The 57392-nt window shown below is 58.9% G+C and carries 52 protein-coding genes, 1 tRNA gene and 1 other RNA gene (2 of these 54 cut by a window edge); 18 read left to right on the top strand and 36 right to left on the bottom strand.

The window, feature by feature from the left end; translation table 11 throughout:
• Both H8L67_RS10005 and H8L67_RS10000 read left to right on the top strand, forming a co-directional pair.
• A protein-coding gene (locus H8L67_RS10005; RefSeq protein ID WP_255555969.1) for a PQQ-dependent sugar dehydrogenase crosses the window boundary here: on the top strand, positions 1-530 show its 3' portion. Its footprint begins 781 nt before the window's first position; 530 of the gene's 1311 nt are visible here — the last part of the coding sequence; the start codon falls outside the window, past its left edge; its stop codon occupies positions 528-530.
• A 186-nt stretch (positions 531-716) separates the two neighbouring features.
• Positions 717-1178, top strand: coding sequence for a glycine zipper domain-containing protein (locus tag H8L67_RS10000; protein WP_220379706.1), 462 nt, complete (start codon positions 717-719; stop codon positions 1176-1178).
• A gap of 118 nt (positions 1179-1296) precedes the next feature.
• Here H8L67_RS10000 and H8L67_RS09995 read toward each other — a convergent pair whose 3' ends face one another.
• The 10 genes from H8L67_RS09995 to H8L67_RS09950 form a co-directional block, all read right to left on the bottom strand.
• Positions 1297-1941, bottom strand: a complete 645-nt coding sequence (locus tag H8L67_RS09995) for a M24 family metallopeptidase (protein WP_220379705.1) — start codon at positions 1939-1941, stop codon at positions 1297-1299.
• Positions 1942-1972: 31 nt separating this feature from the next.
• The gene (locus tag H8L67_RS09990) at positions 1973-3412 is read right to left on the bottom strand and encodes a UdgX family uracil-DNA binding protein (protein ID WP_220379704.1); all 1440 of its coding nucleotides are present in this window, start codon (positions 3410-3412) and stop codon (positions 1973-1975) included.
• Positions 3409-4680, bottom strand: coding sequence for a putative DNA modification/repair radical SAM protein (locus H8L67_RS09985; protein ID WP_220379703.1), 1272 nt, complete (start codon positions 4678-4680; stop codon positions 3409-3411). The genes H8L67_RS09990 and H8L67_RS09985 overlap by 4 nt, the downstream gene beginning before the upstream one ends.
• 331 nt (positions 4681-5011) lie before the next feature.
• Entirely contained in the window at positions 5012-9946 is a 4935-nt protein-coding gene (locus H8L67_RS09980; protein ID WP_220379702.1) for a DEAD/DEAH box helicase, read from the bottom strand.
• Between the two features lie 416 nt (positions 9947-10362).
• The gene (locus H8L67_RS09975; RefSeq protein ID WP_220379701.1) at positions 10363-11259 is read right to left on the bottom strand and encodes a cation diffusion facilitator family transporter; all 897 of its coding nucleotides are present in this window, start codon (positions 11257-11259) and stop codon (positions 10363-10365) included.
• Positions 11260-11271: 12 nt separating this feature from the next.
• Positions 11272-11922 carry a cation efflux transmembrane domain-containing protein gene (locus H8L67_RS09970; RefSeq protein WP_220379700.1) on the bottom strand — a complete coding sequence of 217 codons (651 nt, stop codon included), beginning with the start codon at positions 11920-11922 and terminating at the stop codon, positions 11272-11274.
• A complete protein-coding gene (locus H8L67_RS09965) occupies positions 11915-15103 on the bottom strand; it encodes an efflux RND transporter permease subunit (RefSeq protein ID WP_220380816.1) in 3189 nt (1062 codons plus the stop codon). The genes H8L67_RS09970 and H8L67_RS09965 overlap by 8 nt, the downstream gene beginning before the upstream one ends.
• Positions 15104-15113: 10 nt before the next feature.
• Positions 15114-16376 carry an efflux RND transporter periplasmic adaptor subunit gene (locus H8L67_RS09960; RefSeq protein WP_255555968.1) on the bottom strand — a complete coding sequence of 421 codons (1263 nt, stop codon included), beginning with the start codon at positions 16374-16376 and terminating at the stop codon, positions 15114-15116.
• Positions 16373-17650: a TolC family protein gene (locus tag H8L67_RS09955; RefSeq protein ID WP_220379699.1), complete on the bottom strand. Its 1278-nt coding sequence runs from the start codon at positions 17648-17650 to the stop codon at positions 16373-16375. Before H8L67_RS09955 ends, H8L67_RS09960 begins: the two co-directional genes overlap by 4 nt.
• An 888-nt stretch (positions 17651-18538) precedes the next feature.
• The gene (locus H8L67_RS09950; RefSeq protein ID WP_220379698.1) at positions 18539-20812 is read right to left on the bottom strand and encodes an ATP-dependent helicase; all 2274 of its coding nucleotides are present in this window, start codon (positions 20810-20812) and stop codon (positions 18539-18541) included.
• Positions 20813-21772: 960 nt separating this feature from the next.
• Between H8L67_RS09950 and H8L67_RS09945 the strand changes: the two genes are divergently transcribed.
• The 6 genes from H8L67_RS09945 to H8L67_RS09920 all read left to right on the top strand — a co-directional run bounded on the left by H8L67_RS09945 (position 21773) and on the right by H8L67_RS09920 (position 27797).
• Positions 21773-22729: a DUF932 domain-containing protein gene (locus H8L67_RS09945; protein ID WP_220379697.1), complete on the top strand. Its 957-nt coding sequence runs from the start codon at positions 21773-21775 to the stop codon at positions 22727-22729.
• 518 nt (positions 22730-23247) lie between these two features.
• Entirely contained in the window at positions 23248-24240 is a 993-nt protein-coding gene (locus H8L67_RS09940; protein WP_220379696.1) for a YqaJ viral recombinase family nuclease, read from the top strand.
• A complete protein-coding gene (locus H8L67_RS09935) occupies positions 24234-25118 on the top strand; it encodes a recombination directionality factor (protein WP_220379695.1) in 885 nt (294 codons plus the stop codon). Before H8L67_RS09940 ends, H8L67_RS09935 begins: the two co-directional genes overlap by 7 nt.
• Before the next feature lie 95 nt (positions 25119-25213).
• Positions 25214-25792, top strand: a complete 579-nt coding sequence (locus H8L67_RS09930) for a JAB domain-containing protein (protein ID WP_220379694.1) — start codon at positions 25214-25216, stop codon at positions 25790-25792.
• 540 nt (positions 25793-26332) lie between these two features.
• On the top strand, positions 26333-26578 hold the full coding sequence (locus H8L67_RS10400; RefSeq protein WP_350339434.1) for a helix-turn-helix transcriptional regulator: 246 nt from the start codon (positions 26333-26335) through the stop codon (positions 26576-26578).
• Between the two features lie 154 nt (positions 26579-26732).
• Positions 26733-27797 (top strand): YagK/YfjJ domain-containing protein, encoded by a 1065-nt coding sequence (locus H8L67_RS09920; protein WP_220379692.1) that lies wholly within the window; start codon positions 26733-26735, stop codon positions 27795-27797.
• Here the strand turns inward: H8L67_RS09920 and H8L67_RS09915 are convergent.
• The 3 genes from H8L67_RS09915 to H8L67_RS09905 all read right to left on the bottom strand — a co-directional run bounded on the left by H8L67_RS09915 (position 27778) and on the right by H8L67_RS09905 (position 30221).
• Positions 27778-28755 carry a hypothetical protein gene (locus tag H8L67_RS09915; protein ID WP_220379691.1) on the bottom strand — a complete coding sequence of 326 codons (978 nt, stop codon included), beginning with the start codon at positions 28753-28755 and terminating at the stop codon, positions 27778-27780. The two genes, H8L67_RS09920 and H8L67_RS09915, sit on opposite strands and share 20 nt — an antisense overlap.
• On the bottom strand, positions 28752-29972 hold the full coding sequence (locus tag H8L67_RS09910; protein WP_220379690.1) for a tyrosine-type recombinase/integrase: 1221 nt from the start codon (positions 29970-29972) through the stop codon (positions 28752-28754). The genes H8L67_RS09915 and H8L67_RS09910 overlap by 4 nt, the downstream gene beginning before the upstream one ends.
• A 172-nt stretch (positions 29973-30144) precedes the next feature.
• Positions 30145-30221 (bottom strand) — tRNA-Met (locus H8L67_RS09905).
• A 149-nt stretch (positions 30222-30370) separates the two neighbouring features.
• On the opposite strand from H8L67_RS09905, the gene H8L67_RS09900 reads away from it, so the two are divergent.
• Positions 30371-30994, top strand: a complete 624-nt coding sequence (locus H8L67_RS09900) for an RNA pyrophosphohydrolase (RefSeq protein ID WP_220379689.1) — start codon at positions 30371-30373, stop codon at positions 30992-30994.
• On the opposite strand, the gene H8L67_RS09895 is transcribed toward H8L67_RS09900, so the two are convergent.
• Complete coding sequence (locus H8L67_RS09895) at positions 30975-31574, bottom strand: DUF4126 domain-containing protein (RefSeq protein WP_220379688.1); 600 nt, start codon at positions 31572-31574, stop codon at positions 30975-30977. The genes H8L67_RS09900 and H8L67_RS09895 overlap by 20 nt on opposite strands.
• A 98-nt stretch (positions 31575-31672) precedes the next feature.
• Here H8L67_RS09895 and H8L67_RS09890 point away from each other — a divergent pair, with 98 nt between their 5' ends.
• Genes H8L67_RS09890 through nudC form a run of 3 tightly spaced genes read left to right on the top strand, consistent with a single transcriptional unit; the run spans position 31673 to position 33670 of the window.
• Positions 31673-32380: a DUF6776 family protein gene (locus H8L67_RS09890; protein ID WP_220379687.1), complete on the top strand. Its 708-nt coding sequence runs from the start codon at positions 31673-31675 to the stop codon at positions 32378-32380.
• A 37-nt stretch (positions 32381-32417) separates the two neighbouring features.
• Positions 32418-32798 (top strand): iron-sulfur cluster insertion protein ErpA, encoded by a 381-nt coding sequence (erpA, locus tag H8L67_RS09885; RefSeq protein WP_220379686.1) that lies wholly within the window; start codon positions 32418-32420, stop codon positions 32796-32798.
• Positions 32795-33670: an NAD(+) diphosphatase gene (gene nudC, locus H8L67_RS09880; RefSeq protein ID WP_220379685.1), complete on the top strand. Its 876-nt coding sequence runs from the start codon at positions 32795-32797 to the stop codon at positions 33668-33670. Before erpA ends, nudC begins: the two co-directional genes overlap by 4 nt.
• Here the strand turns inward: nudC and H8L67_RS09875 are convergent.
• The 14 genes from H8L67_RS09875 to H8L67_RS09810 form a co-directional block, all read right to left on the bottom strand.
• On the bottom strand, positions 33667-35553 hold the full coding sequence (locus H8L67_RS09875) for an MFS transporter (protein ID WP_220379684.1): 1887 nt from the start codon (positions 35551-35553) through the stop codon (positions 33667-33669). The two genes, nudC and H8L67_RS09875, sit on opposite strands and share 4 nt — an antisense overlap.
• Before the next feature lie 38 nt (positions 35554-35591).
• Positions 35592-36878, bottom strand: a complete 1287-nt coding sequence (gene purD / locus H8L67_RS09870; protein ID WP_220379683.1) for a phosphoribosylamine--glycine ligase — start codon at positions 36876-36878, stop codon at positions 35592-35594.
• 18 nt (positions 36879-36896) lie between these two features.
• Complete coding sequence (purH, locus tag H8L67_RS09865; protein WP_220379682.1) at positions 36897-38501, bottom strand: bifunctional phosphoribosylaminoimidazolecarboxamide formyltransferase/IMP cyclohydrolase; 1605 nt, start codon at positions 38499-38501, stop codon at positions 36897-36899.
• A gap of 44 nt (positions 38502-38545) precedes the next feature.
• On the bottom strand, positions 38546-38791 hold the full coding sequence (fis, locus tag H8L67_RS09860) for a DNA-binding transcriptional regulator Fis (protein ID WP_220379681.1): 246 nt from the start codon (positions 38789-38791) through the stop codon (positions 38546-38548).
• Between the two features lie 57 nt (positions 38792-38848).
• A complete protein-coding gene (locus H8L67_RS09855; protein WP_220379680.1) occupies positions 38849-39400 on the bottom strand; it encodes a DUF3426 domain-containing protein in 552 nt (183 codons plus the stop codon).
• Positions 39384-40301 (bottom strand): 50S ribosomal protein L11 methyltransferase, encoded by a 918-nt coding sequence (prmA, locus tag H8L67_RS09850; protein ID WP_220379679.1) that lies wholly within the window; start codon positions 40299-40301, stop codon positions 39384-39386. Before prmA ends, H8L67_RS09855 begins: the two co-directional genes overlap by 17 nt.
• A gap of 3 nt (positions 40302-40304) precedes the next feature.
• The gene (locus tag H8L67_RS09845; protein ID WP_220379678.1) at positions 40305-41498 is read right to left on the bottom strand and encodes a phosphatase PAP2 family protein; all 1194 of its coding nucleotides are present in this window, start codon (positions 41496-41498) and stop codon (positions 40305-40307) included.
• Positions 41495-43000, bottom strand: coding sequence for an ArnT family glycosyltransferase (locus H8L67_RS09840; RefSeq protein WP_220379677.1), 1506 nt, complete (start codon positions 42998-43000; stop codon positions 41495-41497). Before H8L67_RS09840 ends, H8L67_RS09845 begins: the two co-directional genes overlap by 4 nt.
• On the bottom strand, positions 42997-43650 hold the full coding sequence (gene rpiA / locus H8L67_RS09835) for a ribose-5-phosphate isomerase RpiA (RefSeq protein WP_220379676.1): 654 nt from the start codon (positions 43648-43650) through the stop codon (positions 42997-42999). The genes H8L67_RS09840 and rpiA overlap by 4 nt, the downstream gene beginning before the upstream one ends.
• 3 nt (positions 43651-43653) lie before the next feature.
• On the bottom strand, positions 43654-44130 hold the full coding sequence (locus H8L67_RS09830; protein ID WP_220379675.1) for an EVE domain-containing protein: 477 nt from the start codon (positions 44128-44130) through the stop codon (positions 43654-43656).
• 8 nt (positions 44131-44138) lie between these two features.
• Positions 44139-44714: a 5-formyltetrahydrofolate cyclo-ligase gene (locus H8L67_RS09825; protein WP_220379674.1), complete on the bottom strand. Its 576-nt coding sequence runs from the start codon at positions 44712-44714 to the stop codon at positions 44139-44141.
• Between the two features lie 23 nt (positions 44715-44737).
• Positions 44738-44920, bottom strand: a non-coding RNA gene (gene ssrS, locus H8L67_RS09820) — 6S RNA.
• Between the two features lie 63 nt (positions 44921-44983).
• A complete protein-coding gene (locus H8L67_RS09815) occupies positions 44984-45280 on the bottom strand; it encodes a cell division protein ZapA (RefSeq protein ID WP_220379673.1) in 297 nt (98 codons plus the stop codon).
• Positions 45277-45498, bottom strand: a complete 222-nt coding sequence (locus tag H8L67_RS09810; RefSeq protein WP_220379672.1) for a TIGR02449 family protein — start codon at positions 45496-45498, stop codon at positions 45277-45279. The genes H8L67_RS09815 and H8L67_RS09810 overlap by 4 nt, the downstream gene beginning before the upstream one ends.
• Positions 45499-45557: 59 nt before the next feature.
• Between H8L67_RS09810 and H8L67_RS09805 the strand changes: the two genes are divergently transcribed.
• The 5 genes from H8L67_RS09805 (at position 45558) to H8L67_RS09785 (ending at position 51084) form a co-directional block, all read left to right on the top strand.
• Positions 45558-46103, top strand: coding sequence for a UPF0149 family protein (locus tag H8L67_RS09805; protein ID WP_220379671.1), 546 nt, complete (start codon positions 45558-45560; stop codon positions 46101-46103).
• Positions 46104-46105: 2 nt separating this feature from the next.
• Positions 46106-47428, top strand: a complete 1323-nt coding sequence (locus H8L67_RS09800) for an aminopeptidase P N-terminal domain-containing protein (protein ID WP_220379670.1) — start codon at positions 46106-46108, stop codon at positions 47426-47428.
• Positions 47429-47522: 94 nt separating this feature from the next.
• Complete coding sequence (locus H8L67_RS09795) at positions 47523-49121, top strand: efflux RND transporter periplasmic adaptor subunit (RefSeq protein ID WP_220379669.1); 1599 nt, start codon at positions 47523-47525, stop codon at positions 49119-49121.
• The gene (locus H8L67_RS09790) at positions 49118-49855 is read left to right on the top strand and encodes an ABC transporter ATP-binding protein (RefSeq protein WP_220379668.1); all 738 of its coding nucleotides are present in this window, start codon (positions 49118-49120) and stop codon (positions 49853-49855) included. Before H8L67_RS09795 ends, H8L67_RS09790 begins: the two co-directional genes overlap by 4 nt.
• The gene (locus H8L67_RS09785; protein ID WP_220379667.1) at positions 49852-51084 is read left to right on the top strand and encodes an ABC transporter permease; all 1233 of its coding nucleotides are present in this window, start codon (positions 49852-49854) and stop codon (positions 51082-51084) included. The genes H8L67_RS09790 and H8L67_RS09785 overlap by 4 nt, the downstream gene beginning before the upstream one ends.
• A 74-nt stretch (positions 51085-51158) precedes the next feature.
• On the opposite strand, the gene H8L67_RS09780 is transcribed toward H8L67_RS09785, so the two are convergent.
• From H8L67_RS09780 to H8L67_RS09760, 5 genes are all read right to left on the bottom strand, one after another.
• Positions 51159-51575 (bottom strand): hypothetical protein, encoded by a 417-nt coding sequence (locus H8L67_RS09780; RefSeq protein WP_220379666.1) that lies wholly within the window; start codon positions 51573-51575, stop codon positions 51159-51161.
• A 264-nt stretch (positions 51576-51839) separates the two neighbouring features.
• Positions 51840-52007 (bottom strand): hypothetical protein, encoded by a 168-nt coding sequence (locus tag H8L67_RS09775; protein WP_220379665.1) that lies wholly within the window; start codon positions 52005-52007, stop codon positions 51840-51842.
• An 89-nt stretch (positions 52008-52096) separates the two neighbouring features.
• A complete protein-coding gene (locus H8L67_RS09770) occupies positions 52097-52771 on the bottom strand; it encodes an aquaporin (protein WP_220379664.1) in 675 nt (224 codons plus the stop codon).
• Positions 52771-53154: an arsenate reductase ArsC gene (locus H8L67_RS09765; protein ID WP_220379663.1), complete on the bottom strand. Its 384-nt coding sequence runs from the start codon at positions 53152-53154 to the stop codon at positions 52771-52773. The genes H8L67_RS09770 and H8L67_RS09765 overlap by 1 nt, the downstream gene beginning before the upstream one ends.
• Positions 53151-53522 carry an ArsR/SmtB family transcription factor gene (locus H8L67_RS09760; protein WP_220379662.1) on the bottom strand — a complete coding sequence of 124 codons (372 nt, stop codon included), beginning with the start codon at positions 53520-53522 and terminating at the stop codon, positions 53151-53153. Before H8L67_RS09760 ends, H8L67_RS09765 begins: the two co-directional genes overlap by 4 nt.
• Positions 53523-53572: 50 nt before the next feature.
• Here H8L67_RS09760 and H8L67_RS09755 point away from each other — a divergent pair, with 50 nt between their 5' ends.
• Complete coding sequence (locus H8L67_RS09755) at positions 53573-53932, top strand: hypothetical protein (RefSeq protein ID WP_220379661.1); 360 nt, start codon at positions 53573-53575, stop codon at positions 53930-53932.
• A 34-nt stretch (positions 53933-53966) separates the two neighbouring features.
• Here the strand turns inward: H8L67_RS09755 and H8L67_RS09750 are convergent, their stop codons facing one another.
• From H8L67_RS09750 to H8L67_RS09740, 3 genes are all read right to left on the bottom strand, one after another.
• The gene (locus H8L67_RS09750; protein WP_220379660.1) at positions 53967-54758 is read right to left on the bottom strand and encodes a TSCPD domain-containing protein; all 792 of its coding nucleotides are present in this window, start codon (positions 54756-54758) and stop codon (positions 53967-53969) included.
• Positions 54759-54817: 59 nt separating this feature from the next.
• The gene (locus tag H8L67_RS09745; protein ID WP_220379659.1) at positions 54818-55306 is read right to left on the bottom strand and encodes a hypothetical protein; all 489 of its coding nucleotides are present in this window, start codon (positions 55304-55306) and stop codon (positions 54818-54820) included.
• Between the two features lie 119 nt (positions 55307-55425).
• Positions 55426-57392, bottom strand: partial view of an adenosylcobalamin-dependent ribonucleoside-diphosphate reductase gene (locus H8L67_RS09740; protein ID WP_220379658.1) — the 3' portion only. Its footprint extends 187 nt past the window's final position; 1967 of the gene's 2154 nt are visible here — the last part of the coding sequence; its start codon lies beyond the right edge, outside the window; the stop codon is at positions 55426-55428.

The following is a 57392-nucleotide window of genomic DNA, read 5'->3' as shown; positions in this document are numbered from 1 at the left end:
TCGGTCTGGCGTGGGCGCCCGACGGGCAAGCCTTGTTCGCCGTGGTGAACGAGCGCGACGAGTTGGGCAACAATCTGGTGCCGGACTACTTGACGCAGGTCCAACGCGGCGGCTTTTACGGCTGGCCCTACAGCTATTGGGGGCAACATATTGACGCGCGGGTATCGCCCGCAGATCCGGTCAGAGTAGCGCGCGCTTTGGTGCCCGACTTTGCACTGGGCAATCACGTTGCACCCTTGGGTTTGGTGTTCGCGCAGCCCAACACTCTCGCTGGGAAATATGGCAGCGGCGCATTCGTCGCGCTGCATGGTTCTTGGAACCGGAAACCGTTGAATGGATACAAAGTGGTCTTTGTGCGCTTTCAAAATGGTCGCCCAACAGGTAAGCCGAGAGATGTGCTTACGGGTTTCCTCAGTGAACGCCACGAAGCGCGCGGTCGACCGGCCGGCCTCGCACTGACGCGCGATGGAAACTTGCTGGTCGCCGATGATGTGGGAAATCGCGTTTGGCTGGTGCGGGCGCGGCATTAAGCATTTGTCATCGCCCATAGGGAATTGTTAGCCCGTGGCGCCTGCCCCGCCATTCATGCTGACCGGTTCGTGAAACGTTCATTTTCCAAGCGTTGTTTTCACATTGAAGAGATGCGGGTCGGCACAAAGTCGTTGCATAGGCACACGACGTGTCCTTGTTCCCCCTCATAGAAAAGGAATGTCAACATGAGCGATATCAAAAAAGATCACAGCATCGGTGAAGGCACCGGCGCTGGCGCCGGCGCAATCACTGGTGCGGCCGTGGGTTCGGCTGCCGGACCGATCGGCACGGTTGTCGGCGCAGTTGCCGGTGCCGTCCTCGGTGCCAAGGCCGGCGGTGCTGTTGCTGAAGCCGTCAATCCCACCACGTACAACGATCATTTCGAAACCAGCTACAACAAGGCCGATTACTACACGGCGGACCGTGACTGGAACGATTACCGTCCTGCGTATCAGTATGGTTACGACACCTACGGTCAGTACCAAGGCAAGCGCTTTGAAGATGTGGAGAACGACTTGGAGCGCAACTGGGACGCCACCAAAGCCAACTCGCGTCTGGCTTGGGCGGAAGCACGTGGTGCCGTGCGCGATGGTTGGCATTACATCGAACGCGCAATGCCGGGTGACGCGGACGGCGACGGCCGCTAAGCAACCGCGAAGGTTTGCAAGCAATGAAACCGGCGTCTTCTGGCGTCGGTTTTTTTTAGGATGCGTCGCTAGTCAAGTTCAACGCACTTGAAAGCAGAAGAGAGCTGTGCGCCGCGGGTCAAGCGAGCGGCGCTTCGATAAAGGCGCCCCGTCCGCTTGCGGTGCAGATCAGGTGGATTTCAAGTATCCAAAGACCCGCTTCAGGCACTACAGTGGCATTGGCCAAGGCGCCGCGCGCATATTTTCCATGTGGCCAATCGCCGATGCGGTGACCAAGCACGCGCGAATGCTGCAGGTAGCCGGATTGCGCGGCTGTCTCGTCCACCAAGGCATACAGATCGCGACCAGTCAGTCGAAGCATTCGCCACGCATCGGAAACGGTCTTCCATGTTGCGCGCGCGGCCTCGATCAGGTGGGCTTGCTCAAGCGCGGTGCCCACTTGAAAAGTATCGCCGCGGTCCGCTTCGTGACCTTCGAACACCGGGCCGATATCGATATAAAACAGATCGCCGTCTGCCAGTTGTGTTTGCGAATCGGTCGGCTCGCGAAACGTCTTGAGTGTTTCGGCGCCGAAACGAATGATGGGCTGATGCCAATGCCGCTTGGCCCCGGCAGATTTCAGAATGTCGCGCGCAATTTTCGTGCCGCGTTCCTGGGTCATGCCGGGTTGGATGGCTGCGGCAATCTCGGCGACGCATTGCGCGGCAGCGCGATCGGCGCGGGCCAGTGCATCGGGATCGAAATTGGGACCTACAAGTTGCATTGCGCGGCTCCCGATTGGCTAACAGCCATCTTCAAGCGTTCCATCGTCCCATCTCCTCTTGCACTTTGCCAAGATCTTGCACGAGCAAATTGAACGCACGTTCTCGATCAGATTGCGTTGTTTGCCTCAGCACCCATGCGGGGTGGACGGTCACAAAGGCAAGCAGGCCGTTGCCGGCCTCAAGCCACTGGCCGCGCACCTCCTTGAATGCAAAGCCGCTACCGAGCAAGGAAAGGGTGGCAGTGGCGCCGAGGCATACCACCACACGCGGCTTCAACGTGTCGACTTCCCGCTGCAGCCAAGGGCGGCAGGCCTGCACATGCGCGTGATCCGGTCGTTTGTGGATGCGCGCTTTGCCGACACGCTCGTATCGAAAATGTTTGACCGCATTGGTGAAATAGATCGCAGATTCGGGCAGCCCGCAGGTTTGCAATGCATTCTTCAAGAGCTTCCCTGCCGGGCCCACGAACGGACGTCCGGTCAGATCTTCTTGGTCGCCGGGCTGCTCGCCCAAAAACATAAGCGGTGCATCTTCGGCGCCGCGGCCGGGAACCACCTGGGTGGCGCTTGCCCACAACGGACACTTTCGACAGGCTGCGAGTTGCACAGGCAAAGAACCGAACGCATCGGCTGTTAGAACCTGCGTCGGCGCCTTTGGTGTCGGGATCTTTCTGCGCACGGGTAAGGGCGCACGCTCGGCCATTTCCCGCACGCGCGCACCCGCGTTGCGGGTCAGGTCGGGAAGCAAAGCCGCTTCCGGCAAGTTGCGCCAATAGCGTGATGGCATCTCCTGACGCATCATCTCCGGATTCAACCGCGCCGGGTTGAAGATATGAGCGTAGTAGATCAGCCACAGCCCTTCGCCCGAATCTTTGTCGGGCATTTTGATGCCACGCGTGCCGTCCCCGAATTTCAACGTTTGTTGATTCCATCGAACGCTGCGATAGGGGGTCATGATGGCCCAATCCATGCCGGCAAAACGGCCGGCAAAGAACGGCGCGACGCGGTCGAGGATGTGATGGTCGGGCTCGAACCACGCTATGAATTCGTTGCTGCCGGTGGCGACCTCGCGAAACCGGACAAACGCCTTCATCTTGTGCGTATCACGTTGCACTTCTTTAGCCATTGCATGCACGGCAATGACATCCGGATCGGTCGGGTTTGCCAACAGGTTGCGTTCGCCCGCCGACTGCCGCCACAGCAGGCGGTAAAGCAGCGGCAGGCGTGTCGGCGACGAATGGCAAATCACCGTCGACGCCAGTGCCAGAAAGGCACGGGGAACCGGAGGCATTGCGCGAACCAACACGGCTTCTTCCAAGGCCGTACCAAAAAGTTGGCCGGAGTCTTCCGCCTCAAACCAATGGAGTTCCTCAGGCGAGAGCCCCGCGCACCACGCATGGCGTGCAAGCTGCCGCCATGCATCAATATCCCAACTGCACTCGAGCCGGGCGAGCCACGTTGCCGCGTTCAATCGAACAGACCCGCTTGCTTCGGCACCACCGTCAAGCGGGCACGCAGTGTGTCGGTGTTGTCCAAGGCGCGGCGCGGGTGGTGGTCCGACAGCACGACAAAAGGCAACACCTTCGTCAACGATGCGCGCAAGCGCGCGAGGTCTTGAACCCGCAAGCGGCAGAAGCGGCGCGCCGCTAGGATGCGTTTCACATTTCGGATTCCAAGCCCCGGTACGCGCAACAGCATTTCCTTAGCCGCGGTGTTGAGGTCAACCGGAAACGCGTGCGGATTTCGAAGTGCCCAAGACATTTTTGGATCGATATCGAGATCAAGCATCCCACTGCCATCCGAACCGCCGATCTCTTCAACCCTGAATTCGTAGAAACGCAACAACCAATCCGCTTGATACAAGCGGTGTTCGCGCAACAAGGGGGGTGACTGCAGCGGCAATTTTGACGACGCATCTGGAATCGGGCTGAACGCTGAATAGTAGACGCGGCGCAAGTGATAGTTGCCGTACAACTGGTCTGCGGTTTGCAAGATGGTTCGGTCATCCGCGGCGTCCGCGCCGACAATCATTTGCGTACTTTGCCCCGCTGGCGCAAAGCGGAGGGCACGGGCGCCACCTGCGCGCGCTTGCCCGCTCAGCGATCGCGTCGCCTTGGCCGCGGCCTTTGCTTCCTTGCCTTCTTCAATCCGCCAACGCAGTTCGCCCATCGAACGTTTTATTTGAGGAATGCTTTTCTCAGGCGCAAGGGTGGAAAGCGAGGTTTCCGTCGGCAGCTCGATATTGATCGACAAGCGGTCGGCATAGCGGCCTGCCGCGGCTAGCAATTCCGGCGAGCCTTCCGGAATGGTCTTGAGGTGGATGTATCCGGCAAAGCCGTGGTCTTCGCGCAAACTGCGTGCCACTTCCACCATCTGTTCCATGGTGTAGTCGCTCGACTGGATGATACCGCTCGACAGAAACAGGCCTTCAATGTAGTTGCGCTTGTAGAAATCGAGCGTCAGGTTGACCACTTCGTCGGTGCTGAAGCGCGCGCGTCTGACGTTGCTCGACACGCGGTTCACGCAATACGCACAGTCGTAGATGCAGAAGTTGGTCAGCAGAATTTTCAGAAGCGATACGCAACGCCCGTCCGGCGTGTAACTGTGGCAGATACCGGTGCCCCCGGTGCTGCCCACAGCGCCTGCACCGGCCTGCCTCTTCGGCGCACCGCTTGAGGCGCATGACGCATCGTATTTGGCTGCGTCGGCCAAGATTGAAAGTTTGGAAGCGATGTCCACACGCTATCGTGGAATACGCGCGTCTCAATCCGTGAGACTGTATTATTCAGGAAAATGAATTTACCAAGACGAGCCCTCGGATCGCAGGAGATGCGAAAGGGGAAAGTCAGATCAAGATCAACGCCGTGCCGGAGCGGAGGCGCAAAAAACCCGCTCTTCAGCGGGTTTTGTACTACAGCTTCAAATGACTCTGAAGTTCGACTTGGTGGTATGGGTACTCTCTAACCGAAAGAATAACTCTTTGATTTCAAAGTACCTTAGGCGTACTGAATTATTGGCGTGCCCCCATTTATGCCCCCAATTCGGTAACTGGCCGTTCTAGCCGCCACATTCAACCGTCCTCACGAATGTCCAAACCGGGAAGGGCGCTGACGATTTTCTGCGTTTCTAGGCTGACTGTCACTACACGGCAGAATAGCTCCAACGGGTACTTCGGGTTGCCCATGGTCTCGTTGGCCCAGTCGTTGGCGTCGTTGACGATGCCGCTGTCCTTGTCCACGCGCACGGATTGCCGTTCCATCACCCAGTCGAGCGCGGCCTTGCCGTTGACAATGTAGCCCCAGGCCGCTTCCGGGATGTCGCGCAGGGTGATCTTGGAGTTGTAGATCACGGTGCTGCGGTCGTTAACCGACTTACCAGTCTCGGGGTCTTTCTTCTTGGCGAATTTCATTTTCTCGACGCGGTAGTCGGCGTCGGTGAGGGGAGCTTGGGTGTCGAAGGTGAGCGGGTAGGGGTCAACGGTCTCGTAGTTCAGATGCAGCGCGGCCAAAGCGCGCCCGGCGTTGCTAAACGCCCAGAAATCGTGAGCCGTACGCACACGGGGGATGCGAGGAAGTTCCTTGCTCAGGTTGTCGGCGTAACGCGCGCGGTAATCAGGCGAATGCAGGAGGCCGTAAATGTAATAAAACAGGTCTTCCTTGCTGATTGACTCGCTCGGATACGCAGACTGGAAATGGGCGAGGCCGGCGTCGGTGACAGCCTCGCGGCGACGCGTGCGGTCGCTGGACTGGTCGGTGAATAGAGCGTCAACGGAATGCTTGTCGACTTCCTCGTAGAGGTAGAGAGGGAAGCATTGCGAGCCCTCGATGTCCACCAAGTGCAGGCTTGGCACGATCTCGGAGATCAATGCACTAAAGCCAACTTTCTCGCCAGCTGCAGAAATTCCGATCACGAGGTTATCCGCTTTGGCATCCGGGTAGATGCGCGGCATTTGATAGACCATTTCATTGAAGCGTCGATTGAAGTACAGCCACTGTTTGGTGAAGGGCCGATACAGGCTGGGCACGATGCATTCGGCCAAGAACGCATAGGTGCGATTCTTGCCCAGGTCCTGCTTGAGTGCGCGCGTCCAACTGATGCGTGTGGGATCACTGTCGATGAACCCGTCGACGCGCGCCTGTCGCGCCTTATTGTCCAATCCGGGATGCGCAGCATCGAATCGCGCCACTTCAGCGTTGTAGAACCCAATCATCTTGGACATGTGGGTCGCGAGCTTGGATTTGCTCTGGTTGTAAGCCCAAGCATCGCGTTGCGTTTTCACGCCGTTGGAATAGTTGCCGAACAATGCAAGGCTCGTCTTATCGTCCTTGTTGCCCATCGCGATGAAGCGCTCAAAGCTGTCATCGCGCTGTTTCAGCCAATCTCCGTGCGCGTCGGGGGTGATGCGCTGCCAATCCTGCTCGGGAATGCCGCCCACGTCCCCAAATGCTGCTATCTTCTCCAGCTTGTCTTCCCGGCTCAGATAATCCCCGATGTCGTGCAAAATGATGCGGCCACGCGTAGTCGCATTCGGATTCTTCACAAGCAGTGAAACGGCAATGGGCGCACGACTGCCAACGCCGAACACGTTGTCTTTTTCCTTTCGCCGCGTTTCACCGCTGGTGCGGGCGTTTCCACGCAAATGGAACACATAGATATCCGAGAACTCCTCGGCCAGACACTGGCGCAGTCCGTCGGTGGTATTGGCTTCCAGCCAACCGGCATTGGTCACAAATCCGATGATGCCAGCGCTACCCACGCGATCACTGGCCCAGCGAATGGCGCGGATATAACTGTCGTAAAGCGCATTCTTGTTTGTTGCCACGGAACGCTTGCCATAAGTGTCGCGGATTCGGGTGTCCAGCGCCGGATAAGCCACGTTGGCATTGTTGGCATTGGCATCGCCTTGCCCCACTGAATAAGGCGGATTACCAACGATCACCCGGATATCCAACCGCTTCTGCCGCTTGCGCCGCGCACTGTTGTCCACCAGTAGGGCATTGACTAGATCGTCCTTCTCGTACATCTGGAAAGTGTCGGTCAACAAGATGCCTTCGAAGGGTACGTAGTCTCCCCCTGCAATGTCGTGGTATGCGGCCTCAATGTTGATGGCGGCAATGTAGTAGGCCAGTAGCACCAGTTCATTGGCATGCAACTCGTGCCGATACTTGTGCGCCAGTTCATCCGGTTGGATCAGCCCGGATTGCAGGACCCGTGTGATGAAGGTGCCGGTGCCGGTGAACGGGTCGAGGATGTGCACGCCCTTGCTGCCCAGCGTTTGCCCGAACTCTGTTTGCAGAAGGTGATTGACGCTGTGCAGGATGAAGTCCACCACCTCCACCGGCGTGTAGACGATACCGAGGCGCTCGGTCATCCTCGGGAAGGCATTGCGGAAGAATTTGTCGTACAGCTCGACCACGATCTTCTGCTTTCCGGCGGCGTTGTCGATGCCTTCGGCGCGCAGCTTCACGCTGTCGTAAAAGGCCTGAAGGCTGCCCGTCTCCTTGTTCAGGTGTTCGCCTTCCAACACGTCCAACACCTGCTGCATCGCACGCGACATCGGGTTGTGGCTGGCGAAACTGTAGTCGGCAAACAGGGCGTCGAACACCGGCTTGGTAATTAAATGCTGCGCCAGCATTTCGATGATCTCGGTGTCAGTGACTTTGTCATTGAGGTCGTCGCGCAACTCTGCGGCAAACGCTTCGAATGCCGCGCGGGCGTGAGTATTGGCCGGATCAGCCAGCATGGCTTGGATGCGGTCAATATGGGTCTGGGCGATCTTGGCAATGTCGTTGGCCCAGTCTTCCCAGTGGTGGCGGTTGCCGCATTTCTCGACCACCTTGGCGTAGAGCGCGCGCTCGACTTCGCCGATCTCGAATTCGAGCTGGGCTTGATCGGGCACCGGCCCGTAGAGTTCGGACTTCTCTCCGAGGCCGTACGTTCCTTTGGCTTTTGCGGCCTTGCGCGCGTTGCCATCCACCAAGCGCGCGGTTTTGCGCTGCACGGTGTCGGCAATGGCCACCACTTCCATCTTGCTGCGGTCGGGGCCCACCAGATCCAGCTTGTTGACCATCGCGTCGAAGCGGTCGTCGTGTGAACGCAGCGCCTGCAACACTTGCCAAACCACAGCGTATGTCTTGTTGTCGTTCAACGCCTCGTGCGCTTCCACGCCTGCGGGTATGACCACCGGAAGCACCACATAGCCCCGCCGCTTGCCCGGTGCGTTGCGCATGACCCGACCCACGGACTGGACCACATCCACCTGCGAGTTGCGTGGGGTCAGGAAGAGTACGGCGTCCAGCGCGGGCACATCCACGCCTTCAGAGAGGCAGCGCACGTTCGACAACACACGGCACGTCTCCGGCGGTGTCGGTGCTTTGAGCCAATCAAGCTTGGCTTCTTTTTCCCCTGCGTTCATGCCCCCGTCCACGTGCTCGGCTTCGCACCTCAGGCGCGCGGCGTCCTCGATGTCCTCTGCGTCTTGGTAGGCCTCGACGACGGCTTGGAACATTCCGGCGATTTCCTTGGAGCTGACCTTGTGGGCCTTGCCGCCTTTGCCCGGTTCAATTACTTGACAGAATGCGACCGCGCGCTTCATCGGCTCCGCGGTCTCGTTGCCGTCTTCGTGTATGCCGAGCTTCGCCAGTGCTTTCCAGCAGCCAACTATTTTTGCAGCGTCATCCACGCGAAGCGTGTTGTTTTCGTCCTTCAGCAAGTGTTGCAGCCTGCGATTGATGTGCGCTTCTTCCACCGCCAGCACAATCACTTTGTAATCCACCAGCAAACCGCGTTTAACCGCTTCTGAGAAGGTGATGACGAACAGTTGTTTGCCGAACCACGCGTCGTTGTCCATCGAGTACAGCGCGACGTTATCGCGCTCGGCCACGGCCTTGGCTTCATTGCCGTAGATGCGCGGGGTGGCCGTCATATACAAGCGCTTTGCCGCACGGATGTACTCGGCGTCGTGCACGCGCACGAAGGCGGATTCATCGTCCCCTTCAAACGTTGCGCCTGTGGTGCGGTGCGCCTCATCGCAGACAATCAGATCGAACTCGCCCAAACCGTGCTGATGCTGTGCGTGGTGAATCGTTTCAATTGAGTGGTAGGTGCTGAAGACGACGGTCATGTGTTCGTCGTCTTGGCGTGCCGCCATGTGTTTCGCCAGAACTTTGGCATCGGTGGTGGCCGGGAAACGCAGTTCGTGGGCGAGCGTCTGGACCGCATCGTCTTCCTTGCGGCCGCGCTTCTTGCCCACATCGCTGTCGGAACACACGGCGAAGCTGTGCAAGGGGGTCTGACTTTCCTGTGTCCACTCCGTCAGGGTCTGGGAAAGCAACGACAAGCTTGGCACGAGGAACAAGACACGCTTGCCGGGGCCGGCCATCTGCTCCGCGATCTTGAGGCTTGTAAAGGTCTTACCGGTGCCGCAGGCCATGATCAGCTTGCCGCGATCTGCAGCCTGCAGCCCGGCGCTCACTGCCGTGAGCGCAGAAGCCTGATGCGGGCGAAGGGTCTTTTTCGGCTTGAGGCTGACCTTGGCGTTCGGCTGATATTTCGCCCAATCGACCTGGCTTTCCTCCAGGTCATGCAGCGTGATCTTGCTGACCGGTGGCTGCTGGTCGACAAGCGCGTTTTCGGCATGCTCCGACCAGTGGTCCGTGCTGCTGACAATGACACGGTGGGCGAAAGGCTTGCGGCCGGAAGCGGTGAAGAAACTATCAATGTCCTTCTTCTGTAGCTTGTAGCCGGGGTCGTAAAACTTGCACTGGATGGCGTGGATCTCGCCGGACCCTGCGACTTCAGCCACTAGATCAATGCCGTCGTCCTTGGCGGTGAAGCCGTTTGCCGGTGCCCATTCCGCCCAAGTCCAGACCCGGCGGTAGAGGTCCTTGTAGGTCGCCTCGTTCTGCAGATAGGCAAGGATCAGTTCTTCAAAGTACGTGCCCTTTTCGCGCTCGCTGACTGCTGCGATTCGGAAGGTGTCGAGGAGCTTGGAGAATGAGGTCACTTAGTCGAACCTGCTGCAATTGAATGGATGATCATTTCTTTAAGGCGCCGCGGGTTGAAATCAGATACGCAAGATTCCCTCATGCCCGTTGCCCCGTGACCGATTCTAGGTCGTTGCGACGCGTGGGGCGAGGCGTGGCGTGAGACTAATTCTTATCAGGCGGCCAGCTCAGCCCCAGTATGGATGCCGCCTGTTGTGGAAGACCGATCTTGCGGCGATCAGCTACGCCACGACCAGCTTGAGCAAAACAGCGATTTGTCAGCTGTTGATGATTACGTTGGTCGAGTCAGGGACTGTGGCAGCACTCCGGCCGATCGTCTGGTCTCGGCCAAAAGCTGACGTATGTATGCGTTCAAACTTTGTATGCGTTCAACCTTCCGCCAATGGAGGCGCACCCCGCAAGAAGCCACATGCTGTCAGGAATGCACTTCATGTTCGATACACGGCACTGCCTCGATCTGCAACGTCGCATGCTCTATACCGAAGCGCTCATCCAGCATGGCGATCAAGCTAAGTCGCAGCTGTTCGCCTGAGGCTTTCGCGTCATCCCCCACCACATGCGCGGTCAGCACTGCCTCTTTCGACCCCAGCGCCCACGCGTGCAGGTCGTGCACCTCGGTGACGCCCGGGAACTCGGCTAACGCCTTGCGAACCTCTTCTAGGTTGAGGCCATCAGGAACGCCCTGCATCAAGATGTTGCCGGCCTGCCGCATCAGAATCCATGTGCGTGGCAGCACCCAGAGGCCGATGAGCACGGCGATGATCGGGTCGGCAATCGTCCACCCGGTCAGCTTGATCAGGATGGCGCCCGCAATCACACCTACCGAACCGAGCATGTCGGCCCAGACTTCCAGGTAGGCGCCTTTCACGTTGAGGCTCTCGCCCGAACCGGCCTTCAGCAGGCGCATCGAGATTAGATTCACGATCAGGCCAAACGTGGCCACCACCAGCATGCCGGTGGAGGCGACCTCCGGCGGTTGACTGAAGCGACCGATTGCCTCCCACAGGATGTAGCCCGCTACGAGAAACAGCAGTGCTCCATTGATCAATGCACCAATGGCTTCCATGCGGGCATAGCCATAGGTTCGCTTGGCATCGGGTGGGCGCCTGCTCAGGCGAACAGCAAAAAGCGAGATCGCCAGCGCAAGCACATCGGTGCCCATGTGGGCAGCATCCGAGAGCAGCGCCAAACTGTTGGTCATCAATCCACCAATGACCTCTGCGATTAGAAATGCAGACGTCAGCCCAAGTGCGATCCAAAGCGGCTTTTCATGCCTAATCTCGCCACCACCATGATCATGTCCTGCGCCCATCTCAATCTCCTCCTATTTCGATGAGGTGCTTGCAGGCACCTCGTTTTCTGATGAGCGCAAGCCGCGCCAAGCCATTCCCAGTACCCGCCACGCAGAACGAAGGAAAAGTACGAGCAAGACGCTCGCCACCAGCAAATCAGGCCAGCTGCCCTTGAACACCCAGACACCGACCGCTGCCACAACAACGGCTAGACCTTCGAAGATGTCGTTTCGCGAACATTCCCATGCCGATGCAAGGTTGATGTCGCTGTCCTTTAGCGGCGTCAGTAGCCATAGACAGACACCGTTGAGGCTGAGATTCAGGAGAGCCGCCACGCCCATGGTTTCGAATAATGGGACTGCCGGGTTGTTGAAGCGCCAGATGATTTGGGCACCGACCGCCAGGGCCGCGCACAAGATCAAGACTCCCTTGAAGAGTGCGACCCATGCCTTGGCCTTGAGGCTTGCTCCGATCACCAAAAGGCTCAACAGGTAGGTCAGTGCATCACCCAGGTTGTCCAGTGTTCCGGAGAGCAGCGAGGAGGAATGACTGAGATAGGCGGCGGTGAACATCATCGCGCAGCTGGCAATGTTGATCAGCATGACGATGAGCAGAACCCGGCGTTGCCGGGCCTGCATCGCCGCCAGTTCCACCGTGGTGCCGCAATTGCAGCAATCAGACATGGGAGGACTCCTGCGTTGTGTTGCCCGTTCGATGCAATCGACGATAAAGCGCCGGGAGCACGAGCAGCGTGAGTAGCGTCGACGAAATAATGCCGCCGATGACCACGGTGGCCAGAGGGCGCTGCACTTCCGAGCCCGCACCCACGTTGAATGCCATCGGGATGAAACCGAGGGAGGCCACCAGCGCGGTCATCAGCACCGGGCGCAGGCGACCTAGGGCACCGTCCACCACGGCATCATCCAGCGCGTCGCCCTGTTCTCGCAGCTTGCGGATGAAGGCAATCATCACTAGGCCGTTGAGCACTGCCACGCCCGACAGGGCGATGAAGCCGACGCCGGCAGAGATCGACAACGGGATACCGCGCAGCGCCAGTGCAATCACGCCGCCGGTCAACGCCAGTGGCACGCCGGTGAACACGATCGCTGCGTCCTTCATTGAGCCGAATGCCCAGAACAGCAGCGCAAGGATCAGCATCAGCGTGACCGGAACGACCACGGCCAAGCGCTGGCTGGCGGAGATCAACTGTTCGAACGTACCACCGTAGTCGATCCAATAGCCTGCAGGGACCTCAACTTGTGCATCGATCGCGTTGCGCAGTTCCTGCACGAAGCCACCAAGATCGCGTCCACGCACATTCGCGGTCACGACCACGCGTCGCTTGCCGTTCTCGCGATTAACCTGGTTCGGCCCAAGCGCCATCTCAAGCTTGGCCACTTCCCGCAACGGCACCGTGCCCGGTGGTGGCGCATGACTGCCCACCGTGCCGCTTGATGCGTCCGCCGTCGCGCTGGCCGCTGGGTCGAGCGCGATGGGCAGGTCTTCCAATGCGGCCGGATCCTGACGAATCGCTTCGGGCAGTCGTACCACGATGTCGAAGCGACGGTCACCTTCGAACAGCTGGCCTGCGGTCTCGCCACCCACTGCCGTCGCCAGCGTTTCCTGCACCACGCCCGGGTTGAGGCCGTAGCCGGCCAAGGCTTGCCGGTCGGGAACAATGCTCAACAGCGGCAGACCCGTCACTTGCTCAATCCTGACGTCGGCGGCCCCCTTGATGGTCTTTGCGACGGCTTCGATGCGCGTGCCCACTTCAACCAAGGTGTCGAGGTCATCGCCATAGATCTTGATCGCCACGTCCGCACGGACGCCAGAAATCAGCTCGTTCATTCGCATCTGGATCGGCTGGGTGAACTCGTAGTTATTGCCCGGGATTTGCTTGACGGCCACCTCGATCTCATTGACCAGCGCATCGCGGGGCTTGCGTGGATCTGGCCACTCACTGCGTGGTTTGAGCATAACGAAGGTGTCGGTGACCGAGGGCGGCATTGGATCGGTGGCGACTTCCGCCGTTCCGATCTTGCCGAAGACGCGCTCGACCTCGGGGAACTCCTTGATGCGTCGCTCCAACGTGGCCTGCATGGCCACCGCCTGGTCCAGCCCCGTGCCGGGGATTCGCATGGCGTGGACAGCGATATCGCCTTCATCGAGGTTGGGGATGAACTCGGTGCCCAAGCGCGTGGCCAGCAAGCCACTGAGCACCACCAACGCCGCTGCGCCAGCGAACACCAGGCGACTGCGCTTGAGCGACCAAGCCAGTAACGGCACATAGCGCTTGCGTAGCCAAGCCATGACCCGATTCTCTTTTTCCTCGACCTTTCCACCAAGGAAGGCCGCGATCGCTGCGGGAACGAAGGTCAACGACAACAACATCGCGCCGGTCAACGCCAACACCACGGTGATGGCCATCGGGTGGAACATCTTTCCTTCGACCCCAGTCAACGCAAAGATCGGCAGGTAGACCGCGGCAATGATGCCTAGGCCGAACAGGCTTGGACGGATGACCTCCGCAGTGGCGGACGCCGTGGCATCGAAGCGCTCCTCGGCCGTGGGCACGCGCCCTAACCGGTGCTGGAGTTCGCCGAAACGGCGCAGGCAGTTCTCGATGATGATCACCGCGCCATCCACGATCAGCCCGAAGTCCAGCGCACCTAGGCTCATCAAATTTCCGGACACGCCGCCGCGCACCATGCCGAATACCGTGAACAACATGGATAACGGGATCACCGCTGCGGTAATCAGCGCCGCGCGGAAGTTGCCGAGCAACGCGAACAGTACCGCGATGACCAGTAGCGCACCTTCGATCAGGTTCTTCGATACCGTCTTGATGGTGCGGTCGACCAATGCCGTCCGGTCGTACACTGTATGCGCCTGTACTCCTTTGGGCAGACTCTTGTTGGCTTCCTCCAGCTTGGCGGCCGAGGCTTGCGCCACCGTGCGGCTGTTGGAGCCCACCAGCATGAACACCGTGCCGAGCACGACTTCATCACCGTTTTGTGTTGCCGCACCGGTGCGTAGCTCAGGCCCTTCACCCACACCCGCAACATCGCGCACGCGGATCGGCACACCTTCACGACGGTCCAGCACGATGTCGCGGATCTCATCGAGCCCGGTAACCTGGCCGGGCACGCGCACCAGGAATTGCTGCCCGTTCCTTTCGATATAGCCGGCACCGATGTTCTGGTTGTTGGCGGCCACCGCACGCACGACGTCTTCCAACGTGAACCCCAACGTACGCAGCCGCGCCGGATCCGGAGTGATGTGGATCTGCCTGGCATAACCGCCGATGGTGTTCACCTCGGTGACCCCAGGCACGTTGCGCAGCTGTGGCCGGATGACCCAGTCCTGCAGCGTGCGCAGGTCGGTCGAGGTCCATGGCGTGCCGTCGGGCTTGCGTGCACCCGCCTTCGCCTCAACGGTGTACATGAAGATCTCGCCGAGACCGGTAGCGATCGGCCCCATCTCGGGTTCCACGCCGACAGGTAGTTGCGACTTCACCTGCTGCAGACGCTCGGCCACCTGCTGACGTGCGAAGTAGAGATCGGTGCCGTCCTTGAACGCCACGGTCACCTGCGACAGTCCGTAACGCGAGATCGAACGGCTGTAGTCCAGCCCCGGGATGCCGGCCATCGCCGTTTCCACAGGCCAGGTGATGCGCTGCTCGGATTCCAGCGGCGAGTAGCCGGGGGCCGCAGTATTGACCTGCACCTGCACGTTGGTGATGTCGGGCGTGGCATCAATGGGGAGCTTGGTGAAGCTCCAGACACCAAGCGCGACCAGCGCCAAGGTCAGCGCCAGCATCAGCCAGCGATGCGCGATGGCAAGTCGGATTACGCGTTCAAGCAGGCCAGTGTCGTTAGTGGTCATGGGACGCACCCGACTTCTCGATGTCCGCCTTCACCAGGTAGCTCTGTTCGACCACCACCTGATCGCCCGCCTTCAACCCTTCGAGGACTTCGACCTGCGCAGCATCACGCTTGCCCAGCGTCAGGGGACGGATTTCGTAGGTATTACCCACACGGATGAACACCACGTCCCAGTCGCGGAATTTCTGCAGCGCAGCCAAGGGCACCACCAGCGTGGTCGGCTGCTGATCCACGGTGATGCGCGCCTTGACTGCTGAGCCAGGTCGCCACTGCCCGTCGGCATTGGCGATCGTGGCGCGGGCCACGGTGCTCTGGCTGGCCGTCGCGGTGCCCGGCAGGATGCGATCGATGACCGTGTCGAGCGTAGCGCCATCGCTCATGCGGGTGACCTGGACACGGCCACCGGGTTGGATGTGCTGCGCATCGGCACCGAAGATGTGCAGGTCGACCCACAGCCGGGTGAGGTCAGCCACGTCGTAAAGCACCATGCCTTCGCCAGCCACGGCGCCGACGTACGCATCCCGCGCAACCACGACACCGGTTAGGGGCGACGTAATCGTGTAGTTGCTCAGACTCAGGTTGCTCTCGATGACGGCCAAGACCTGGCCGGCTCTGACCCGATCACCGACATTCACGGTCAACCGTTTGATGGGTCCGGGGAAGCGTGCGGTTACCTTGGCACTACGCCCTTCGACCGGCGTCAGCAGTCCTTGTACTTCGTGCTCGTCAGCGATGATGCCTGGGCTGGCGGCGGCAACCTTGATTCCCGACTGGTCGGCCATCGTTCTCGCGATGGTGGTACGCCCCTCATAGCTTTCGTACGCCCAACGTAGCGGCTTGCCTTCGACCTGTGCCAGCACCTCGACATCGAAGGAATGCGGCTCGCCAACGATGCTGGACGCCAGCAGACTGCCATCCGCCTGCGGTGCGAGGGTGTGGTTTTCGGCGATGTTGCCCAAGCGCTTGAGCCTGACCTCCACCTTGCCCGCCGTCGCCGGCAGCGCGTCATCGCCCTTGTACAACCAGGCTTGATACTTCGGCGGCGTGCCGTCCTCGGCGATGGCCAGCTCAACCGCATAGCCATCTTGTTCCAGCAGTCGTCCGCCATGTGCTCCCTTAGCGGCTTCCTCGGTGTGTTCGGTGCCGGCTTCGCCGCCTTCGGCGTGGCCATGCTCGTCCGTGGCCGCATCACCGCCGCAAGCCGACAGCGCCATCACCAAGGCGATCGGCAACATCCAGTGGCGCAGGTTCATTGGTCTTCCCCTTGTTCATTGATGGCCATGCCGTCAACGAACGGCTGGCCGGTGAGCCGCTGGATTTCGATCAGCGCACGTTGCGCTTCCAGAGCGGCTTCAAGTTGTTGTTTGCGCGCAAGCGTGCGTTCGGACTGAAGCTGCGCCCATTCGAGATAGCTGATCGCGCCTGCGCGATAAGCACGCTCGGCGGCCTTCTCGGCCTGGCCGAGCTTGGGGATGACCTCCCGCCCCAGCAGCCGCACTTCCAACTGGGCGCTGAGGTAGCGACCATGTGCGTCGGCAAGGGTGGAATACAGGCTCAGGTCGCGGGATTCGCGTTCGACCTCCAACATCGCCAGCTCCGCTTCCGCCGCTCGGATCTCGGGCTGTGCGCGGGCGCGGCTACCGAGCGGGATGGAGACGCTCGCCAGCAGCCCGGCGTCGTTGCCCTCGCGGAAACGCCGTGCGCCTACCTCCCAGCTCCAGTCAGGCGTGGACTGGCTACGGGCCAACTGCAGACGTGCTTCGCGGATACGGCGTTCGCCCGCGAATTGGGCGATCTCCGGTGTGCGATTCAACCAGGCAGACAACTGCGTGAAGGCATCCAGCGTGGGTAGCGCGTAAGGATTGCCGCTCGCCACGGTGAACTGCGGCTCGCGCTCGCCCCACAACGCGGCCAGATGCTGGCGGGCGCTCTGTTCGCGTTGCTTCGCACGTGCACGTTCAAGCTCGGCCCGCGACAGCGCCGCTTCCGCCGCGAACACCACCGACTGCGGTGAGGCGCCAGCCGTGAAACGGTGACGCGCACCGGCAACCGTGCGTCGGCGCTGCTCAATGTCTTGCGACGCCACCTCACGCTGACGTTGCGCTGCCACAACCGCCAGATAGCGACGCGCTACTTCGGCCAGCAAATCAAGACGTTTTGACTCGCGTTCGACAGCCAAGGCGTCGATCCGCGATTGCGCCAGCGTGCGTCGCGCCTCCAGCTTGCCGCCTCGCTCGAATACCGAGCCCAGCGTCACCGTGGCTTCGGCGCTATCGAAGAAACGGCGGTCGTCGGTGCCCATGACGTTCTCAACCGTCGCGCCGAGTACAAGTGGGGGGCGCAAGGAGGCCTGATCAACGCCGGCCGCGAGGGCGTCGCGCTTGGCATCGATGAGGCGCAGATCTGGGTGGGCTTGTTCGACGCGACCGATCGCATCGTCCAGGGTCAAACGGTCAGCGGCCATCGCTGGCATACACGCCAGAAATGCCGCAAGGCACGCGGCAAACGCCGCGATACGCATGTGCATGAAAGTCTCCGAAATATCAGGCGAAACGGTTGCACGCAGCTAGGCGTGCGACTGCGTTACGCCTGGATCGGAGGCCTGAGGATGTCTTCCAGTGGGCTACGGAGTGTCAGTGCTACCAAGCCTTCGGCAGGCGGGCTTGACCCGCTTGAGATCAAGAGCGTGGTTGTCCCGCCAAACACTGCGCTGGGGGCATGCCCACAGCAATGGGCGAAGTGCGACAGGACGTGTAGCCCTTCACCCCCACCATCCTGATCCTCCGGAGACGGAGTCGCCGCCTCGGCTTCATCGAATTGAGCATGCTCGGTCGTCGAGCCGTGGCTGAGCTCGTGGATTTCCCCAATCGCCGCTAAGGCCGGCTGAACTACGAAGGCGAGCAAAAGCAGGCCGCTCCATATGAAGCGAATCCACGGGTACCGCCGATGGGGTGCCAACCGGGCCATTCCAGCAGGATAACGGTCGTCTGCGGCGATACACAATCACGCCCGCCAAGACGGCTTCAGTCCGCATCTGCCGCGTTTAACCCGTTGCAAGCAGTGTCTGCTTCGGGTCGAAAGCGGTCTTTCACGGGTTTCGAACTGTACCAACTAGCGTGCATCTTCGAGTTCATACTGTCAAACCAATAATCAGGCTCATAGCGAACCGACCAGCGTATTTGGGAGTGCGTCAAAATCGGTTTAGGTTGGTCGGTCCAATCTTAAAGAGCCGCCTGTCCCGAGGGACTGCTGAGTTCTCGGCACCATGGACTAGAAGTTGGTGGTGTTTCTCCGATCAGGCTCTGCGACGGCATACTTAATGGTGATCCAAACCTGATCAGACTGAGCTAGGAGATTTCCTTCATAAGGGTAGGAAATCTCCGATTCAAACTCGTCCAATACCAAGATGACCCAATTACTGCTTGACTAGTCCCGCCAACGAGACGACCAACATTCTCGAGTCGCCGCTATCAAAGTTCACTCGAACCACCTTTGCGTCGACCCACCTGTCCACGACACCTGTGCCAAAAACAGGGTGTTTGACGCGGGTCCCGGCCGGAAGTGAGGTCGTTCCTTCCGCACCAGTGGGCGGCTTTCTATGCGTTCTGGGCTTCCTGCGATACGCCCAGTCACGAGAGACATCGTGTCGAGAGAAATACTGGTTTGCGATACCGGGGCGTTCGACTTCATGCGGAATGAAGGGGCCGCCGTTCTCAAGCGCTTCGCCCGCATGTCGAGCCACGGCTAAGTCCATCTCCCAAAGGAAACGTGACACGCCGCTGCCAAACGCACGTTCATCTTTGCATTCAATATCGTTGGCTATTGACGAGAAATTGTCATCTGCCGGATGTGCTAAGAACAATGTGTCAACTGAGCGAGTAGAGGCGACGTAGAAAAGGCGTCTCTCTGCTTCCAAATCCTCTTCAGTCAGATCGTCACGAGGGAATACGCGGGTGGCCAACCCCGGTACGAAGACCACCGGCCATTGCGCGCCCTTGGCACGATGGATTGAACCAATCCAAACATGCGGGTGATCTGGCGGTTCCGTTTGCGACGAGTCGATCAAAGGGTCGATTTCATCGAGAAACGAATCAATCGCCCCTTCATGCTTGGTTGCTATCAACTTGAAAGCAGCAACGTTTGCCAAGATTGCCTCTGCAGACTCGGCCGTTGGCGACTGTTTCTCGATGGACTTTTCAAAGTCCGTCCCCTGAAGATAACGATTGAGGACATCAATCACCTTTTCATCTGGGTCCGTAGTCGTGGCGATGATCTCCAACAAATCGGCACGGTCCCTGATTTGGTCAGCGTGAAACTTCTGGGTCTTTTCTGTAATCACCGATCTGATGGCGTCCGAGATACTCTCTGGCCTTGCCATAACCTGTTCGACGACCTGCTGGGACGCGACTCGATCGAGGTACAGGGCCGGCCTCTGAAGGAGATTTCTGATGATGAAATGGACCTCATCAGCACTCATGGTCTTCCATCGGCCGCTCGCTAGCTGTAAGACCCCCACCAAAGCGCTGATCTCCGGTATCCGAGTAAGCGGCGGACGGCCGTACACGAAGTAGGGAATGCCGAGTTGGTGTAGTTCTAGCTCGATAGAAACGCTCATGTTGTAAGTGCGAACGAGAATCGCGACATCGTCTGGAGGCGTTCCTTCCGAGAGTACGGATTGAACGTGCTCACCAAGCCCCGTCAGGCCCAGTGACAGACCAACGCAGTGAATACGAGTTCTCGGAGTGCCTTCAGCAGAGACACTAATCTTCGCGTTTCTGTTTGCGTTTCTCGTAATGAGATGGCTGGCTGCCAACGAAAGCGTATGGCCGAATCGAAACGTATGGGGAAGGGTGTAGCGCGTGGCATCTGGGAAGTCGGCTTCAAAGCCCCGAATCAGATAGTCCGGTTTTGCGCCTCTCCAGTCGTAAATCGCCTGGTCTTCATCGCCTACGAGCATGACGCTGGCGCGCGTACCGGCAAGAATTCGAAGTAGCGCGATCTGGATCCCGTTCATGTCTTGGGCTTCGTCGACTATGAGGTGATCGACCTTGTCGGATACGTAGCTTTGAATCTGAGGCTTACGCAGCATCAGTTTCACAGGGTCATAGATCTGGTCTTCGAAAAACCTGATTTTTGCGCGCGCGCGTTCCTTCTCGTACAGGTGGAAGGCCTGCGGGAATCCAGCTGCCGCCTTCGCGTATTTGCCTGCTTCGAAGACATCTTCGGCTGAGCGTACGTCGGACTTGACCAGAAGAATGAACTGAAGGAACGAATCGATCAGATCCTTATCGGGAACTTGATCATCAGCGTTGAGTGATTTAAATACGTGCGTGAAGACGTCCTTGGCAATCTTAGTGCGGCGGTAGTCCTTGTCGATAATTTGTGCGTCTGGAAGCAATCCAATCTCTACGAACCGTTTGACGATCTTATTGCCCATCGAGTTAAACGTACGAATCTCGGGAGGCTTTGAACGCGCCGCTTTTTCAAAACGGTTCTGGAACGACTCCCTAGCATCACGATTGAACATCACAACGGCGATTTGCTCAGGGTTGTGCTCGCGGAGTAGATGGCGCACTCGACCGACTAAGGTCTCTGTTTTCCCCGAACCCGCTACGGCCGCGACGACAGCATGGCGACCCGCATGCTCAATAACCCTAATCTGCTCTGGTGTATAGCTCTTTTCTGACATGTCATTCGTGAGTTAGAGCGGTGAAGAATTAGAGCGTCAAAATTGACGGACGTACCGGTTTCATAATCCTGTTGATCCGGAGACGAATGTGGACGATCTGATGGCGATAGACTCCGAGCACACGGCATACGAAAAAAGTTTTCATGCCGGCTCATTATCCGAGTTTGCCTAATTCCCCATACGCTCACTGACCTTCAAGTCTACTAGGCAGCGATGCGTCAGTTTGATCGGACTGAGAATTTTTCGCACAGCGCTACGTGGCATGTGAGTCTCATTGCGGCTCAATTGTTGTCAGTAACGCCCTGCGCATTTTGATTCGAGCGATAGGGTGGTTGAGCCAAATTGGCCGACGATGCATGCGTTCGTTCAGTTGGTTTGTAGTAAGGAAATGCGTGTCAGGGGGAGAATGCGCGGATTGCCTGCGTGGCTGGATGTCGATGCATCGCATGCAGCGGTGGCCGGCAAGGCACGCTCTCCACTCAAAGGATCGAGCGGTTGAATGGATTAATCGCTCGTATCGGGTATCGACTAAAACACATCGTTAGGAACCTTGTTGACGTCGGAATCGCGCACCGGAAAGGTGTGATCGAGGCCATCAACTAAAGTCCCAAGTAAAGCATTTTGCTTGGTCTGCCGATCGGACTCGCCATCGCGCAAATCCCTCGATTCAAGCTTTTTTCAAACCTATAACACCTTGTTGAAGTCGGTGGATAGCCACTTCGCGTCCAGGCGCTCCGCACTGATGCGCTTACCAAAGGTGTAATCAGTTGAGCAGAGATAAGTTCGAAGCCGTCTATTGCGTTTTGGTCGTCACCGCGGCTGTCCTGACAGGTATCGTCAAATGCGCCATCTGCGGTCGTTCAAAGGCACCCTGATCCAACCCACTCACTGCATTTTGTCCACGGCCCGGCATCGCGTCCGGACCGTGGGTGTTTATGCGGCCAACAATGAGGAAACGAAATGCATTTGGTCGAATCTATGGCGTACACGGGTGACCGTCCGTGGCATGGCTTGGGCAACAAACTGGCCCCGCAACAGTCTATTGATGACTGGAAAAGGCAAGCGGGAATGGACTGGAGGATCGAGGAATCCGAAGTTCGATTCATTTCCGGCAATGGCAACATTGGCGCAATTCATGCCTTCCCGGAAAACAAAGTTTTGTACCGCTCGGATACCAAGGCTCCGTTGGCCGTCGTGTCGAATCGCTACAAGGTCGTCCAGCCCAGCGAAGTGCTGGAGTTCTATCGAGATCTGACCGAAGTGGGCGGCTTCGAGTTGGAGACGGCCGGAGTGCTTCGCCAAGGCCGCAAGTTCTGGGCGCTGGCACGTACTGGGCAGTCAGTCACACTCAAGGGCAGGGACAAGGTCGATGGCTATTTGCTTCTGGCTACTGCTTGCGACGGGTCGCTCGCCACGACGGCGCAATTTACCTCAGTGCGCGTCGTATGCAACAACACCTTGCAGATCGCCTTGGGTGATTCCAACGGTTCTATCAAGGTGTCGCATCGTTCGAAGTTCAATCCCGAGGTGGTCAAGCGTCAACTCGGCATCGCTGTGTCGTCCTGGGAACCTTTCGTGTCACGCATGAAAGCCTTGTGTGAATGTCCGGTTGATCCGGATTCGGTCGAAGGGTTGCTGCGACGCGTACTGACTTACCAGGCTCAAGATATCGCCGCCCCTGTGGCCAATGAACAAGCCATCGCCAACGTGCGTGCAATTTACGAGGGTGGCGGCAAGGGCGCGTTGCTCGCATCAAGTCGTGGTACGGCGTGGGGCTTGCTCAACAGTGTGACTGAGTTTGTCGATTTTCACCGGCGCGCGCGGTCTGCCGATCACCGCCGAGAGGCGGCGTGGTTTGGCCAAGGTGCGCAGATAAAGCAGCGCGCGTGGGACGAAGTGATGAAACTGGTGGCGTGACGAAGGCAGTTGATCTCGCTTTCAATGGCTAGGTGTCATGGCTGGTCTTGCGTTGAAGCAGCGCCCAGCCGACTGGGCGCTGTTGCTGTAGCGAGAGGTCCATCACACTCTGTGGCGGAGTAAATGGGGTGAGGCAATGAAAGTGCGTTTCCGTCCGTTCGTCCGCCGATATCAGACGCGGCGCTCATAGGAGTCAATTCAGGTGGCAGCGCCTGTCCGATGACATTTTTCATCGTAGAAGTCCCGCCACAAGGCAACACCAGAGTGTCGCCTGAATTTGGAAGCTGCTCCGACCGGATCACCAGCGCAACTGCCATCCCCGGCGGAGTGAGCGTGTCAATGCCGGGCTTTCTTGGACCGTTCGGGTCTCCAGAGGATCGCGCCAAGGCGGCAAACACAACCAAAACGTACTTGTGGCAGGACGGCGTTCTCAAAGAGACGTAAGTCGCCAATCCCACCGAAACATCTACATCAAGCCCGGCTAAACGCCGGGCTTTTTTGTCTACGGAGCCGAGAACATGAAGAAGATGAAGGCGCTCAGACTGGTCAGCACGACTGAAATGGCGCGGAGTGAATGGCTGGGGATCAGACGCCGTGGCATCGGTAGCTCGGACGCGGCTGCAGCGGTCGGTATGTGTCCCTACAAGAGTCCCCTTGAACTCTGGATGGAGAAGACCGGTCGCGCCGCTCACAAGGCAGACCCCGACACGTCCGATCCGCGCTACTGGGGTACGCGATTGGAACCGCTCGTCGCTTCAGCGTATATGGAGCGCACTGGGAACAAAGTCCGACGGGTGAATGCTGTTCTCCAGCACCCCATATTTCCTTACATGCTCGCCAACATTGATCGCGAGATTGTTGGGACAACGGGCGCACAGGTCTTGGAATGCAAGACCGCCGGTGAGTTCGGTTCACGGCTCTGGAAAGATGGCGTGCCCGAACATGTCCAGTTGCAAGTACAGCACCAGCTCGCCGTGACTGGCAGGGGGGCGGCGGACGTGGCGGTGTTGCTGTGCGGGCAGCGGTTGGAGACTCACCGCATCAGGCGCGACGAGGACGTGATCGCACGTCTGATCGTTTTAGAAACCCAATTCTGGCGCTATGTGGAGACCGACACGCCCCCGCCAGCAGATGGCAGTGAGTCGGCTGGTCAGGCATTGCGTCAGCTTTATGTTGGCAAGAGCACGACGGTTGACTTCAGCGAGGACGCCGCCCTGTGCAACGCCTTTACTTCACTGGCGAATCTCAGGGACGAACTACAAGAGAAGGAAGCGGCTGCCGAGCAGCTGAAGCAACAGATTCAACAGGCCATGGGCGACGCGTCTCGAGCGGTATTTGCAGACGGCGAAGTGTCGTTCAAACGCTCAAAAGACTGCACAAGTCTGGATACCAAACGACTGGCTGTCGACCACCCCGACATTACATCCAGATACACCGTCATTCGCCCTGGGGCACGCCGATTTGTGCTGCTTCGGGATTCCAATCATCCAAAGAGGGATTCCACATGCTGAAAGGTTTGGCAATCACACCGCCTGTTGTCGGGCGGATTTCTATTGGGCGGGTCATTGAACGTAACGGCAAGCGCCTTCCAGAAAAGGACGATCAGTTCACCATTACCACGCAGGTTCAGAATCGAGAGGGATGGATCCTTCATCCCCTTGATGAAGCACTTCGGAGAGAAAGTGGCGGTAAGCTCCGGTCGCTGCCGATCCGCCTGCTCTTCAATGATCCGACGTTGAATTTTCGGAGCACCTACTCATTGTTCGATCGCGGAACAGGCCGGCCGTTATGTGTAGGGAACGGCGAGTCTTGCCGCAGGGCAGGAAAGGAACGGGTTGAGACGTTGCCATGTGTCGGACCCGACACATGTCCATTCGCGGAGGGCAACTGCAAAGTCTATGCCCGCTTTGCTGTGGTCATTGGCGACGAGGTCGAGGACGCATTCGGAACCTTTGTCCTTAGAACCACTTCGTTCAACACGGTGCGCACTCTCGCAGCCCGTCTTCAGTACTTCGATGCCGTATCCGGCGGGCGCTTGGCCACAATGCCTTTGGAACTCAGATTGCGAGGAAAGAGCACGGCAATGAGTTTCCGATCCACGATCTACTACGTCGACCTGACGGTCAGAAGTGGACTGACGCTGGAAGCGGCCATCGAACAGGCAAGGGCGACGGATCTTCAACGGAAAGAGCGTGGTTATGACCAAGACGCGCTGGATCTGGCCGCAAAGCGGGGCTTCGCCAACGGCGACTTTGAGGAGGCCGAGGACGACGTTCCTTCGGTTATCGAAGAGTTCTTTCCAGAGCCCGGCGCCGCCCATCAGGTCCAGACGTCGGTTACATCAGGGGCACTTAGCGAGCGGCTTGGCAAGAAATTGGCCAGCCCATAAAGGAGCAAAAGGAGGCCGTGTATGTACAGGGCAATTGGCGGAATTGTCGTGGCCATTTTAGCTACGTGCGGGTTGGCCACGGTCGTGGCGAAGCAATGGCAAATGTACAAGCGATCACTAGACAGGTCGCAAGACTGAAATCCAAATTCAACATCTACAGGCATTGGAGAAGACAAGTGGAGCAGCAAATCAAGGAGGCCCTGTTCGTTAGGACTCAAAGTGGACGATACCGGCCGGCAGACTCAACGCAAATCATTGAGGCAGCGCGCGCGGTCGTTGATAGGAATGCCGTGAAGGGTATGGCGTTTGCAGACATGGCAACGTCCCAGCGATTCTTCATCGACAAGCTGGCCGGCCTACAACGGGAGGTCTTTGCTGTTGCCTTCCTGGATACGCGTAATCGCCTCATCGCGCACGAAGAAATGTTCTTGGGCACCATCGACGGCGCAGAGGTTCATGCGCGGGAGGTTGTCAGGCGAGGGTTGGCCCTCGGCGCGGGCGGGGTGATCGTGGCACACAACCATCCGTCCGGCCATCTCGAACCTTCAGCCGCTGATCGGGCGGTGACTTCCCGGCTAAAGCAGGCGCTCGCTCTTGTGGACATCCGGCTGCTTGACCACATCGTAGTGGGTGGCTTGAAAGCGGTATCGCTTGCCGCGCGGGGATGGGTCTAGACAGGAATATGAGGGGAGCCCGCGGGCTCCCCTCACCAGCCCGGTGCCCACCTTTTTTTACTTGGTTCTCTCCATCCACTTCTACGACGGCGTCATGTTCACCCAGTCGAATTCGTCGCCCAAGCTACCGTCGTCGCAAACTATACGCAGGCGCTTGTCTTCTCGAGTTACAAACAGCATCTTCCCGTCAGTATTGGGTGTGCGCTGCGCCTTCCCGCTCGCACCTTTTGTGCTTTGACATTAAGTTCAACGGCTCGACCCAAACACGCGCGCCAGCATCCATCCGGGGGGCTTTTTTTACAGGAATGGCCAATCGAACACGGCATCGATTAAGAAGCAGACCATCAGGACGCCATGTAAAGAAGACCTTGGTCAATAACGGCAGCGCCGGGGCGATTGGAGCGTAAGTAGTTGATTGTTTAAATACCTGAGAACTAAAAAATCATGTCCACGTATCGTGGTCATCACTCTAAGGCGACAGCTGGAAGCGGCACCGATTTAAGTGCGTGGGGTACCCCCCAATAAGTTCGACAGCCGAGCATGGCATGGTGTGGACACCCAACAGAAAAGAGGTGTTCCTTGTTACCGCAAACCTTCGAAGATGACTTGATCTTGCGCATGAAAGACATGTGCAAGTACTTGGGCATCAGCCAGTCGCATGGCTACTGGCTTCGTCGCAACGACCCCACGTTTCCCAAGCCAATTCGCTTGGGTAAGACCGCAGTGGGCTTTTTGGCGTCGGAACTGCGCTGCTGGCTTATGGCCCGGGGGTGCCTAGCGCACTAACTCTTACTGAAAACGTTCACCGAAATCCGCCCTGCTCTGCGCGATCCGGATTTTTGGATGTGCGAAGAAACGCCTTCAACCACTTACCCGAATTTGGGTTTAGGTATTTTTAACCGTCGCTTTGCGATGCAACCGTATGCGTATGCGAATGAAAATGAATAAGAATAAAAAGCGCCTTCTGAAAATATGGAGGCTCCACACGCGCGTTCCACTAGACCATGGATGGATCATCTCGAAAGAGATGAATTGTCCTCGCATCTTGCTGGAAAGCGACCACCTCATCGACTCCTTAGCAAAGGCGCGAGGTGGTTATCAATTCTCCGTTGTCGAAACCACGCGTGGACCACGCGTCCGTTCCACGCCGCTGCTGAAGAATCTGGTTGTTGCGATCAACAGTTTGAATGCCTCAGAAGTACGTGCTTGCTTTCCGCACCACAGCTTCAGCAAGTATTTCGAGCTGTGGGAATCGGCGGTGTCGACAGTGCCAGTTCGCCGACCGGCTGAAATTCGAGTTCAGGACGTTGAGGCGATGAATGCTTGGATCATGGAAGTGCGTGCGCGCGCGAAGAACGAGGGGTACACAGCTGCCGTGCGGAACGAACGACGCGCTGCGCACAAGAACTACGTTGGGCTGCGCAAGTACGTCGACCGACTGTTTGAACGGCATGCACGACTACTTGTCATCCGCTTAGATCTTGGATATGTTGCCGACCCTTTCCCTCCAGCCAGCACGGGAAGTTTGCCAGTGGTGCAAGCAAACGTAGACTTCAAGAGGTTCCTGGCTCAGCTCGTTGCGCAGTATCCGGCAATGGTTGGCTACGCATGGAAAAAAGAGTGGGGCGTATTGAAGGGACCCCACATGCATCTCTTGCTGTTCTTCAATGGCCATGTTGTACGCGAGGATTACACCATAGGTCATGCCTTGGGAGATCTGTGGAAGAGAGTTGCATCTTTTGGTGCCAGCTACTGGTTAAGCAACGCCGACAAACTGACGTTGGAAACGAAAGGAAAACTTGGGATCGGCATGATCGATTACAGGGATTCCGAGCTACGTGAGGGCCTCAAAGATGTATGCATGTACCTGACCAAGATGGACCTCTACGTTCGCATGAAGATTCCAGGGCTTCGTCGCGTGTTCGGCAAAGGGCAGATTCGCGGGCGATCCTCAAAACGCGGAAGACCGCGCTTGCTCTTGCCGATTATTCAGGAGGAGATTTGATTTTACTTTGGACGCGAGGTCGTCCGCGTTTGCTCTTCACGATCCGATCCACTTGGGTCGTGAAGAGTTGATCGTCGCGGTAAAAGCGTTGCAGAAGATTCTCGAGGGTGCGTAAGGCATCTGGACTTGGCGTCGACTTTGGGATTGGCGCTCCCCTATGTCCCGTCAGCTTCAAGATTAGGTCTTTGACGGAGTCCATAGATTGATCTTGAAACTTATTCAATTCGTTGAAAGCCCAAGCTTTTATCGATGCATGTTCCTCATGGACCTTGCCAAACTGCTTCTGCGCAGCCGCTCGACCTAATTGTGTCAACAGAAGTTGAGGAGCCGCCCAACCCAAGTAAAGGTTGGATGCCGAGAGAGGCGCACACGCAACCTCTACCTGCTTCTGCGACATTATCGCCTCGTCGTATTTCCTTGCGGCATCTATCCAGAATCGAAGGCTCGCTTCAAGTTTCTCTTCTGGGTCTTCAACTCCAATCGTGCTTACGAACCAGTTGGGTAGAGACAGCCGGTCAGCCCAAAGTTCGTCGAAAACATGCCGGAGTTGTTCCGGCGGGTACCCAAATCTGAAAAGTGCGAAGATGATCGAATTGAAAGTCCCTAATAGAGTTCTATAGGTGCACGTGTAGTCCATGGCGTCAAACCACGGAGCCATATAGAGATCCCTGACGGCGTCCGGTTCACCCGCTCCATTTTCAAACAACAGTTCTAGGCGATCAATCAGCTTTGAGAAATTACGCCCGTGGATACTCTGCGACAGAGGTGGAACGGGCTTGCAACGATCGCATACGGCACAGGTGATGGGACGGTCAATATCAGTAACCTTGACCCGGTGCCTGAACTCCGAAAGACCGAACTCGATTAACTGAAGACGCTTTTTTCTGACCTGCTCGGCTTTCGCTGTCTTGGGTGTAGAGCGCTCGTTTTTAGGTATTCCGTCCGCTCGATCGTTCATGTAGTCGAAGCTTTTTTGAGTTGGTCTAAGTAGTCCGCCCAAGCCTGCATCATTCGCCTTCGCTCTGGCAAGAACTTTGCCAAGTTGTATACACCTTCCGTCCCGCCGATCTCGTGGGAAAGCTGAGCTTCCACCGCCTCTCTCGACCAACCCTGTTCTCGCAGGAGGGTTGACGCCATGTGTCGAAAGCCATGTCCAACTATCAACCCCTTGTACCCAAGGCGGGCCAGCGCAGCATTGATTGCGCCATCGCTCATGTTGCGCGAGGGTTCACGCCCGCTTGGGAAAACGAAACGACCTCGGCCGGTGAACGTTTTCAACTCTTGCAGAATAGCGACCGCCTGTAAACTCAGTGGAATGACGTGGGGAGGCGTTTCTTTCGCTTCCTTCGCTGCCTTTCGAAGCTTCCGGTTCATCGGCGGAACCGTGTATTGTGGTTGATCGCCCTCCAGCTCTATCTGGGACCACTCAGCCATTCTGATCTCTCCAGGACGGCAGAACCACATCGGCGCCAGCCTAAGTGCTGCAGCTACTGCGACACTTCCTTCGTAACTGTCAATCGCCCTGAGAAGCACCGCGATTTTGTCCGGTTCAATAATTGTGGGGTGCCTCTGTTTGCGTCGCGAGGGGAGGACAGCGCTTAGGTCAGACGCTGGATCCCTTTCAGCCCGTTCAGTCGCGATCGCAAACTTGAAGATTCGGCTTAGCTGGAAGCGAAGCCGGTGAGATTGTTCAAGAAAGCCGGCTCGTGCCGGTCGCTCGATCATAACCCTTACGTCAGCAACGCCTATCTCAGCGATCGGCCGATTACCAAGGTATGGAAAGGCATATTTCTTTAGCCGACCCTGTTCTTTGGTGAACTGCTTTTCTGTCCATTCGTGTTTCTTAACGTGCAGCCACTCTATCGCCACCTTTTCGAAGCTATTGGCTGCTTGGTCTTGGCTACAAAGCTTTTCCGCACGTTTAGCGGCGCTGGGGTCGGCCCCTGCTTCAAGTTGCCCCTTGGCTTGGTCACGCCGTTGGCGCGCTTCCTTGAGTGACGTGGCGGGGTAGGTGCCTAGAGCAAGCCTCCTCTCCTTACCGGCAATGCGGAACTTCCAACGCCAAAGCTTCGATCCGGAGGGTGTCACTTCGAGATAGAGGCCGCCGGAGTCATACAGGCGGACCACTTTCCCGGAAGACTTGGCTTGTCGAATGGAAGCGTCGCTTAAAGGCACAGTGGACCTCGTGGGGGCATGGAGTTTCTTCTTGCCGAATATGCCCCCAACTATGCCCCCTGAATCTCTGGATAGCAATGTAGGAATGCGGAGAGTATTGGAGGGCGGGCATAAAAAAACCCGCGAAATACGCGGGTTTTTGCAGTGCCTTGGACAAGCTCGCAGTGCGATATGGTGGCTATGGGTGGACTCGAACCACCGACCCCAGCATTATGAGTGCTGTGCTCTAACCGGCTGAGCTACATAGCCGAACATCGGTCCGCAATCGCGGGATCGGAATTGTCCCATTTAGTCCGCGCCGCGTCAAACGCAAGGCATCACGCACGCGCCGGACAAGCATTGCCCTTTCACAAGGGTCATGGCATTGTCGAGTCAGATAAATTCTTGGAGTCCGCGTCGTGATCGATCCGGACGGTTTTCGCCCGAATGTGGGCATCATCCTGATCAGGGACGATGGCCGTGTGTTCTGGGCCCGGCGTATCCGCAGGGACGGTTGGCAGTTCCCGCAGGGCGGTATGAATTCTGACGAGACCCCGTTGGAAGCGATGTACCGTGAGCTTGAAGAAGAGACCGGCCTCACGGCCGATCATGTGGACGTCCTGGGGTCGACGCCCGGCTGGTTGCGTTATCGCCTGCCGCCGCGGGCCATCCGTCGCAACGATCGGATTCGTTGCATCGGGCAAAAGCAGGTGTGGTTCCTGCTGCGATTCAAAGCCGACGAAAAAGACGTCAACCTCGATCACACCGATTCACCGGAATTCGACCAGTTCCGCTGGGTGGACTTTTGGTATCCGGCGCAGAACGTGGTGGTCTTCAAGCGCGGCGTGTATGCCTCGGCATTGCACCATTTGGCGCCGGCGGCGCGCGATTTGGCCGGCGAATTGAGCGTGCCGATGCCCAACGCTTATATCCAACGGCAGCTGGCGTTCTCGCGCCAAGGCGAGCCGCGTCCGCGCAGGCGCCGTTCGGCAACGGGGGGTCGACCGCCCGCCGGTGAAGGCGCTACTTCAGCCCAAGGTTGATGGGTTGGTTCAAGCGGTCACGCAGGGCGCGGATTTTTTTCCAAAGCCACCACAACACCAGCGCCATCAAAATCGTCACCAGCAAAATGACCACAGCGGCGATTTCCGGATGGGCGAAGATGAGGGCAAGGCCGCCGATCGCGGTCATGTCTTCGGTGGCCGATGCGGTCCAATTGCTGACCGGCTCCGGTGAGGTGTTCAACAAGCCGCGCGTCGCTGTCTTCAAGGTGTGACTGGTCAATGCGGCGCCCGCGCCCGCGGCCAGCATCCCGGCACTCATGTTGCCGTCGGTAGAGATGGCCGACGCCGCCAGGAATGCGCCGGCCGGAATCCGCAGGAGGGTGTGCAACAAATCCCAGCCGGTATCCACGCCTGGAATTTTGTCGGCAAAAAACTCGGCGCCCGCGAGAATCCCGGAAATGCCGATCACCCAGGGCGACTGCGCGACTTCCAAGCCGTTCGGCAAATCCAGCCAACCCATCGCCCCGGCAACGCCCATGCCGAACACGGTCAAATACACGCGGATACCCGCCAACCACGCGACCAATATCCCGATGATGAACACATGCGTTGCAGTCATTCGATACGTGCCTGAAACCGCCCGACAGCCGAGCCGACAGCTGACTTATGCCGCAGCCAGCCTTGACGCAATGTGAAGATTCGGCGTATAGGTGCAGCATGAACGGACCGGATACCCAGCACCCCTCCGACGCGGCGCAAGGCGATGCGCAGGGCGCGACCTCCGCCCAGCTGCTGCATTGGGGCTTGATCGCGGCAGCCCTCTTCATCGTGCTGGCAGCGCTGGGTTACGTGCTGACGCGTGGCGGTCGATTGCCCGACGGCGCACTCGCGACGCCACCCGCCAACGATGTGAGAACACTGCAGCAGGCCCTGGCAACGGCACAGAAGAACGATGAAGTGTCGCGCGCCGCGAACAAGAAACTGCAGGATGATCTGGCCGCACGCGATGCGGAAATCGCCACCCTCAAAGAAGACCTCGCGTTCTATGAACGCTTTGTCGGGACCTCCGCACAGCGGCAGCCGCTGGGCGTAGAGGAGCTCAAGCTTACGCAGCGGGAGGGTCAAGTGTGGCAATACGCGGCAGTGGTGGCGCGCAGTAACGCATCGGGTAGCGAGGCCGCCGGCCGGCTCAGCTTCTCGGTGGAGGGTACCCAGGCAGGCAAATTGACCAAGTTGGCGTGGAGTGATTTGCGCCAAGGGGCCGGCAGTGACGGCGTTCCTTTCAGCCTCAAGTATTTCCAACGGCTCAGCGGCGACTTCATGCTGCCGGCGGGATTCGTTCCGACCCGGATCACTGCACGCCTTGTGCCGCAGCAAGGTGCCCCCGTCGAGAAGAGTTTCGACTGGAAAGCGGTCGCTCAATAACTTGAATTCAGGCGTGATCGCCTACACTTGTCAGGTAATGAACGACATCACGCAGCACGACATTCAGGCACCCAGCTATCAGCAGTTGGACGCACCGTTGGTGTTCACCGCTGCCGCGGCAGACAAGGTGCGCGAGTTGATTGCCGAAGAAGGCAATGCCGACTTGAAACTCCGCACCTACATTCAAGGGGGCGGTTGTTCCGGATTCCAATACGGCTTCGAGTTTGACGAAAACCAATCGGACGATGATTTGGCCATCACCACCAACGGCGTCACCTTGTTGGTGGACCCCTTGAGTCTGCAATACCTGATGGGGGCAACGGTCGATTACGTGGTGAACATCACCGGTGCGCAATTCACCATTCGCAATCCGAATGCGAAGACCACCTGCGGTTGCGGTTCTTCCTTCACGGTGTGAAACCTTATTCGGATTTCGCCTTTGTTGAAGCGGCGCTCGATCGCGCTGATCACTTGCGCGACGATACCGAAGCGCTAGATGCATTGCGGCGAACCGCGTCCACCCTCGATGTCGATCCGGCGGGATTCACCCGCACAGGTACAGACGGTCAACTGCAGGCGCGAACCGGCGCCGACGCGGCAGATGTGTTCCTCGGCTTACACCAAGGGCAAGCCTGGTTCGCGCATGCCTTGCCGCAAGCCATTGCCGAATCAGACCCGCGGATCGAGCTTCGCCATGCGGCGACACAGTGGCCGGTGCACGCATCGACATTGTTTGCGCAGGCGCGTGCTGTATTGCATTGGCATCGCCACTATCGCTTTTGCCCGAAGTGCGGTGGCGCGCTGGTGTTCACGCGTGCCGGTTGGCAGGCAGATTGCCGCGCCTGCGGCACGACGCAGTATCCGCGTACCGATCCCGCGGTGATCATGGCGGTCAGCGATGGCGAACACCTGTTGCTTGGCCGACATCCTTCGTGGCCGCCGCTGCGCTACTCGACGCTTGCAGGATTCGTCGAACCGGGTGAGTCGCTTGAACACACGGTCATGCGCGAAGTCATGGAAGAAACGGGCGTGCGCGTGCTTCGCGCGCGTTATCTGGCGTCACAACCCTGGCCTTTCCCGGGCTCGTTGATGTTGGGCTTTGTGGCGCATGCGGAAATGTCCACGCCGGTCGTGGACGGCATCGAGTTGGAGGACGCGCAATGGTTCAGTCGTGCGCAAATCCAGACGGCGCTCGCCAACAACGGTGAAACACAGGGCTTGAAGTTATCGCCACCGCTGTCGATTTCGCGGTGGCTGATCGAGCAGTGGGCTGCAGGCGAACGCGTTTAGGCGTTGTCGCCGCGCAAGGCCCGTACCTTCGCCTCGAGTGATTCGGCACTGACACCCGCTGCCGGAAGCGGGGCATCCGCCACCACCTGCACATGTGCCCGGAATCGCCGCGGAACACGCATGCGACCCAGACGTGAGTCGCGACGACTCCACATGCTCGACCACATTCCCTGCAGGGCCATGGGAATGACCGGCACAGGGCGGCGCGAGAGTATTTTTTCGACACCACTTTTGAAGGCCGCCATCTCGCCGTCTTTGGTCAACGCGCCTTCGGGAAAAATCGCCACCAGTTCGCCTTCCGCCAATGCGGCATCCACCTCATCGAATGCGGCCTGCATCAGCGCCGGATTTTCGCGCGCACCGGCAATCGGGATCGCCTTGGCGGTCTTGAAGATCCAACGCATGACCGGGATGTTGAAAATCTTGTAATACATGACAAAGCGCACCGGTCGCGGAATGCTCGCCGAAAGAATCAACGCGTCCATGTAGCTGACGTGGTTGCAAACGATGAGCGCGGCACCTTCATCGGGAATATTTTCGTGAACGCCTTTCAAGCGCAACCGATACAGTCCCCGCACCAGCACCCAGCTGAGGAATCGCATCAGGAATTCTGGGACGATCGAGAAAATCCACAGCGCGACCGAGGTGTTGGCCACGGCAAGCGCGAGGAAGAGTTGTGGGATGCTCCAGCCGGCGTACTTTTGCAGCACCAGCGTCAAGATCGATGCGGCCACCACAAAGCCGGAATTCTGGATATTCAACGCACCGATGACGCGTGAAAGTTCCGACTTCGGCGTGCGTGTTTGAATCAACGCGAACAAAGGCACCACATAAAAGCCGCTGAACAGGCCAATGCCGATCAGATCCAACACGATGCGCATGCTGCCGGGCTGCTGCAAAAACGCGCCGACGCTGAGGTCGGCGGTGGTCGCAACACCCGTCCGGGCAAAGTACAGATCGAACAAAAACGCACTCATGCCGAAAGCACCGAGCGGCACCAAACCGATTTCCACCACGCGTGCCGACAACTTTTCACACAACATCGAGCCGACCCCGGTGCCAATCGAGAACAGGGCCAAGGCGAACACATAGACGTGATAACTGCCACCCAAGAACTTCGTGCCGTAGTCGGGCAACGTCGCGGCAAACACCGTGCCGACAAACCAAAACCAGGACACGCCCAGCACCGAGTTGCGCACCGCCAATTGCTTGCGTGCCAACTTCAAGACCGCGGCGGATTCGATCAGCGGATTCCAATTGATCTTCAAGTCGGGTGCGGCGGCGTCGGAAGCTGGGATCAAGCGGCTGATCAGGTTGCCGGTGATCGCGAGCGCGACCACCGCACCGGCGGCCGCCCATGGGCCATGGATGCCGGCCACATCGAAGATCATCCCGCCGACAATCATTCCGACCAGGATGCAGACCGATGTCCCCATCTCCACCAAGCCGTTGCCGCCGGTCAATTCATCGGGACGCAACACCGAGGGCAGGATCGAATACTTCACCGGACCGAACAGGGTGGACTGCACGCCGGTGAGAAACAGCGCGACCAACAACAGCGGCAGCAGCTTCAACACGAAGGCGATGCCGGCCAACGACATGATGAAAATCTCCATCGTCGTGGTGATGCGGATCAGCCGGGATTTCTCCAACTTCTCGGCAATTTGTCCGGCCGTGGCGGAGAACAGGAAGTAGGGGAGGATGAAAATCGCCGGTGCCAAGCTCGCATACAAGGTCCGCTGGTCGGGTGTGGCGTTCATCCAGAACAGCAGGCCGATGATGGCCTGCCGGAAAACGTTGTCGTTGAATGCCCCCAAGCATTGTGTGAAGAAGAACGGAAGGAAACGACGCTGGCCGAGCAATGCGAACTGGTTGTGCGCCATGGAGTGCCTTGTTTGCTTGAGCGTGGGGGCGATGGGTCTCAGGTTAGCTTTTCGCGGGCGATTGCGCGCCAACCGATATCGTTGCGATGAAATTCGCCGGGCCAACGCACGGTGTCGACGGCCGCATAGGAAGCTTGCGACGCCGCTTGCACGGAATCCCCCAAGGCGCAGACACACAGCACGCGTCCGCCGGAGGTCACCACCTCGCCGTTCACTTCGTTGGTGCCGGCGTGAAAAATCTTCGAATCGCGCACTGTGTTTTCAGCGAATCGGATGACGTCTCCGGTTCGCGGCGTCCCCGGATAATTTTCTGCCGCCATCACCACGCCGAGCGACGGGCGGGCATCCCACAGCGCTTCAACGCCGTCGAGTTGGCCGTCGATCGCGGCTTCAAGCAGGTCCAGCAAATCCGACTGCAGGCGAAGCATCACCGGCTGTGTTTCCGGATCGCCGAAACGCACATTGAATTCGATGACTTTGGGTGCGCCTTGCGCATCGATCATCAGACCGGCATACAAGAAGCCGGTGAACGGCACGCCGTCTTCGCGCATGCCGCGAACCGTGGGTTCGACCACCTCGCGCATCACGCGTGCGTGCACCGCCGGCGTGACCACCGGTGCCGGCGAGTACGCGCCCATGCCGCCGGTGTTGGGGCCGGTGTCGCCGTCGCCCACACGCTTGTGGTCTTGTGAGGTGGCCATCGGCAACGCCGTGTGGCCGTCGACGATGCTGATGAAGCTTGCTTCCTCGCCCTCGAGAAATTCTTCGATGACCACGCGCGCGCCGGCATCGCCGAAGGCATTACCGGACAACATGTCGCGCACAGCCGCTTCGGCCTCTTCCAAAGTCATGGCGACGATGACGCCCTTGCCGGCAGCCAGGCCATCCGCCTTGATCACAATCGGGGCGCCTTTCTCGCGCACGTAGGCGAGGGCGGCTCCGGTGTCGGTGTGTACCGCATAGAACGCCGTCGGAATGCCGTGGCGGGCCAGGAAATCCTTGGCAAATGCCTTGCTGCCTTCCAATTGCGCGGCCGCGGCGGTGGGACCGAAGATGCGCAGGCCTTGTTCGCGAAAGGCATCGACGACGCCCGCAACCAACGGCTGTTCCGGTCCGACCACAGTGACGGCAACCGCTTCGCGTTGCGCGAATTCGATCAACGCCGCAATGTCGGTGGCTTTGATTCCGACGTTTTCACACTTGGGCTCGTGTGCAGTGCCGCCATTTCCCGGGGCGACATAGACGCGATCCACGCGTGCCGACTGTGCCAATTTCCATGCCAGCGCATGTTCACGTCCACCGGAACCGATAACCAAAACTTTCATACGCGACCTCGTCCCGAATCAGTGGCGGAAATGGCGGATGCCGGTAAAGACCATCGCCATGCCGTGTTCGTTGGCGGCCGCAATCACTTCCTCATCGCGCATGGAACCGCCGGGCTGAATCACTGCTTTGATACCGGCGGCAGCCGCGGCATCGATGCCGTCGCGGAACGGGAAAAACGCATCCGATGCCATGACCGAACCCGGCACACTCAAGCCTGCTTCTTCTGCCTTGAGGCCGGCGATTTTGGCACTGATCACACGGCTCATTTGGCCCGCGCCGATACCGATCGTGCGATTGTCTTTGGCATACACAATGGCGTTCGACTTCACGTACTTGGCGACGCGCCAGGCAAACACGAGGTCGCGGCGTTGCGCTTCGGTCGGCGCCAACGTCGACACGACTTTCAATGCGTCGGCGTCGATCGCATGATTGTCCGCGGTTTGCATCAACAGACCGGAACCGACGCGCTTGACGTCCATCATGTTGCGACCATGACCCAGCGGAATCTGCAGCACGCGCACATTGGCTTTCTTGCGTGCGTAGGCCAACGCCTCTTCCGAATAGGCGGGCGCAATCAACACTTCGACAAACTGGCGATCGAGAATCGCTTTGCAGGTCGCGCCGTCAAGTTCGGTATTGAAGGCAAGGATGCCGCCGAAGGCCGATGTCGGGTCGGTGGCGTAGGCCAGTTCGTAGGCATCACCGCAGGCCACGCCGACGGCCACACCGCAAGGATTGGCATGCTTGACGATCACGCAAGCCGGCGCGTCGAAACTGCGAACGCACTCCCACGCGGCATCCGCATCGGCGAGATTGTTATAGCTGAGCTCTTTGCCTTGCAGCTGGGAAAAGGTGGCCAAGGTGCCCGCCACCGGATACAGGTCGCGATAAAACGCGCCTTGTTGATGCGGGTTTTCGCCATAGCGCAAATCCATCACCTTTTCGAAATCGCCGTGATTGCTTTGGGGAAAGACCGAACGGCAAATGCCTTCTTCGGTGCAGTCGGTGATCGACGACAAGGTGCTGCTGATCGCCGCGTCGTATTGCGCAACACGGGCGAAAGCGGCGACCGCGAACTTCCAACGCAGGTTCGCGCTCACCGCACCGGCGTGGTTTTTCATTTCTTCGATCAGGGCGGCGTATTGCTCCGGCGCGGTGGCCACGGTGACGCGGGCGAAATTCTTTGCCGCGGAACGCAGCATGGCTGGGCCACCGATGTCGATGTTCTCGACCAATTCGTCGAACTGCACACCCGGCCGTACCGACACTGACTCGAAGGGATACAAATTGAGCACCAGCAGATCAATCGCTTCGATGCCGAGCGATTGCATCACGGCGTCGTCTTGGCCGGCGCGACCGAGCAAGCCGCCGTGCACCTTGGGATGCAAGGTTTTGACGCGACCATCCATGATTTCGGGGAAGCCGGTGACCTCACTGACGTCCTTCACTGCCAGGCCGGCGTCGCGCAGCGCCTTGGCGGTGCCGCCGGTGGACAGCAGCTCCACATTCATCTGCGCAAGCGACCGGGCGAGGTCGACCAAGCCGGTCTTGTCGGAGACTGAGATCAAGGCGCGGCGAACCGTCACGGCATCGCCGGAGGGAGAAAAGACTTTGGAAGACATGGGGACCCCGGATTCAAGACCCCCGAATTATAAAGCGCGGCGCTTCAGGCCATTCCGTATTCGCGCAGCTTTTTACGCAAGGTCGCGCGATGTATGCCGAGCAGATCGGCGGCGCGGCTTTGGTTGCCTTCGCAATGGCGAAGCGCTTCGGTGAACAGCGGGATCTCGACTTCGCGCAAGACCAACTGATACAGCACGTTGGTGGATTCACCATCCAAATCCCGCAGATAACGACTAACCGAGTTGGCCACGTGGTCGCGGAGCGGGGTGCGAGGGCGATGTGAATCCATGGTGCGGAAATGAGCCTGATGAAAAAATCGCCACAAGGGGGTGGCAGGGAATCGAGTCTAGCGCGATTTGACGACGGGTGTCATCGCGGCATCCCTGAATGCGAAATCGAAAGAGACGGCGCGTTGCGCCGGGTCGCGCACATTCAATTCGATCAAGGCGGTCTGCCCGGCGCCGATTTCCACCGGCACTTGTCCGCCCGCCAAATAATCCCTGGCTAAAAAATCGCCACGATAAATCGGCGTGCCGTTGATGTCGGACAGGGTGGCGCGGAGCACCGGCCATGCTTGTGGCAATTTGGCTTCATTGCGGAAGCTGCCGCGAATCTGCAGCACATCCGGTCGTCCCGGATGGGCGACGACATCATGCGATTGCATCTTGAATGCACCGATCTCACGCCAGGCCGGAACCGTGCAGCGGAACACGGTGCAGACGGCAGACACGACCGGGCGCATCAGCGCGTTTTGCGCATACACACGCCGGTTTGAGATCAAGACTTGGAGCGCGAGCGCGAGAACCAAGAGGATGGATGCGACCCAAAGCTTTCGCTCTGCACGAAATCCGGATTTCTTTCCGGCGAAGTCGGGGCCGCCCTCAGCCACGACGGACACCGTCAATGCGTACCCAATCTTCTTGCGTCGAGACGGTCAGTTGCTCGAACCAAGGCGCAAAGCGTTCAAGCAACTCGTCTTCCTGGCCTTTCAAGATCCCGGACATTGCCAGGCGCCCATTCGGCAACGTGGCGTCAGCCAAGGCTTCTGCCAGCGCGTCGAGGGCAGAGGCAAGAATGTTCGCGACGACGACCGGGTAGCGCGCTGCTGGCGCGTCGTCGGGCAAGTACACCGCGATGTGTTCTGACAAGCCGTTGCGCTCGGCATTGTCATGGGTGGCGATGATCGCCTGCGGATCATTGTCGATGCCAACGGCCCGTGATGCGCCCAAGCGAACTGCGGCCAATGCCAAGATGCCGCTGCCGCAACCGAAGTCGAGCACCGCGTTGTTTGACAAAGCGCCTTGTGCGCCCAATTCGTCCAGCCAGGCAAGACACAACGCGGTGGTCGGATGTGTGCCGGAACCGAAAGCAAGACCCGGATCCAAACGCACCACCGCCGCATCGGCGCCGGCGTCTTCCGGCAGTTCGTGGTTCCACGGCACGATCCAGGTGCGTTGACCAAATCGCATCGGTTTGAATTGGTCCAACCAGGCGCGCTCCCAGTCGGTGTCTTCGATGATCTTGAATGACACGTCGTGCCAAGGCAGGTCGGCGTCGAAGGCTTCCAGTGCCGCGAGCAGTACCAGCGCGTCAGTTTCGCCGTCAAACAATGCCGTCAAATACAACTGCTGCCAAAGTGGCGTTTCGCCGACACCGGGTTCGAAGATGGCCTGCTCATCCGGCGTTTCAGCGTCAGCGTCTTGCAAGGTGACGGCCAACGCGCCGAGTTCCTCAAGTGCGCGCTCGAAGCGGGGTTGCTGAGGCAAAGTGCAAGGCAATGTCAGTTCAAGATAGGCCATGGGTCATTGTGCTTCGGCAGTGGCGTTTTGGATGTTGACGTGCGGCATGAGGCGCGCGCGATATGCGGGGTCGACGATTTTCACATTGCCGGTGCCTATGCGCACCTCAATGCGATCCAGCATCTCGGGTCGCACGGTCAGTTTCATCGGTGCGTCAATTTCTTTGGCGGTGCCGGTTTGTCTGATCTGACGCAGCACCTGTGTGCCAGTCACGCGTTCGCTTTCCTTGACGCGCACGTTCGGAAATCCGAAGCCCTTGATCTCGCCGTCGATGGACACGGCATCGCGCGCATCGGGGTCAACGGCAATATCGAGGTCCGCCACCGAAGTATCGAAGACCCATTGCGCGGGCATTGCGGCCACCGGCACACGCACGCGCACTTGGTAGTGGAACGGTCGCGTGAACAGCAAGCCGCCCACCACCGCGAGCGAGAGTACACCGACACCCACATAGCTCAGCCATGGTGGCCATCGTCGTCGGTCGTTTTCTTTTCGCAGTCGTGTGAGCAACGAATGTGCGGCGAGTGCCGCAAGCCACGTGAGAATGCCGGACCACAGCACATCACTTAAGAAATGTGCGCCGGCCGCCATGCGCGCCGCACCCATGGCAAGGCCGAAACCGATGGACGCGACGATGATGCCAAGACCCAGCGCAGGCCGTGCCGAAAGCAAGGCAAGCCCGACCGCACCGACCGCGTAACCGGCGGAACAATGGCCGCAAGGAAAGGATTTGCCGACGCCGGGCGTACCCAATTGCAAAGGTTTCCGATATTGGGAGTGCCCACCGAATTCTTCGATGGTGCGCGGACGCGGGCGTCCGGTGAAATCTTTGCCAAGTCCATTCACCAGAAGGCCGGTGCCCAAGGCCACGGTCGCCAAGGTGGTGAGCGTGATTTGTCGCAGCAGCGGATGCTTGCGCACGGCGGGCAGCGCGTACGCCAAGATCGTCAGCACCAACACCAGCCACGACAAGGCCGAGCCGACAAGATACAAAGTATTGAACACGCCGGACTGACCCAGCGGCCACGATGCTTCGCGACCGAGTTCTGCCGGCATAGGCGAATAGAAAAGTGCCGAGGCGCGAATGTCCAAATCGGTCAGCCAAAACGGCAGCGTCGAACCAATGGCCGCAACCAACAGCAAACCCCACAGCACCCACTTCGAGTTCAAACGTCGCGCGCTCGCTGCGAAATTCATGGCGTCACTGTCTCCGCAGTGCGCGTCACGCGAATCATATGCACGCTGCGTGGCGGTCCATCCATGCGTCGCACGCGAATCACCCCAAGATCTTCCACCGGCGAATAGCCGGCGGTGTGCAAGGGTGCGTAGCTGGCGATTTCGGTACCACTACGAATCGGCTCGTCGCCGTTTTGGCCGGCGTTGAACACCATCCAGTAAGCGTCTTTCGGCAAGCCGCGCTCACGGGTGGTCATCTCATACTGATTGTTGATATGACCATCATCGTCCAAGGCGTCTACCGGGTAGGGCGAGGGTTTGACGTAAAACGCCATTTGCGCAAGCAAGGTGCGATCGTTCGACAGAATCGGCAAGGCGCCATCGCTTTGCACGCGTTGCGATACTGCAGCCCCCAACTCGCGCCAGCCGATAACGCGTGCATACACATCCCGACCTTGGTTCGGCACCGGTTTGCCCAGCCATTTCGCCACGTCGCGGTAATGCAAAATGCCCAACATCAACAGCACGTTCAATGTCAGCGCGAGCGCAAGCACCTGGCGTTTGGGCAAGGCCGCGAGCCAGCAACTCACCAACAAACTGCCGCCCACATACGCCGTGACTGCCCAGTTGGCATTGGCCGAAGTCACCAGCGCCAGACCGAACATGATTGCAAGATAGGGCACAGTAAACGGCTTCAAGAAGCGTTCTTCAGCAGAACGTCCGGCGTAAATCCGCCACAGCAATAGAGGGAACGACACCAGGCCGAAGATGCCCCATTGCGCGCCGAGGAAGCCGCCGAATTTGCCCAGGTGCAAACCTGCGCCCGATTTGTTCGACAACTCCGCGGTGTGCTTCACGGTTTCAAACTGGTGCGCTACGTTCCAGGCGAGATTGGGCGATAAAATCAGCAGCGCCAATGCAAGGGCGATCCATGGGCCGCGGCTTCGCAGCGTGTCGCGATGCGATCGGATCAATACCCACGCGGCCATCGGCACGAAAACCAGCATGGTGTACTTCGCCAACGCGCCCACGCCGATCGCCACGCCGAGGCCGATCCAGTAGCGCAAAGTGTCAGGCGTCTGCACCGCCTTCCACAAGCAATACAGCGCCGCCGCCCAGGTCAACAGCAAGACGGAGTCGGGTGACATAACCCAACCGCCCAATGCCTGACCGGGCATGGTGAGAAATAAGGCGGCGGAGACAAGACCGGTGCGCGCATCGCGCAACGCGGCACCGGCTTTATAGATGAAGACTGCGGCGAGCGGATAGGCCAACAGCGCCGGCAGCTTGACGGCAAATTCGGTGTCGCCGAGAAGCTTGGTGGTGATCGCAATCAGCCAGGCGATCAACGGCGGTTTGGAGTAGTAGCCGAAGTCGGGCGTGCGCGACCAAAGCCAGTACTGCGCTTCGTCAACGAACAGGCTGTAGTCGTGCGCCAGGACGAATGCCATCCGGTAGAACAGCATGCCCAAGACCAATACCCACAGTGCGGCGGGCGCGCGTTGTTTCACAGCGGCGTTCAAGCCTCCACCTTGCGCGGCGCGCGATCGCCAACGATCACGACGTCCGCTTTGCGTCGCGCAAACAAGCCGACGCTCACCACGCCCGGAATCTGGTTCAAGCGCGCTTCGACGGCCACCGGATCGCTGATCCGCAAATTGTGGATGTCGAGAATCCAATTGCCGTTGTCAGTCACCACGCCTTCGCGCCACACCGGTTGCCCACCGGTCAAGGAGACGATTTGTCGTGCGACGAGACTGCGCGCCATCGGGATCACTTCAACCGGCAGCGGAAATTTGCCGAGCACGTCGACTTCCTTGCTGGCATCAATGATGCAGACAAAGGTATCGCTGGCTTCGGCAATGATCTTTTCGCGTGTGAGCGCCGCGCCGCCGCCTTTGATCAGGTGGCCTTGGCCATCGCATTCGTCGGCACCGTCCACATAAAGCGACAGCCCGCCGGTGGCATTCAATTCCAACACTTCGATGCCGTGGCCGCGCATCCGTTCCGTGCTTTGCTCGGAGCTCGACACAGCGCCCTTGATGCGGTCCTTCCATTCGGCCAACCCGTCAATGAAATAGGCCACGGTCGAGCCGGTGCCCACGCCGACAATCATGTCGTCCTCAACATAGCGCAGGGCGGATAGGGCGGCTTGGCGTTTCGCTTCAGACATGTCTCAACCTTGTGCTTCGAGTTTCAGGATGCGTTTCCATTGCGCCGGTGTCACCGGCATGACCGACAGGCGTGAGCCGTTTTGCGTCAGGGCGAAGCCTTCGCCAAGATCGTCCTTGATCGCCTTCATGGCCGCCAGTGTGACGGGCGTCTTGAAGTGTCGCACGAAGCGCACATCCACCAAGTCCCAGCGCGGTTGTTCCGGTGTGGCTTTGGGATCGAAGTAATGCGAATCGCGTTCGAATTGGGTGGGATCCGGATAGGGTAGGGAGGCCACTTCGGCGATGCCGTAGATGCCGGGGACGTCGGTGTTCGAGTGATAGAAAAACACTTCATCGCCCGGTTGCATCTGCCGCATGAAATTGCGCGCTTGGTAATTGCGCACACCGGACCACGGTTCGGTAGGCACGCGTTCAAGATCGGAAATCGAGAACGCGTCAGGTTCGGACTTCATCAACCAATGGTGTTTGCGTTGGCGCATGCGGGTACTCAAGGGAAATAGGAACGGGATTCGGTGCAGATGGCATCACAACGAATATCCCAAGGCTGCGGTTCGATGGCATCCACGCGTTGAATCTCATAGCCGACGCCGACCGACCGGGGCCTCGCTTGCGCACTGAGCGCGCCCAAAGTGCGGTCATACCAGCCGCCGCCCATACCGATGCGGTGGGCGTTCGCATCAAATGCCGTCAATGGCATGGCAACGAAGGCCATGTCCGCTGCGCCGAGCAGTGCGGAGGCACTGAATACCGGTTCGGGGATGCCGAATTTATTCGGGGCGGTGTCGTCGCCGACACGCCAAGGCACAAATTTCAGCGTGCCGCTCGCATCGTCGAGCACGGGCAGGCACCAGATGCATTCGGCAGGCAATTGCAATTGCCAGGCATGCAACGGCATTTCGCCGTCTACGGCCCAGTACCCGGCCACGTAACCGCGCTGCGGTGCAAAGGGCAGTTGCAGGAGTTGTTCGGCGACGCCGTTGGCGGCCCGCAAACGTGTATCAGGCGGCAGCGCTCTGCGCGCGTCCCGCATGTGTTTGCGTAATTCAATAGCGGACGAAGACATGCCGCTATTGTGAAGGATGGAGTACATCCCCGCCATGCCGATGCTTGCGAAACGACCTTGAACCCGAGGTTCAAGTGGGCAGGCTTTCGAGGCTTCGGGCTTCCCGCACGTGGCAGGCTTGCACGCCCGCTTCGATTACATTCCCAATGTCGTTATTAAGGAACAAGGCGAATGTTTGCGCTTGCTGTCGGGCATGGCAGCAGATGCAGTTTGATTATATCGAAGTCGGCTCGTTATGGGCAGCGCATTCACCCGCGGTAGGCGCCGGTTCAGAACAAACTTTGGTCGCCGAACTTCGACAGTTTCCCTTCCAGTGCATCAATGGCTTCATCGAGCGCCGCGTTGGAACTGCCGTCGCGTTGCAACTGATGGTATTCATGCGTGATGTTGAGAGCGGCCAAGACCGCGACCTGATCCAGGCTGGCGTTGCGTGCGTGGCTGCGGATGTCGCGCATGCGGGCGTCCAGAAAACGCGCGGCTTCAATCAGATGCTCGCGCTGTTCGGGCGGGCAACCGATCGTGTATTCGCGATCCAAGACATTCAAGGTGACGACTTCGTTGCTCATACGCGATCCTCCAGCATCCGCAACCGCAGGATCAGGGCTTCCACGCGCGCCTTGGCTTGGTCACTGCGCGCTTTCAAATCCGTGCGCTCATCACGCAGTTGTTGTTGTTCGGCGCGCAGGCTACGGTTTTCCTGTTCAAGTCGGTGGACCGACGCCAGAAGCGCGTCGATACGGGTGGAAAGCGCCTGCAGGCGCAGCAGTGCGGGAGCGTTGTTCATGCATCAAACGATACCACGCACGCATTGCTACACTCACGTTTTGAACCACGAAAACACCTATGTCCGAACGCCTTCCCGAAGTGGCCGACCTTGCCGCCGAACTGCGAGAACTCGAACTGGCGACGCAACCTTGGGAACTCCATGGCGCCTTGGCCGGTTGGATTGCCGGAGGCGGACAGATCAATCGTCGCTGGGTCGCGGATGTTTTGGCTGATCCGGCGCTGGCGGATGTGGTGGAAGGGTCGGCGCTCGAGGCCTTGGGCAAGGCGACCTTCGCGCAAATGCAGGATTCGAGCCTCGGGTTTGAGTTGCTGATGCCGGATGAAGACGCCAGTTTGGAAATTCGCAGTGGCGCGCTTTTTGATTGGTGTCGCCATTTTCTCGGTGCGTTCGGCTTGGCGGCCGGCGCGCAACCGAAGCTCAGCGCCGATGGCGAAGAGGCTTTGGAAGATCTTGCGCAATTGGCGACGGCCACTGCCGAGCCCGAGGGCGACGAGGAAGATGAGGCGGCCTTCACCGAGATTGAAGAATTCGTGCGCGTCGCGGCGCTGTTGCTGCACGGGGATTGCGCGCTGGCACAGCAACATCGCAACCGTCTGCACTGATCATGTGGCGCGCACCCTTGCCCATGCGCAGCTATGCCAAGCGGCGTCGGCAATTGATGGACTTGATGGGCGACGACGGCATTGCGATATTGCCGGCCGCCCCTGAGCGCATTCGCAGTCGCGATACGCACTATCCCTACCGCCCGGATTCCGATCTTTGGTACCTCTCGGGATTTGCCGAGCCGCGCGCCGTGTTGGTGCTGATTCCCGGCCGCGCACATGGCGAAAGCGTTTTGTTTTGCCGCGAACGGGACCCGCTGCGTGAGGCATGGGATGGTCCGCGCGCGGGGCCGGAGGGCGCCGTCGAGACCTTTGGTTTCGATGATGCGTTTCCGATTGACGACATCGACGAAATTTTGCCCGGCATGCTCGAAGGCCGGTCCCGCGTGCACTATCACTTGGGGCGCGATACCGATTTCGACATGCAACTGCTGTCTTGGTTGAATCGCGTCAAACGTCAGCTGCATATGCGCACCGGTTCGCCACAGGAATTTCTCGAGCTCGGTCATCTGCTCGATGAAATGCGCCTGTTGAAAAGCGCGGACGAATTGAAACTGATGCAGCGTGCAGCCGATATCAGCGTGCAGGCACACCGCGCAGCGATGCGCGCCGCCAAGCCGGGCATTCACGAATACGAACTGCAAGCGGCCTTGGAGTACACGTTTCGCCAGCACGATGCGTTGTCGGCTTACTCACCCATTGTCGGCGCGGGCGCCAATGCCTGTGTGCTGCACTACGTCGCGAATCAGGCCAAAACCAAGGCCGGTGAGTTGATCTTGATTGATGCCGGCGCAGAGTATCGCGGCTATGCGGCGGATATCTCGCGCACCTTTCCGGTGAGTGGGCGCTTCTCGGCGCCACAACGTGCGCTGCACGATTGCGTCTTGCAGGCACAGCGCGAAGCGATTGATTGCGCACGGCCGGGTCAGCCTTGGTCGGGCATCCATGAGCGTGCTGTGGAAGTCTTGTGTGAGGGCTTGCTCACGTTGGGTCTGCTTTCCGGCAGTTTGAAAAAGAACCTTGCTGACGAAAGTTACCGGCGCTTTTATCCGCACAAGACCGGTCATTGGTTGGGCCTCGACGTGCATGATGTGGGCGATTACCAACTCGATGGTGAGTCCCGAATCCTCGAGCCTGGGATGGTCTTGACCGTCGAACCCGGTCTCTATGTCCGCCCGGATGATCTGCAGGTCGATGCGAAATGGCGGGGCATCGGGATCCGCATCGAAGATGACGTCCTGATTACGCGCGACGGACACCGGGTGCTCACCGACGGTCTGGCTCGCAGTGCCGACGAAATTGAAGCCTTCATGCAGGCAGGCTGAGCGCAGCCCCGCCGGTTGAACGTCTGTCCGCGGATTCAGGTCAACCGCCTTGGCCGGGGTGCGTTTACCTAGAGTCTCCCTCCGAACACCCGTCATGGCCGCAAAACTCGACAAGCCCCGTAACCGCCGTTCTTTCCCTTGGCTGCCCGTCGTGGTGGTCGTTGCCTTGCTCGCCGGCGGCGTGTGGTGGTGGAAGGGTCGCAGCGCCGACAGTGCCGGTACGGGCTTCCGCACCCAAGCCATCGATCGCGGCGACATTCGCGTGTCGATTTCTTCGACCGGAACGCTGTCGGCGATTTCCACGGTCACCGTGGGCAGCCAGATCTCGGGTCAAATCACCGACATCCTGGTCGACTTCAACGACAAAGTGCGCAAGGGCGATATTCTCGCGCGCATCGATCCTTCGACCTACGAAGCGCAAATCGAGGCGGGCAACGCACAGATCGCCAGCGCCAATGCACAACTTGCCCAGGCGCAGGCGACCTATGCCAATGCGGCAAAGCTGTATGAGCGCAACGTTGCGTTAGGCAAGCAGCAAATGATTTCGAAGGCGGATGTCGATCAATCGCGCGCCGCGATGGAGCAAGCGCGTGCACAAGTGAACTCTGCGCAAGCACAAATCCGCCAGCAAACCGCTTCGACGCGTAGCACGCGGGTGAATCTGGATCGCACCGTCATCCGTTCGCCGGTGGACGGCGTTGTGCTCACCCGGAAGATCGAGCCCGGTCAAACCGTGGCCGCCAGCATGACTGCCCCCGAACTCTTCACCATCGCCGAAGATCTTTCGAAAATGAAAATCCAGCTGTTGGTGGACGAATCCGACATCGGCCAAGTCAAGGAAGGTCAGAACGTCAGCTTCACTGCGGACGCGTTTCCGAATCGCCAATTCAAGGGCACGGTGCAACAGGTACAAATGGCCTCGACCACCACCAACAATGTCGTGACCTATCCCGTGATCGTGACCGTCGACAACACCGACGGGACGTTGTTGCCGGGTCTGACCGTCAACGCGGAAATCGAAGTCAGCAATCAACCGAATGTGTTGCGCGTGGCCAACGCGGCCTTCCGTTACAAGCCGTCGGATGAAGAATTGGCGGCGATGGAGAAGCAACAAGGCGAAGCGGCATCGGGCGCCAATCGCCAAGGCGGGCGCGGTGGCATGGGCAACACCGAGGAGCTTGCGCGCGTTGCCAAGAACCTGCAATTGAACGCCACACAGCAATCGGCATTCGATGCGGCAATGGCGCAAATGAAAGAACGCGCCGAGCAGATGCGCAAGCAATTCTCGCAACAGGCATCGGCTGCCGGTGGGCAGGGTCAGGGCGGTAGCCGTTTGTTTGGCGGCGTGCCCGGCGGTGGCCAGCGCAGCGGTGGTCAGAGCGGTGGCAACTCCGCGCAGATGGCGCAAATGCGCAATCGCATGCGTGAGCGCTTCCAACAGCAGTTCGGTGAGTTTCGCACCACGCTGGATGCCATGCAGCAAAGCAAATGGGATGCGGCCATCAACGATATGTTGTCGGCGAAGCGTGCACCGCTCTACTTGCTGGTCGACGGCAAGCAAAAGCGGGTGATGGTCCGCGTCGGCTCGAGTGACGGCAGCTATACGCAAGTCAGCGGCAACATCAAAGAGGGCGACCTTGCGATCACCGGCCAGCAAACCGCCGGCAGTGCCGACAAGGACGCCAAGAAGTGAGTGATGCGCCAAGCAACCCGGCGGTGATTCAAACGCGCGGCTTGCAGAAAATCTACTCACCGGGCACGGCGGCGGAAGTAATTGCTTTGCGCGGTGTCGATCTCACCATTCGCCGCGGGGAATTCGTCGCCATCATGGGGCCGTCTGGTTCAGGCAAATCCACCCTGATGAACTTGATCGGTTGCTTGGACACACCCACGCACGGCACCTACGAATGTGACGGCGTGGATGTCTCGACACTGGATGCCGAAGCCTTGGCGGAATTGCGTCGGGACAAGATCGGCTTCGTGTTCCAAGGCTTCAATTTGCTGTCGCGGATGAGCGCATTGGAAAACGTCGCCATGCCGATGTCCTATACGCGCGTACCGCATGGCGAACGACACGAGCGCGCGCTGGCAGCACTGGCGTCGGTCGGTTTGGCTGAGCGCAGCGGTCACCGGCCGAACGAGCTCTCCGGTGGTCAGCAACAGCGCGTGGCGATTGCACGGGCGCTCATCAATGCGCCGCCGATTCTGCTGGCAGATGAACCCACCGGTGCACTGGATAGTAAAACCGGCGAAGAAATTCTCGCGCTGTTCAACCGCTTGAGTGACGATGACCACACCGTGATCCTCATTACCCATGATGCGCATGTGGCCGCGCATGCGCATCGCACCTACGTCATGCGCGATGGCGAACTGCACGAAGGTGAAGTCATGCCGGAGATGTCCGTACCGGCGGGAGGTCACGCATGAGCTTGATGGATATCTTGCGCACTGCGCTCAATGCATTGCGCGGCAACTGGATGCGCAGCGCGCTCACCTCCTTGGGGGTCATTATCGGGATCGCCGCGGTCATCGTCATGGTCTCTATCGGGCAGGGCACCCAACAAGAGATCGACAAACTTGTGTCCGGCCTTGGCTCGCAACGTCTGGACATCGGCAGCGCCGGCGGCATGGGCGGTGGCGCACGTGTTGCCCAGGGGAGCCGCTGGACGTTGAATGACGGTGATGCCGACGCCATTCGTCAGGAAATACCGGAAGCGCAATATGTCAGCGGTTCATTGCGTGGCAGCACCCAAGTCGTCAACGGCGAAAGCAATGCGGCGACCTCATGGCAGGGCGTGGAAGCCGATTGGTTTTCGATCAACGGCTGGACAATCAAAAACGGTGAGGGATTCGACACGCGTGACTACACCAGCGCCGGCAAACAAGTGATTCTTGGCGAGACCGTGCGCCAGGCCCTGTTCGGTGACGACGACGGTATCGGTCAATCCATTCGATTGGGACGCGTGCCGTTCACCGTGGTGGGCACCTTGGATCCCAAAGGCCAAGGCGGCTTCGGGCAAGATCAGGACGATTTGGTGGTGGTGCCGCTGGAAACCGCGCGGCGTCGACTCAGCACGTCCAACAACATGCCGCCAGGTGCCGTGCAGCAAATCAGTGTGGGCGTGGACAGTCCGAAGAATCTGGATGCCGCGCAATCACAAATCGAAGGTTTGCTGCGACAGCGGCACAAGATCGAACCCGGTGCCGATGACGACTTTGCCGTGCGCAATATCAGTCAGATTGTTGCGACACGCACACAGACCACCAACCTGATGTCGAAACTCTTGGGTGCCGTTGCCGGTATCTGCCTCATCATCGGCGGCATCGGGATCATGAACATCATGCTGGTCTCGGTCACCGAGCGGATTCGCGAGATCGGTTTGCGGATGTCGGTGGGCGCAGGTCCGAGTGACATTCGCCGGCAGTTTTTGGCCGAAGCCATGTTGATCTCGTTGATCGGTGGGGTGATCGGTATCGCTTTGGGCGCCGGCGGTTCGCTGTTGGTGTCCAAGTTCAGTGAATTGCCAGTGGCACTCAATCTCAATGTGATTCTGTTGGCCGCCGCGTTCTCCATGGCCACCGGCTTGTTCTTCGGCTATTACCCGGCACGCAAAGCATCCTTGCTCGATCCGATCGAAGCGCTTCGATCACAGTAAGTCACGGTGTTGCCAGCCGGCAAACAAAAGCCCCGGGCAGCAATGCCCGGGGCTTTTGCGGTCAAGCCGTTCGCTCAATGCGACTTCTTGGATTTTTTCTTCTTGCTGCCGGTGTCGGCTTTGACATCGGCCTCAGCGCTGCCACTCATGCTGGCATCCGGCGCGCCGGTCATCGGTGCGGACTCAGCCGGCGGTGCGCCTTCGGCACCCATGGCGGGGGTTGCCGGTACAGCCGGCGTTGCCGGGATTGCCGGGGTGGCGCCATTCACACCGACGCTGGCATCGCCAACCGGGGTCGAAACATTGCTGTCCATGCCCGCGTTGGCGGCCGGCGTAGCGGGGACGGCCGGCGTTGCAGGAATGGCCGGTACAGCCGGCGTGGCTTTCACGGCTGCGCTTGCCTTGCCTTTGGTTTGTGCCATGGAAGCGGGGGCGATGATCATGGCGGCCAAAGCGATGGAAACGGCGAGAGGTGTTTTGAGTTGCGTCATGGAGATGCCTCCGTTGGAAAGTACGCTCCACCCTGCACGTAAGATCCTGAATCGATTCCCTTTTCGCGGAACAAAACGCTAACACCCGCGATCACAAGTTGTGGCAGCGCGGCACGGAATCCAAGCGATTCAATTGGCAAAAACCTCGGCCAATCCCGACAGTTTTTCGCATTCAGCCATTGCGCGAAAAGTTCGCGCGCCCCTTCTTTTTTCATGAATCGATATTGAACGCAGCCAGAAATTCTGACCGTTCCATGGCCGGATTCAAATCGCGCGTCGACGTGCCTGCGAAACCAGGCCGGCATCAAACGCAGAATCGCGGCTGACAAACGCGTAGTTATCGCCCTGTCCCGACCAGTATTGCGCCAACAAGCCTTGGTCTTTTCGCTGGCGTGTCGGAAGGAATCGTTTTCCTGCGGCGGGGGGACGCACGTAGAAACTGATCGCATGCCCATGTTGCGTGACGGTGTGTGGCAGGCGATGGCGGGCACGCGATCGCAGACGGCAGTGGCAGACGAAAACTAGACCGTCTCGCGACGCGTTTCGCTGTCCAAAAGTAGGCTAGATGCGACCCATGCCAGCAGCGCACCCGCGCATTGGGCCGCAACGAAGGCCAATACATCATCCGGTCTAATGCCGGCAAAACTCTTGGTTAGCGCTCTGGCAACCGTCACAGCGGGATTGGCGAACGAGGTGCTTGCCGTGAACCAATAGGCCGCAAAGATGTAGCTTGCCACCAAAGCGGGAATGGCACTTTGGCGAAAACGCAGTCCGAGCACGATCGTCAGCACCAAACCGAAAGTGGCGATGCCCTCACTTAGCCATTGCGCCGGACCGGTTCTGACGCGGGTGCCGATCTGTACCAAGTGTTGATCAAACATCGCATGCGCGAGCATCACCCCGGCCATTGCGCCAATCAGTTGCGCGGCGACATAGCTTGCGGATTCCTTCGTCCCCAAGTCGCCGCGCAAACGCATCACCAAGGTGACAGCGGGATTGAAGTGTGCGCCCGAGACCGGACCCAACACGGTAATCAGCAAGTACAAAATACCGGCTGTGGCACCCGCGTTCGCCAATAAGGCGATGGCGTCGTTCCCTTGCGACAACTGCGTGCCCATGATCCCGGAGCCGACCACGCAGGACAGCAGCAGCATCGTGCCGAGGAGTTCGGCCGCGAGTTTGCGTAGCAGCGACATCAGAGGCTGGACAAGAGTGACTTGACCCGCGCGCCGATTTCATCGCGGATAGCGCGATAGTCATCGTCATCCAGATGTTTCGGGTCGGGCAATGCCCAGTCCTCCCTGCGTTTGGCGGGAATCCACGGACACTTGTCGCCACAACCCATGGTGACGACGGCATCGAATGTCCCGTCAATGTCGTCCAGGGATTTCGACGCCTGATTCGACAGGTCGACACCCAGCTCGGCCATGTACTGGATCGCTTTCGGGTTGATCACCCCGGAAGGTTTGGAACCCGCGCTGAGTACTTGCACATCGTCACCGCCGAAGAGATGACCGAACGCTTCTGCCATTTGGCTGCGATTGGCGTTTTCGACACAGACAAAGAGTACGCGCTTCACTTCACAGCTCCTCTGAATTGCGCATGCACTTTCGTTTTCTTCGCCTTCGGCGACGGGCACACCGGCGCGGGTCCGCACCCGCCGCTGCCTTCGCAGCAATTTTCCGTCAAGTAATCGATCAACTGGTTCATCGCTTTGTAATTCGCAGTGACGTGGATGGAGCGTCCTTCGCGGCTATCCGATACCAAGCCTGCATGGCGAAGCACGTTGAGGTGTGCAGTCAGCGTGGCGGCGGGTACGTTTAGCCTTTCCCGTAGATTGCCAACCGTTCTACCTTCGGTACCTGCGGCTACGAGATCCCGAAAGGCGCGGAGACGGGTTTCGTGTCCCAGCGCCGCCAATCCGGCAAGTGCGTCCGATAGTTTCATATTTCCAGTATTATGGAAACAAATAATCGCGTCAACTGAACCGGAAGAACATGGGCTCGAAACTTTCCCGCATGGACTTTGCCACCACGGTCCTGTGTTGCTACCTGATTTGGTATCTGGGCGTCGTTTACCTGTACTTCGACGCGACCCGGTCCATCTGGCTGAACTCATTGGGTATCAGCGCAATCATCGGATTCGCGCTGTTGCTGAGTGTCGGTGGCATGAAGCGATTTTGGTCGTGGCAAACGGCTCGCTTGTTCGCGATGCCGTTTTGCGTTTCCAGCTTCTCCGCACTGATCAAAGGCCGCGGATTCGTGCTGATCTTCCCGTCAAACACCCAGCACTTGAAGTTGTTGGTCGGTGCCTGCGCGTTGTTCGTGCTCGTCGTTCAATTACGCAAGCGATTCTGAGGCAATCAGAATCGCTCGTGTAGCGCTGCAGATTTCAACCGCACTTGCTGTAGCCGCAATTCAAACAGGTGGCACAGCCGTCCATGATCACGATCGCTTTGGTGTGGCATTTGTGACACATCGTGGCGCTCGGCGGAAACGACGTGCCGTCGCCGGTCACAGCGATATCTTCCGGACGCGTTTCGCTGGCGTTTGCCTGCGACGCGATCAGCTCAGGGTTTTTTTTTACCGTTTGCTCTTCATAGGCGCGGCGCTTTTCGGCAATGAGGGCCAACTGGTGCTCGCTCATTTCCGGATCGTGCAGCATGCCGATGGTCTTGAGATGGTCTTCCACGATGGAGCCGAGCTCGGCCACCAATGAAGGCATATAGACGCCGCCGGATTTGTAGTAACCGCCCTTCGGGTCGAACACCGCCTTCATTTCGTCGACGATGAAGGTGACGTCGCCGCCCTTGCGGAACACAGCCGACATGATGCGGGTGAGGGCGACGATCCACTGGAAGTGTTCCATCGACTTCGAGTTGATGAACACCTCAAACGGACGACGCATTTCGTGTTCGGTCCCGGCGTTCAACACGATGTCGTTGATCGTTACATACATGGCGTGCTCGACCAGCGGCGATTTCACTTTGTAGGTGCTGCCGATCAACACTTCCGGACGCTCGATGCGCTCGTGCATCTGGATGACGTCGGCCTTCGGCGTCACGGCGACGAGATCCTCCAAGGACACACTGTCCGCCATGACCGAAGGTGCCGCCTCGCGCGCCTTGTCTTCGGGCGTGACTACGGAATATCCCTTGATCTTCTTTTCAATCTTGACGGCCATGATGCTTCGAGTCCTTGTTTGGGTGGAAGGGCGCCCGGATCACGGGCGCCCGGTACTGCTTATTTCTTTGTGACTTTCTTTGCCGCTTTTTTCACGACGCGCTTGGCAGTGGCTTTCTTGGCCACCACTTTCTTGGTGGCGGTCTTGCGTGCCGGTGCCTTCTTCGCCGCGGCTTTTTTCACAACGGCTTTTTTCGCGGTCGCTTTCTTCGCGACTTTCTTCACTGCCTTCTTGGTCGCGGCTTTTTTGCCCGCGCCCTTGCGCTTCAGTGCTGCGGCTTCCGCCTTGGCATTGGCGCTGGCCGAAGCCAAGGCACTCTTGGTCTTGCTGACTTGCTTGGTGGCGGCTTTCTTCACAGCGGCCGTTTTCTTGCCGACGGCCTTGGTGGCCTTCTTCACCACGCGCTTGGCTTTGGCCAACGTGGATTCGGATTCGGCCGCAATCATCTTGCCCATCTTGCTGGCTTCGTTGGCGACCTTGTCGGCGACTTTGCTCGCGCGCTTGGCCAGCGTGGTGGTTTTCTTTTTGGTTGCTTTCTTCGTTGCCATACATTGCTCCTGATGTCGGGTAGAGGTATGCGCAACCGAAACCACTGCGCATGCAGAAATCCTATACCGAGTCGCGACTCAATTCATTGTGATGAACGAGTCGCGCCGTTCGACATCATTCAGAACTTGCCGTAATAGCCTTCCTTGAGCGCGTCGAAAAGGTTGGCGGCGGAATGCATTTCGCCGTCGTATTCGATCTCCTCGTTGCCCTTCACTTCGATGGTCGAGCCGTCCTCCAATTCGAAACGATACGTGGTGTTTTCAAGGTCTTTTTCCTTCACCAGCACACCTTGGAACGCAGCCGGGTTGAAGCGGAAAGTGGTGCACCCCTTCAGCCCCTGGGCGTAGGCGTAGCGATAGATGTCCTTGAAATCTTCGAACGGGTAATCGGTCGGCACGTTGGCCGTCTTCGAAATCGACGAGTCCACCCACTTTTGCGCAGCCGCCTGCACGTCCACGTGTTCTTTGGGGGTGATGTCGTCGGCCGAAATGAAGTAGTCCGGCAGCTGCGCCGACGCGTTCTCGGCGTAGGGCATCGCCTCGGCGTTGACCAGTGCGCGGTAAGCCAACAGTTCGAACGAGAAGACGTCGACCTTTTCCTTCGACTTCTTGCCTTCACGAATCACGTTGCGGCTGTAGTGATGAGCAAAGGAGGGTTCGATCCCGTTGGAGGCGTTGTTTGCCAAGGACAGCGAGATGGTGCCGGTCGGTGCGATCGAGCTGTGATGGGTGAAGCGTGCGCCGTGTTCGGCCAAGGCGTCCACCAACTCCGGGGCAACTTCGGCAACGCGCTGCATGTAGCGCGAATACTTGGCGTGCAACACCTTGCCCGGGATTTCCTGACCGATGCTCCAGCCGTCCTTTGCCATTTCCGGACGCTTGCGCAGCATTTCCGCCGTCACTTCGAAGCGTTCTTCCATGATCGGGGCCGGGCCTTTTTCTTCAGCCAGTTCCAATGCCACTTCCCAGCCCGCAATCGCCATTTCTCGGGCGATGCGTTCGGTGAACTCGCAGGATTCCTTCGAGCCGTATTTCATTTGCAGCATCGTCATGGTGCTTCCGAGGCCGAGGAAGCCCATGCCGTGACGACGCTTGCGCATGATTTCATCGCGTTGCTTTTGCAGCGGCAAGCCGTTCACTTCCACAACGTTGTCGAGCATGCGGGTGAAGACACGCACGACTTCGCGGTATTCCGACCAGTCGAAGCTGGCCTGATCGCTGAACGCGTCGCGGACGAATTTGGTGAGGTTGACCGAGCCGAGCAAACAGGCGCCGTAAGCCGGCAAAGGTTGCTCACCGCAGGGATTGGTCGCGCGGATGTTTTCGCACCACCAGTTGTTGTTCATCTCGTTGACCTTGTCGATCAGGATGAAGCCCGGTTCGGCGAAGTCATAGGTGGAGACCATGATCATGTCCCACAAATGACGTGCCTTGATGTGGCCGTAAATGCGGCAGGCAACCATGCCGTCGTCGCGTGTCACGTAGCCTTCCGTGGTCGGCCAATCACGCCAGACGATTTGCTTGGCGTCGTCGATGTTGACCTCGCCGATTTCTTTTTTCGACAGCGGGAACACCAACGGCCATTCGGCGTCGGCTTCGACCGCTTGCATGAAACCGTCGGTGATCAGCAGCGACAGATTGAACTGACGCAACCGGCCGTCTTCGCGTTTGGCGCGAATGAAATCGCGCACGTCAGGGTGAGAGACATCGAAGGTGCCCATCTGCGCGCCGCGACGGCCACCGGCCGACGACACCGTGAAACACATCTTGTCGTAGATATCCATGAACGACAGCGGCCCGCTGGTGTAGGCGCCGGCGCCGGCCACGAACGCCCCCTTGGGACGCAAGGTGCTGAACTCGTAGCCGATACCGCAGCCCGCTTTCAGGGTGAGGCCGGCTTCGTGGACGCGCTCGAGGATGCCGTCCATCGAATCGGGAATGGTGCCCGAGACGGTGCAGTTGATCGTGCTGGTGGCCGGCTTGTGTTCAAGCGCACCGGCATTCGAGGTGATGCGGCCTGCCGGAATGGCGCCACGGCGCAATGCCCAGGTGAAACGTTCCGCCCAGTAGTCACGCTTGGCTTGAT

The organism is Lysobacter soyae, assembly GCF_019551435.1.
Taxonomy (GTDB): Bacteria; Pseudomonadota; Gammaproteobacteria; order Xanthomonadales; family Xanthomonadaceae; genus Solilutibacter; species Solilutibacter soyae.
This window is presented reverse-complemented; position numbering and strand designations above follow the sequence as displayed.

What these genes read in the sequence shown, in the direction of transcription:
- H8L67_RS09755 (WP_220379661.1), top strand. Translation starts at nt 53,573, where the DNA reads ATGGGCTCGAAACTTTCCCGCATGGACTTTGCCACCACGGTCCTGTGT.
- H8L67_RS10000 (WP_220379706.1), top strand. Translation starts at nt 717, where the DNA reads ATGAGCGATATCAAAAAAGATCACAGCATCGGTGAAGGCACCGGCGCT.
- H8L67_RS09920 (WP_220379692.1), top strand. Translation starts at nt 26,733, where the DNA reads ATGAATAAGAATAAAAAGCGCCTTCTGAAAATATGGAGGCTCCACACG.
- H8L67_RS10400 (WP_350339434.1), top strand. Translation starts at nt 26,333, where the DNA reads ATGGCATGGTGTGGACACCCAACAGAAAAGAGGTGTTCCTTGTTACCG.
- H8L67_RS09810 (WP_220379672.1), bottom strand. Translation starts at nt 45,498, where the DNA reads ATGAACAACGCTCCCGCACTGCTGCGCCTGCAGGCGCTTTCCACCCGT.
- H8L67_RS09815 (WP_220379673.1), bottom strand. Translation starts at nt 45,280, where the DNA reads ATGAGCAACGAAGTCGTCACCTTGAATGTCTTGGATCGCGAATACACG.
- H8L67_RS09800 (WP_220379670.1), top strand. Translation starts at nt 46,106, where the DNA reads ATGTGGCGCGCACCCTTGCCCATGCGCAGCTATGCCAAGCGGCGTCGG.
- prmA (WP_220379679.1), bottom strand. Translation starts at nt 40,301, where the DNA reads ATGGCCTATCTTGAACTGACATTGCCTTGCACTTTGCCTCAGCAACCC.
- H8L67_RS09825 (WP_220379674.1), bottom strand. Translation starts at nt 44,714, where the DNA reads ATGTCTTCGTCCGCTATTGAATTACGCAAACACATGCGGGACGCGCGC.
- H8L67_RS09745 (WP_220379659.1), bottom strand. Translation starts at nt 55,306, where the DNA reads ATGGCAACGAAGAAAGCAACCAAAAAGAAAACCACCACGCTGGCCAAG.
- H8L67_RS09975 (WP_220379701.1), bottom strand. Translation starts at nt 11,259, where the DNA reads ATGGGCGCAGGACATGATCATGGTGGTGGCGAGATTAGGCATGAAAAG.
- H8L67_RS09770 (WP_220379664.1), bottom strand. Translation starts at nt 52,771, where the DNA reads ATGTCGCTGCTACGCAAACTCGCGGCCGAACTCCTCGGCACGATGCTG.
- H8L67_RS09785 (WP_220379667.1), top strand. Translation starts at nt 49,852, where the DNA reads ATGAGCTTGATGGATATCTTGCGCACTGCGCTCAATGCATTGCGCGGC.
- H8L67_RS09760 (WP_220379662.1), bottom strand. Translation starts at nt 53,522, where the DNA reads ATGAAACTATCGGACGCACTTGCCGGATTGGCGGCGCTGGGACACGAA.
- H8L67_RS09915 (WP_220379691.1), bottom strand. Translation starts at nt 28,755, where the DNA reads ATGAACGATCGAGCGGACGGAATACCTAAAAACGAGCGCTCTACACCC.
- H8L67_RS09830 (WP_220379675.1), bottom strand. Translation starts at nt 44,130, where the DNA reads ATGCGCCAACGCAAACACCATTGGTTGATGAAGTCCGAACCTGACGCG.
- H8L67_RS09955 (WP_220379699.1), bottom strand. Translation starts at nt 17,650, where the DNA reads ATGCACATGCGTATCGCGGCGTTTGCCGCGTGCCTTGCGGCATTTCTG.
- H8L67_RS09845 (WP_220379678.1), bottom strand. Translation starts at nt 41,498, where the DNA reads ATGAATTTCGCAGCGAGCGCGCGACGTTTGAACTCGAAGTGGGTGCTG.
- H8L67_RS09930 (WP_220379694.1), top strand. Translation starts at nt 25,214, where the DNA reads ATGGCAAATGTACAAGCGATCACTAGACAGGTCGCAAGACTGAAATCC.
- rpiA (WP_220379676.1), bottom strand. Translation starts at nt 43,650, where the DNA reads ATGTCTGAAGCGAAACGCCAAGCCGCCCTATCCGCCCTGCGCTATGTT.
- H8L67_RS09750 (WP_220379660.1), bottom strand. Translation starts at nt 54,758, where the DNA reads ATGGCCGTCAAGATTGAAAAGAAGATCAAGGGATATTCCGTAGTCACG.
- H8L67_RS09895 (WP_220379688.1), bottom strand. Translation starts at nt 31,574, where the DNA reads ATGACTGCAACGCATGTGTTCATCATCGGGATATTGGTCGCGTGGTTG.
- H8L67_RS09875 (WP_220379684.1), bottom strand. Translation starts at nt 35,553, where the DNA reads ATGGCGCACAACCAGTTCGCATTGCTCGGCCAGCGTCGTTTCCTTCCG.
- fis (WP_220379681.1), bottom strand. Translation starts at nt 38,791, where the DNA reads ATGGATTCACATCGCCCTCGCACCCCGCTCCGCGACCACGTGGCCAAC.
- purD (WP_220379683.1), bottom strand. Translation starts at nt 36,878, where the DNA reads ATGAAAGTTTTGGTTATCGGTTCCGGTGGACGTGAACATGCGCTGGCA.
- H8L67_RS09935 (WP_220379695.1), top strand. Translation starts at nt 24,234, where the DNA reads ATGCTGAAAGGTTTGGCAATCACACCGCCTGTTGTCGGGCGGATTTCT.
- erpA (WP_220379686.1), top strand. Translation starts at nt 32,418, where the DNA reads ATGAACGACATCACGCAGCACGACATTCAGGCACCCAGCTATCAGCAG.
- H8L67_RS09805 (WP_220379671.1), top strand. Translation starts at nt 45,558, where the DNA reads ATGTCCGAACGCCTTCCCGAAGTGGCCGACCTTGCCGCCGAACTGCGA.
- H8L67_RS09795 (WP_220379669.1), top strand. Translation starts at nt 47,523, where the DNA reads ATGGCCGCAAAACTCGACAAGCCCCGTAACCGCCGTTCTTTCCCTTGG.
- H8L67_RS09970 (WP_220379700.1), bottom strand. Translation starts at nt 11,922, where the DNA reads ATGTCTGATTGCTGCAATTGCGGCACCACGGTGGAACTGGCGGCGATG.
- H8L67_RS09940 (WP_220379696.1), top strand. Translation starts at nt 23,248, where the DNA reads ATGAAGAAGATGAAGGCGCTCAGACTGGTCAGCACGACTGAAATGGCG.
- H8L67_RS09995 (WP_220379705.1), bottom strand. Translation starts at nt 1,941, where the DNA reads ATGCAACTTGTAGGTCCCAATTTCGATCCCGATGCACTGGCCCGCGCC.
- H8L67_RS09890 (WP_220379687.1), top strand. Translation starts at nt 31,673, where the DNA reads ATGAACGGACCGGATACCCAGCACCCCTCCGACGCGGCGCAAGGCGAT.
- purH (WP_220379682.1), bottom strand. Translation starts at nt 38,501, where the DNA reads ATGTCTTCCAAAGTCTTTTCTCCCTCCGGCGATGCCGTGACGGTTCGC.
- H8L67_RS09960 (WP_255555968.1), bottom strand. Translation starts at nt 16,376, where the DNA reads ATGAACCTGCGCCACTGGATGTTGCCGATCGCCTTGGTGATGGCGCTG.
- H8L67_RS09945 (WP_220379697.1), top strand. Translation starts at nt 21,773, where the DNA reads ATGCATTTGGTCGAATCTATGGCGTACACGGGTGACCGTCCGTGGCAT.
- H8L67_RS09950 (WP_220379698.1), bottom strand. Translation starts at nt 20,812, where the DNA reads ATGTCAGAAAAGAGCTATACACCAGAGCAGATTAGGGTTATTGAGCAT.
- H8L67_RS09780 (WP_220379666.1), bottom strand. Translation starts at nt 51,575, where the DNA reads ATGACGCAACTCAAAACACCTCTCGCCGTTTCCATCGCTTTGGCCGCC.